This is a genomic window from Dactylosporangium vinaceum, from assembly GCF_019904175.1.
GTDB classification, from domain to species: domain Bacteria; phylum Actinomycetota; class Actinomycetes; order Mycobacteriales; family Micromonosporaceae; genus Dactylosporangium; species Dactylosporangium vinaceum.
On the sequence record NZ_CP061913.1, the window covers coordinates 9645647 to 9702048 of the forward strand.

Sequence of the window (56402 nt, forward strand, 5' to 3'; positions counted from 1 at the left end):
CGGGACGAAGTCGGCCCGCATCCGCTCCATGAGCCGCTCACCGGCCGCCGCGAACAGCCCTTCCATGTCCTTGAAGTTGGTCCAGAGGGCACGCAGCGACACCCCGGCCCGCTCGGCGATCCGCTCCGCCGTCGGCCGCAGCTCGCCCTCCTCCAGGAGCGCGAAGTGCGCATCGGTGATCGCCCGGCGGGTCCGCTCGGCCCGTAAGGTGCGCCCGTCCACCCGTGCCCGAACTCCCGCATCGTTCATGACCTGACAGCCTACGTGCCATGCGCTCGGGTCACCCTTTACGGTGAGGGGCGTGGCAGCGCGCAGCGTGCACGACATCGAGATCGAGCTACCCGTCTTCGACCCCGGCGAGCTCGAGCCGGTCAGTGCGCCCTGGGGTGGCAACCTCAACGAGGCCCACGTCCAGACCGGCCGCGCGATCCGCAGCAGCCTCATCGACGCCCGGCTGCGCCGCTCTCTCCTGGAGAACCTCGACCTCAACGGGGCGATCTGGGAGGACGTGACGATCAGCGGCTGCCGGTTCGAGAAGGTCGACTTCACCGCGGCCCGCCTCACCGGGCTGACCCTCGACCGGGTGCACTTCGTCAACTGCAAGCTGACGTGGGCCAATCTGGCCGAGTCCCGCCTGTCGGACGTGCTGTTCGAGGGCTGCCGGCTCGACGGGGCCTCGCTCGACGAGGTCAACACCACCGGCCCGACCGGGTTCGTCGGCTGCGTGCTCGTCAACACCAACCTGCGCGACTGCGTCCTGCCCTACGCGGCGATGCAGGGCTGCCGGCTGCGCCAGATGTCGTTCGAGAGCTGCGACCTGCGCGGGGCCGACCTGCGCGGCAACCAGCTCTCGGAGGTCAGCGGGATGACGAGCCTGCGCGGGGTCACCATCGAGCCCGCGCAGCTGCCCGGGCTCACCGACGCGGTGATGCGGGACCTCGGCGTGATCGTGCGCGGCCCGAAGGGTTGACGGTCTTCGGGTTGACCCGCCAGCGCGGGCGCTTCTGCGGGAACGTCCGGTGGCCGTCGCCCTCCAGCGGGAGCGGCGGCGCGTCGACGCAGACGGCCGGGGGCAGCAGCCCCGGGCCGACCAGGTCGCGGGGGTCCGCGTCCAGGGCGCCCTCGACGGTCGCGAACGCGGCGATGTCACTCATGCCGGCCGCGACGCTGAGCCAGGACCGGATCGCCGGCGAGGGCGCGGCCAGGCGCAGCTCCCCACCCCGCGACCGGGCCATGTCGGCCACGTCCACCAGCAGCTGCGCGCCTGTCGTGTCGCACACCGTCACCTGGGACACGTCCAGCACCAGCCGGGGCTCGTCGGCGACCAGCAGGCCGGCGAGCACCGGCTCGATGCTCGCCACGGTCCCTTCAATCAGCAGCCCGTGCAGGGCCAGCACGACCGCACTCATCGCAGTGACGGTACCGACCCCGCTCCCCCGGTGTCAGGGGCCGGGTGGATGACCCCTCGTGGGGCCGTTCAGCCCGCCGGGGGTCGACGGACGCCGATAATTACCCCCGTACCGTGGGCCAGTTCCACCGCCACCAGGCCGGGGTCGGCGAGCAGCGCCCGGCGCACGCCGTCCTGCTTCACCCGGAAATCCTCCGGCCATCCCTCGACCGGGGTCATATCGTCGACGATGAGGGTCCCCCGGGGGTTGAGATTCGCGAGGGTACGGTCGAGCCCCTCGGTCTTCCCCCCGGACGCATCGGCGAAGATCAGGTCGAAGCCCTCGCCCGGCGTCTCCAGATAGTCGAGCGCATCGTTGACCTTGAACTCCACGAACGCCGGCCACTGCCCGCTCCTGGCGATGGCCGCGGTGGCCTCGTCCGACTCGATCGAGGTGACGCTGACATCGGTGCGGGGCAGCAGGCCGCTGACGATCCAGGCGGTGCCGACCCCGACGCCGGTACCGATCTCGAGCACTCGGGCCCGGCTGGGCAGCCCGGCCGCCAGCGTGGCGAGCAGCCGCCCGACCGCAGGGTCGCAGGACCGCCCGAAATTGTTGGCGGTTGCCCGGGCATAGGCGGAATCGACGATGTTCACGGCGGCGACCCTATCGTCCCGGCGGCTTCCCGGGCGGCGCCCCTGTCGAAGATCGTCGCGCTTCGCGTGCAAAGCTGTGCCCCGTGAAGTCACTGCCCATTCGCGTCCTCACGCCCGCCACCGCCGCGCTCCTGCTGGCCCTCGGTGCCTGCGGCTCACCGTCCGCCGCGCCCGACAAGCCCGCCAAGGACGGGCCGGGGCAGACGGCCACGAACTCGTTCGAGGTGAAGGACGACGTGAGCGTCGTCGAGGTCGACAGCGAGGGCGGCACGATCACGGTCAAGGCCGGCGCCGGGGCCACCATCAAGGTGACGGAGACGGCGGCCTTCAAGAGCGACAAGCCGGGCCGCAAGCAGAAGCTCGAGGGCGGCGAGCTCATCCTCGGGTCGGGCGGCTGCCCGAAGAACGACTGCTCGATCTCGTACGTGGTCGAGATGCCCTCCACGCTCACCGCCCGCCTGGACAGCTCCGGCGGCCGCATCGAGCTCACGGGGCTGACCGGGCTTATCGACGTACAGTCCGACGGCGGCGCGGTGACGGGCGACGCCCTGGCCCCGCCGGAGTTCCAGGCCCGCACGGGCGGCGGCCCGGTCGACGTCAAGGTCACCCAGGCTCCCGACCGCATCGACATCGACAGCGGCGGCGGCAACGTCAACCTGCGCCTGACCAAGGACGGCTACGCGCTGACGGCCGACCTGGACGGCGGCAACCAGTCCGGCACCATCAAGCAGGACGCCGGCTCCAGCCACAAGGTCAAGATCGCCACCGGCGGCGGCAGCCTGGCTTTCGTCTAGCTTCCATCGGCGGTTCAGTCGGTGAGGGCGCTGTAGACGAGTTGGCGCAGCTGGGGGCGCAGCGGGTAGGTGCTGGACGGGATCAGCTGGGTGTAGAACGCGACGGTCAGGCGCTCCACCGGGTCGATCCAGAAGGCGGTGCTCGCGGCGCCGCCCCAGTAGTACGTGCCCGGGGTGCTGTAGACGCGGGACGGGGCCGGGTCGCGCACCACGGCGAAGCCCAGGCCGAAGCCGATGCCCTCGAATGAGGTCTCGGCGAAGCCGCCGGTCTGCAGCCGGTCCAGGTCGACGCCGCCCGGCAGGTGGTTGCGGGTCATGAAGGCGACCGTCCGCGGGGCCAGGAGGCCGTCGCCGCGGCGCAGGAGCATGGTCATGAACTTCTGGTAGTCGGCGGCGGTCGAGATCAGGCCGCCGCCGCCCGCCGGGGCCGCCGGCTCCGCGAACGCGGCCTTGCCCAGGGCGTCGAAGCGGACCCGGCCGCCGGTCGGGGTGGGGGCGTACAGCGCGGCCAGCCGTTGCTCGTCCGGCGCCACCGACCAGGTCGTGTCGGTCATCCCCAGGGGCTCCAGGATGCGGGTGCGCACGAACTCCGGGAACGCGACGCCGGCCACCACCTCGATCAGGCGGCCCAGCACGTCGGTGCTGACGCCGTAGCCCCAGCCCCGGCCCGGCTGGAAGAGCAGGGGCAGGGCGGCGAAGTCGCGGCAGACCTCGGCCAGGTCGGCGCCCGGCTTGACGCCCAGGTCGTAGCCGGCCTTGCGGTAGAGGGCGTCGACGACCGACGTGTGCAGGAAGCCGTAGGTGAGGCCCGAGGTGTGGGTGAGCAGGTGCCAGACCCGGATCGGCTCGATCGCCGGCACGGTGAATGGCGCGTTCGCCGAGCCCTTCTCGAACACCTGCATGTCACGGAACTCGGGCAGCCAGGTGCTTATCGGGTCGGTGAGCTCGAAGCGGCCCTCCTCCCACAGGATCATCGCGGCGACCGAGGTGATCGGCTTGGTCATCGAGTACAGGCGCCAGAGGGTGTCCGGCTCCACCGGCAGATCGGCCTCGGCGTCGCGCTTGCCGTAGACGCTGTGGTGCACCACGCGGCCGTCGCGCGCGATCGCCAGCTGCCAGCCGGCCAGGCGCCCGTCGTCGACGTATCGCGCGAAGTGGGCGTCCAGGCGGGCCAGCCGTCCGGCGTCGAAACCGGCCTGCTCGGGCGCCACTTCACGATCAATGCTCATCAACGCACAGTAGATCTTCCGCAAACCGGCCGACAATAGTCGGCGCCGCCATGCCCCGGCCGGTCCTGGCTCAGGAAAGGGCCAGCTGCTCGGCGCCCTCCACGACCCGGTCGACGAAGCCGTATTCGCGTGCCTCGGGCGCGGTGAACCACCTGTCGCGGTCGGAGTCGATCCCGATCTGCTCGCTCGTCTGGCCCGTGTGCTCGGCGATCAGCCGCTGGATGGTCTGCTTGGTGAAGATCATCTGCTCGGCCTGGATGGCGATGTCGGCCGCGGTGCCGCCGATGCCGCCCGACGGCTGGTGCATCATCACGCGGGAGTGCGGCAGGGCGTAGCGCTTGCCCGGGGTGCCGGCGCTGAGCAGGAACTGGCCCATGGAGGCGGCCATGCCCATGACCACGGTGGAGACGTCGTTCTTGATGAACCGCATGGTGTCGTAGATCGCCAGGCCGGCGTGCACGGCCCCGCCCGGCGAGTTGATCCAGAGGCTGATGTCCTTCTCGGAGTCCTCGGCGGCGAGCAGGATCAACTGCCCGCAGATGCGGTTGGCGCTCTCGTCGTTCACCTCGGTCCCGAGCACGATGATGCGCTTGCTGAGCAGTCGGTCGAAGACGGCGCTGTCGAACGGGATCTCGTTGTCGGCCATGCCCCTGACGGTATGGCCTCGACCGCCCGGGCCGACCCCCTGTTCGCCGTGAGCGTGTTCGCTCAGAGCTCATCCCCCGGACGAGCGCAGCACCGGCCGCAGCGCGTCGAGCACGGCCGGGTCCTCGATCGTCGAGGGAACCGGCTCCTCGCGCCCGTCGGCGATGCCCCGCATGGTCCGCCGCAGGATCTTCCCCGAGCGCGTCTTCGGCAACGCCGCCACCACCTGCACGCTGCGCAGCGACGCCACCGCCCCGATCCGGTCCCGCACGAGCTGCACCAGCTCCGCCGCGACAGTCGCCGGCGGGGTCGGGACCCCGGCCTTCAGCACCACGAAACCGCGCGGCACCTGCCCCTTGAGCTCGTCGCCGACCCCGATCACGGCGCACTCCGCGACCGCCGGGTGCGCGGCCAGCACCTCCTCCATGGCCCCCGTCGACAGGCGGTGCCCGGCGACGTTGATGACGTCGTCGGTGCGGCCCATCACGTAGAGGTAGCCGTCGTCGTCGAACCGGCCCCCGTCGCCGCTCAGGTAGTAGCCGGGGAACGCGGACAGGTACGACCTGACGAACCGCTCGTCGTCGCCCCACAGCGTGGGCAGGCAGCCGGGCGGCAGCGGCAGCTTGATGACGATCGCGCCGTCCGTCCCGGCCGCGGCGGGGCGACCGTCACCGGCGAGCACGCGGACGTCGAAGCCGGGGACGGGTACCGACGGGGATCCCGCTTTTGTGGGCAGCTGCTCCAGGCCCCGCGGGCTTGCGGCGATCGGCCAGCCCGTCTCGGTCTGCCACCAGTTGTCCACGACGGGCACCCCGAGCCGCTCCCCCGCCCACTCGTAGGTCTGCGGGTCGAGGCGCTCCCCCGCCAGGAACAGTGTCCGCAGCGACTTGAGCCGTTCGCGGTCGATGTGCGCCCCCTGCGGGTCCTCCTTGCGGATCGCCCGGATCGCGGTCGGCGCCGTGAACATGACGTTGACGCCGTGCTCGGCCACCACCCGCCAGAACGCGCCGGCGTCCGGGGTGCCGACGGGCTTGCCCTCGTAGAGCACCGTCGTCGCGCCGGCCAGCAGCGGGGCGTAGACGATGTAGGAGTGCCCGACGACCCACCCGACGTCGGAGGCGGCCCAGAAGACATCGCCGGGGCCGCAGTCGAAGATGTTCGCCATCGACCAGGTGAGCGCGACCGCGTGGCCGCCGTTGTCGCGCACGATGCCCTTGGGGCGCCCGGTGGTGCCGGAGGTGTAGAGGATGTACAGCGGGTCGGTCGCCGCCACCGGGACGCACGCCGTCCGCGGGGCCGCGGCCACGGCGTCGGCCCACGTGATGTCGCCGTCGCGCAGCTCGCCGGGGGCCTGCGGGCGCTGGAGGATCACGCAGCGCGAGGGCTTGTGGGCGGCCTCGTCGATCGCGGCGTCCAGCAGCGGCTTGTACGGCACCACCCGCGCCGCCTCGATCCCGCACGACGTCGCCACCACCACCTTGGGCTTGGCGTCGTCGATGCGGGCCGCGAGCTCCCGGGGCCCGAACCCGCCGAACACGACCGAGTGGACCGCACCGAGCCGGGCGCAGGCCAGCATGGCGACGACGGCCTCGGGCACCATCGCCATGTAGATGACGACCCGGTCCCCCTGCTGCACGCCGAGCGCCCGCAGTGCTCCGGCGAAGGTCGAGACCTCGTCGAGCAGTTCGCCGAAGGTGTACCGCTTCAGCGCGCCCGTCACCGCCGAGTCGTAGACGAGCGCGATGTCGTCGCCGCGGCCCCGGTCGACGTGCCGATCGAGCGCGTTGTGACAGGTGTTGAGCTGCGCGTCAGGAAACCAGCGATAGAAGGGCGGGTTGTCGCGGTCCAGCACCCGGATGGGCATGCGCTCCCACTCGACACCGCCGGCCGCGTCCCGCCAGAACCACTCGGGGTCGTCGAGGCTCAGCTGGTACGTGTCTCGGTAGGCGCCCATGCCTCCGATCCTGCTCTTTTTTCACAGAATTGCTACACCGGCGTATTTGCGCTGGCCAGCCCGGCCGGCGCGGCGGCGATCGCCTGCTGGATGGCGGCCACCAGCGCCAGGGCGGCCTCCTCGGTGAGCTCGACCGCGACCCGCGCCGAGGGCCCCTGGCCGGGGTTGGCGAAGTCGATGTTCACCGTGTGCCCGAACGGCGCCCGGTGCGGGTGGTCGACGTAGACCGACGCCTGCGTGAGGTCGAACCACCCCGCCGCGCCCTTGCCGGCCCCTTCGATGTCGACGGTCTGGGTCTCATAGGTGCACATACCGGTCAGCTCCCCAGGTGCTCGGCGAAGAAGGCGAAGATCCGCTGCCACCCGTCGACGGCGGCCTGCGGCCGGTACGAGGGCCGGTCCACGGCGAAGAAGCCGTGCCCGGCACCCTCGTAGCTCTGGTACTCGAAGTGCTTGCCGTGCTCGGCCATGAGCTCGGCCAGCCGGGCCACCTCGGCCGGTGCCGGGTACTTGTCGTCGTCGCCGAACAGCCCCAGCACCGGGCACCGCACGTCGGCCAGCCGGTCCTTGATCGAGGTCACCCGCAGCGGGAACCCGGTCGGCGGCGGCTCGAGCGCGAACGCTCCGTAGCAGTCCACGGCCGCGTCCAGCTCGACGGCGGTGGCGACGAGCAGCGCCTGCCGGCCGCCGGAGCAGTGCCCGATCACGCCGACCTTGCCCGCGGCGTTGTCCAGCCCGCGCAGTGCCGCCGCCGCGGTGGCCACGTCCCTGATGATCTGCTCGTCGGCGATCCCGCCCTGCCCGCGCACGAAGGCGGACGCGTCGTCGGGCGAGGCGCCGGGCGCCTCCCGCCAGAACAGGTTGGGGCAGATCGCGGCGTACCCGTTGGCGGCGAACTTGCGCACCATCTCCTTGGTCGCCTCGTCGTACCCGGGCAGATGGTGGATGACCACCACCCCGGGCACCGGCCCGCCGTCGACCGGGCGCGCCTGATACGCCTGGATCTGCTCGTCGCCGATGAACACTGTCTCGGCCCGGATCGCGTCTGACATGCGAAATCTCCGTTCGGTTTCCTTAGCCCGGCAAACAATATCCCCACGCCCGGCGCATCGGCCGCGGCGGCGGGGGCGCCGCCGCGACGCGTTCGTGGCGGCGGAGGGGTTCGCCGGGCAGCCACCGGCCGGACCGGGCGTGGAGCAGGCCCGGCCCGGCGGGTGGGGCGTCCGGACTACTGGCGGCCGGGCTCCGAGCGGCGCAGGGCCAGGCGGGCCAGGGCGACCAGGACGACGATCTGCAGGACCAGGATCAGCACCGAGCGCCACCAGGCGCCGGTCGTGTGCTGCCACAGGTCGTCCTTGAACGGGATCATCCTCGTCAGGTCGACGCTCGAGCCGCCGGCCGCCATGCCCCAGCGGGTCGGGAAGAACCAGGAGATCGTGCTCAGGACCTTCTCGCCGCCCAGCTCGAACAGTCCGCCGGACAGCACCAGCTGGGCCATCACGGCGACGACCAGGACCGGCGTGGTCTGCTCGGTGGTCTTGACCAGGGCGCTGACCATCAGGCCGAACGCCATCGAGGCCAGGGCGACGAGCGCGACCGGGATGGTGATCTCGACGAGCCAGTGCTCCTTGAAGATCAGCGGGTCCTTCGGCGGGTTCTTGCCGAGCAGGGCCAGCCAGGAGAACAGGGACGTCTGCACGATGATGATCAGGGAGAAGACGACGACCTTCGACGCCAGGTAGGCCCCCGCGGACAGGCCGACCGCCCGCTCGCGCTTGTAGATGGTCGACTCGTTGACCAGCTCGCGGATGGCGGCCGCGGTGCCCAGGAACGCGGCGCCCACCGCCAGCACGACGAGCAGGCGCTGGGCCTCCAGGCTGTAGCGGGTCAGACCCGGGGCCAGGCCGTTTTCCCCGGGGACGGTCCGGGTCAGCAGGGCCAGCGCGAGGGGCAGGCCGACCATGAAGATGCTGAGGCCGCGGTCGGCGCCGATCACCCACAGCATCCGGGCGCAGAGCGTCAGGAACTGCCGGACCGGGGCGGCCGGGTGCACGACCCGGCTGCGCAGGGACGCCCCGCCCAGCGTGACCCGGGCCCGGCCGACCACCTTGGCCGATCCCGCCGGCGCCCCGCCCGGCCGGCCGGCGGCCGGTGACGGAGCCGACGAGGTGGCCGGCGAGGTGGCCGATGGCGTGTCGGGTGACGCGGCCGGGCCGGGGCGCGCGGGCATCGGCTGCTCGGCCGTCGCCTCGCCGGGCCCGGCCGGGACCGCGGCGGTGGTCGGGACGGCCTGGGTCGGCACGGCCCGGGCCGGGACCGTGACGCTCTCGACCACCTCGGGCTTCGGCGGGGGCGCCTCGGCGATCTGGTCGGTGACGTAGCGGGTGTACTCGGGCGATGAGCGGTATCGGCGGACCCAGTGCGCGGCGTTGTTCGTGACCTCGCGGAACACCTCGGCGTAGTCCTCGGCTCCGAAGAACTGCAGGAGCTCACCCGGCGGCCCGAAGTAGCCCATCCGGCCACCGACGGTGAGCACGAGCACCCGGTCGGCCAGGTCGAGGTGCATGACGTTGTGCGTGACCACGGCGACCGTGCGGCCCTTGTCGGCCAGCTCCCGCAGCTCCTCCATGACCTCCTTGTCCAGGGCCGGGTCGAGGCCGGACGTGGGCTCGTCGAGGAACAGCAGGCTGGGCTCGGTGAGCAGCTCCAGGGCGACCGAGACGCGCTTGCGCTGGCCGCCGGAGAGGCTGTCGATGCGCTGCTTGGCGCGCTCGGTGAGGTTGAGGGTCTCGAGGACCTCGGCCACGCGGGCGCTGCGCTCCTTGCGGGGCACGTCGTCGGCGAAGCGCAGCGCGGCCGCGAAGCGCAGGGCCCGGCGGACCGTGAGCTGGCGGTGCAGGACGTCGTCCTGCGGGACCATGCCGATGCGGTAGCGCAGCTCGGCGTAGTCGGCGTAGAGGTCGCGGCCGTCGTAGCGGACCTGGCCCTGGGTCGCGGGGCGCAGCCCGGCCACGGCCTTGACGAGCGTGGACTTGCCGCAGCCGGAGGGGCCGATGATGGCCAGCACACTGCCCTCGGCCAGCGCGAAGCTGACGTCGTCGAGCAGGACCGCGTCCTTGATCCGGACGGTGAGGTCGTCGGCGATCAGCGAGGACGGGCCGGCGTCCTCGAACTCGTGGAGCCGGGCCCCGTCGAAGATGAACTCGTGCCGGCCGATGGAGATCATGTCGCCGGGGTTCATGTCCTGGCGCGGGGTGATCTGCTTGCCGTTGTGGAACGTGCCGTTGCGGCTGCCCAGGTCGACGACCTCGAAGCCGCCGGTCGCGGTGTGGCGCAGCTCGGCGTGGTTGCGTGACGCGCGCAGGTCGGTCAGGACGATGTCGTTGTCGGCGCCGCGGCCCAGGCGGATGCGGCCGGCGCCGAACTCGTGCTGCGTGGCCTCGCGCTGCTGCGGCGGGGCGGCCTGGACGGGGAGCTGCTCGGTGATCGTCACCACCTTGAACGAGACCGCCGGGCCGTCGGCCGAGCCGAGGTGGACCTCTCCTCCGTCGGTCGCGGCGACGAAGGCCGCCTTCTCGCCGCCGGAGTAGACGCCGTTGCGGCTGCCGAGGTCGCGCAGGAACCAGCCGTCGTCGTTCCAGATGACCTCGGCGTGCCGCCGGGAGATCAGGGTGCCCTCGACCACCAGGTCGTTGGCGGCGTCGCGGCCGATGGTCACGGTGTCGTCGGGACGCACCGTCGCCTTCTTGTCGCCGCTGGTGACCTCCAGGACCTGGAGCTCCCGGGTCACCGTCTGCTGATCGATGCTCGCCACGGCCACATCATGCCGTGGGAGGACGGCAGAAAACATCCGGGGCCATGTATCAGGAGGCCGACCGGCGCCCTCATGTTCGGCGAGACCGGAGATGGAGGACCGATGGCCCAGGACGAGTGGCGCACACGGCGCGCCCGGCGACTCGCCGGCCTGCCGTGGGTCCGCCGCGAGGACCGGGCCGACGGCACACCCGTGCGGTTCGTCGCCGACGAGCTGGTGGTGCTCGACGAGCACTTCGCCACCGCCCGCCAGGCGTTCGCCGAGCAGGGGTTGGCCGCTCGGGACATCGTCGAGGAGGGGGATGTCCCGGCCGGCTTCCGGCGGGTCCGGGTCGAGGGTCTCGATGTCGCGCGGGCCGCGCGGCGGGTGCGGGTGCAGGCGGAGGCGGCCGGAGACACCCGTGTCGCCGCGGCGCCGAACCACGTGTTCGTCTCGACGCCGCTCGCGCACGCCGGGGCTTACGGACGGCCGCGGCCGGCGGCGCCCGGACGGCTGCCGGCGCCGGACGGGGACGGCGGGGTGGCGGTGCTGGTGCTCGACACGGGGGTCTGGGCCGACAGTCCGCTGCCGAAGGAAAGGTACATCACCGCGGACTACGAGCCCGGCGGTGCGGACGACGACGGGGACGGCGCGGGTCACGCCAACTTCGTCGCGGGGGTGATGCTGGGCCGGTCCCGGCGGGTGCAGCCGAGAGTGGTGCGAATCGTCGACACGTTCGGGGTGTGCCGGGAGAGCGACCTGGTCGCGGCGCTCCGGCAGGCGGGCGACGACCCGATCATCAACCTCTCGCTGGGGGGATACTCGCTTGACGACCGGCCTCCGGTCCTGCTCACGGCGGCGCTGGGGGGCCTGCTGACGAGTGGTGACCGGGTGGTCGTGGCGGCGGCCGGGAACGACGGCCAGCACGACCGGCCCTTCTGGCCGGCCGCGTACGCCGGGACGAGCGCGCCGTGGCGGCGGCGCGTCGTCGCGGTCGCCGCCCACGACGGCCGGCGCATATGCAACTGGAGCAACACCGGGCCGTGGATCACGCTGGCCGCCCCGGGTGCGGACGTGCTGAGCACGTACGTGCACCACGAGGGCTTCCCGGACGGCTGGGCCCGATGGAGCGGCACCTCGTTCGCGGCGCCCTTCGTGGCCGCGGCGATCGCCGACGCGCTGCCCGCGGCGGGCTCCGCCGCGCTGGCGGCCCAGACGGTGGTGGCCGGGGCGCAGCGCCGCTACGGCCGCTACGCCGGGGTGGCGTGACCTCATGCATCACACCAGGGGGAGGGGGGTGACGGGGTGCGGCTCGCTGGTCGCCGCACCCCGTCGTCCGGTGGCCGCGATGCTACCCTTCGGAGCCATGGCCGACCCCGAAAGCCCCGGTGAGCACGAGAATGCCGCACTTCTGCGGGCGGCCGCGGCCGGTGACCAGCAGGCGTGGGAGTCCATTGTGGACCGCTACGCCAACCTCGTGTGGTCGGTGGCCCGCAGCTTCCAGCTCGGCCAGTCCGACGCCGCCGATGTGAGCCAGGCCACGTGGCTGCGCCTGGTGGAGCACGTCGATGCGGTGCGCGACGCCGACAAGCTCGGCTCCTGGCTGGCCACGACGGCCCGCCGGGAGGCGATAGCGCTGCTGCGCAAGAGCGGCCGGGACGTGCCGGCCGGCTCGGCCGGCGACTTCGTGGAGACCCTCGGCGGGGCCCCGGCCGGGGTCGAGCCGACCACCGACGAGCTGGACGCCGGCGTCCTGCGCGACGAGCGCGACGCACTGCTGTGGCACGAGTTCCGCACGCTGTCCAGCCAGTGCCAGCAGCTGCTGCGCGTGCTCATCGCCGATCCCCCGCCGAGCTACGCCGAGGTCTCGGCCGCGCTCGACGTGCCGATCGGCAGTATCGGTCCGACCCGCAAGCGCTGCCTGGGCACGCTGCGCCGACGATTGGCGACTTCGATATGACCCACCGCGGCTGGGCAGGGCCGACCCGATGATCGGGGAGGAAGAGGTGCTGAGCTCTTTGCGTGACATCGCCGGCCGGCGGGACCCGGTGCCACCGAACGTCCTGGCGGCCGCGCGGGCGAGCCTCGCGTGGCGCGACCCGGACGCGGCGCTGGCCGAGCTGACCCGCGACTCGCTCGACCGGCTCATCGCCGTGCGGGGCGGCATCCGCGGCGGCACTCCCCGAGTGCTGACGTTCTTCAGCGGTGCGCTCACGATCGACGTCCAGGTCACGGCCCACTCCGGCGCCGTCGACGTGGTCGGCGAGCTGGCGCCGGTGATCCCGGCCAAGGTCGTCGTGGAGTCGCCGGCCGGGTCGCACGAGACCACCGCCGACGCCGAGGGCCGGTTTCGCTTCGACGGGGTCGCGGCCGGGCCGGTGCGGCTGCGCTGCGAACCCGAGGTCGAGGGGGCATTCGTGCCGGTCCGCACAGAATGGGTGCAATTGTAGAAAGTCTCGCAAAAGCCCGGCATTTCGGGGGTACCGTCGCGACAAAGCCGCCGCGACGTTGCGAGGAGCCGGACGATGCCCATCGACCACGTGCAGATCGTTTCCATCCCCGTGACCGACCAGGACCGGGCCCGCGACTTCTACATCAACGCGCTCGGCTGGGAGCTGATCAGCGACAACGACGAGGGCGACCGCCGCTGGGTCGAGGTCGCACCGAAGCACGGCCAGACGTCGTTCACGCTCGTCACCTGGTTCGACTCGATGCCCGCCGGCTCGCTCGAGGGCATCGTGATGGACACCGACGACATCGAGAAGACCTACGAGGAGCTTTCCGAGCGCGGGATCGTGTTCGAGACGCCGATCGAGGAGGGCCCGTTCTCCCGGGTCACCAGCTTCCGCGACCCCGACGGCAACTGCTTCGTGCTGCACCAGCTCTACCAGCCGCGGACCCGGCCGGTACACTTCGCCCCGGCGAGGTCGTAGCGCAGAGGTCGTCGCGCCGGCGCAGCGGGCTGGAGGACGCCGGTTCGATTCCGGCCGGCCTTGCCACGCGTGGGCCGTAGCGCAGAGGTCGTCGCGCGCCGACTCATAATCGGTGAGGACGCCGGTTCGATTCCGGCCGGCCCACCCGCCCCACGGCGCGGCGGTCGCGGCTCGCGGCGCGGTTACCATACTGCCGTGCCGCCGGACCCCAACGACGTCGAGGCCTGCCTACGCGTGCTGGCCGCGATCGACGACGCCGACGAGCGGGTCGTGGCCGCGGTCGACCGGGCGTACAAGGCCCGGAAGAAGGTGCGCAAGGCCGAGCGGCGGGCGGCGGCGAGCGAGCACGACCGGCGGGTGCTCGACGGTCCCGGCGACACACCGCTGATCCGCGCCCGGCGCTGCTACGTGTGCAAGTCGCCCTATCGCGAGGTACCGGCCGGCTATCCCCGGATGTGCGCCGCCTGCGCCGGCGACAACACCGTCAGGCGGCATGCGCGCTGTGACCTGACCGGGCGGCGGGCGCTCGTCACCGGCGGGCGGATCAAGATCGGGTTCGAGACGGCGCTCAAGCTCCTGCGCGACGGCGCCGACGTCGTCGTCAGCACCCGGTTTCCCGGTGACGCCGCCCGGCGCTACGACGCGCTCCCCGATGCCGGCCAGTGGCGCCACCGCCTGCGCATCCACGGTGTCGACTTCCTCGACCCGGCCGGGGCCGTCGGGCTGGCCGACGCCGTCGCGGCCGGCGGGCACCTCGACATCCTGGTCAACAACGCGGCCCAGACCATCCAGCGGCCCGCCTCCTACTACCGGGAGCTGGCCGCCGCCGAAGGGCGCCCCGAGCTGCCCGCCTCCCCCGCCGACCTGTTCTTCCCGCCCGGCGCCCTCGACGAGACAGGCGAGCCCCTCGACCTGCGCCCGGTCAACAGCTGGACGCTGAAGGTGCACCAGGTCACGCCGCGGGAGTGGCTGGAGGTGCAGGTCATCAACGCGTTCGTACCGTTCCTGCTGACCGCGCGGCTGCGCGAGGCACTCCGGGCGTCGCCGTTCCCGGACCGGTACATCGTGAACGTCTCGGCCATGGAAGGCAGCTTCAGCCGGGCCAACAAGACAGCCGACCACCCCCACACCAACATGGCCAAGGCCGGCCTGAACATGCTGACCCGCACGATCGCCGGCGACTACGCGGCCGACGGCATCCACGTCACGAGCGTCGACACCGGCTGGGTCACCGACGAGCGGCCGCACGCGACCCGGGAGGCGCTGCACGGCAAGGGCTTCCGGGTGCCGCTGGACGTGGTCGACGGGGCCGCGCGCGTCTACGACCCGATCGTGCGGGGCGTGCACGGGGATCGGGTGCACGGCGTCTTCCTCAAGGACTATCGGGTGGTGCAGTGGTAGAGCTCGAGATCTCCTGTCCCGTGCTGGCGGCTCCCGCGGTACCGCCGGCGGACCCTGCGCTCCTGCAGCCGCTCCTCGATCGGCTCGCCGATCCCGTCGCAGTGGCCGCCACCGAGCGCTTCCCGCTCGGCACCCTGCAGCCCGACGGGCGGCTCGACCTGTGCAAACAGGGCCTCGGGGCGGACGGGGTGCGCCGGGTGCTGGACCGGGTCGCGGGCACCGGGCACGCCACCCACCTGCTGCTGGGCACCAACGGTCTCGGGGCGCCCGGCACCGCCGCCCTGGCCGCGTCGCTGGCGCCCGGGCACGGCGTCGAGACGCTGTACCTGGGCTGCAACGCGATCGACGCGGACGGCGCGGCGCCCCTGTTCGAGCGGCTCGCGGCCGACGACACCGTGACCGCGCTGTGGCTCAAACGCAACCCGCTCGGCGACGCCGGGGCGGCGCGGCTGGCCGCGATGCTGCGCACCAACACCGCCATCACCACCCTCGACCTGGTCAACACCGGCCTCACGGAGACCGGGCTGGCGCTGCTCGTCGATGCGCTGTGCGCGCGGGAGCGGCCCGTCGCCCGGGTCTTCCTCGGCGGCAACGGCCTCGGCCCGTCCGCGGCCCCGCTGCTCGCCCGGCTCCTGGCCGAGGGCGGCCCGAGCGGCCTGTTCCTGGCGGCCAACCGGCTCGGCGACGACGGTGCGCGGGAGGTGCTCGGCGCGGTCTCCCGCGGCGGCACCACCCTGGGCCTGGGCGGCAACGGCCTGACCGACGTCGCCCCGGTCGCCGCGCAACTGTCCAAGCTGGACAGTCTGGACCTGAGCCGGCCGCAGTCGCTGCGGGTCCTGGGGGCCGTCGACAACGCGGTCGGCGACGCCGGTGCCGGGCTGCTCGCCGACGCCCTGCCGGACAGCCCCCTGCGCCGCCTCGACCTGCGCCACACCGGTGTGCGCGGCCGCGGGGCCAAGCGCCTGCTCGCCGCCGTCGAGACCGGCCGCACCGCGCTGCGCCGGCTCACGCTGGGGCCGGACGTGCCGCGGCGGATCAAGCGGGCGCTGGCCGAGCGGTTACCCGGTGGCGAGCCGCCCCTGGCCGGTGAGATCGTGAGCGTATATCGATGAGCGGCTTCATGACGCGCAACGAGCTGGCGGTGTGGCGGCGGGTCCGGCAGTACGCCGTGCCGCCGGCCATGATCGAGGAGGCCACCGCGGCCCGGCTCGCCGGTGACTGGCGGGCCGCGTGCGCCGCCGCCGGGATCGTGCCCGACGACGACGCGGACTTCGGCCCGTTCCGCGACGAGCTGCCGTTTCTGGTACCCGACCTGGTCCGCTGGCACCTCCCGCGCACGCCGTCGCGCGGCGAGACCACCGTCGACCCGCGCCTCCTGATCATCCTGGCCCGGGACGGCAACCGGCTGCTCGGCGTGGCCACACCGCGGGTCGGCAACTCCACGCAGCGCCTGCGGCTGGTGGTCACGCACCCGAAGAACGACCGCTACCACGGCGAACGCGACTGGAGCGAGGCCCGCCACCTGTGGGACGCCCGCGAGACCGACCGGCTCGTGGAGCGCACCTGCACCCCGCGCACCCTGGAGTTCCTGGCTCTGCAGGAGGCCGGCCGGGACTTCGAGGCGTGGGCGCTGGCCGGGGTGCAGGTGCCGGAGATCGTGTTCGACCCGCAGCACGGGTGGCAGGAGCGCTTCGTGCGCCGGGCCTTCGTCGGGCTCGACATCGACCCGGCGGCGGTCGTCGCGGCCGCCCGGGCGAGCGGCAGGGCTGTCTCGTCCATCTCGGCCACGTTCCGCGACCTGCTCCTGCACACGGTCAACGGCGGTCCGCCCCGGGCCGAGTGGGTGCCGGCCGAGCGCAACGACGGTGCCCGGATGTCGCTGGAGCCGTTCCGCCGCCCGGTCGACCTGCACCTGGTCCGCCGCGGCCTGCTCGCCCCCACCGCGCTCCACCCGTTGATCGGCCCGCTCCTACGGCCGTTCGCCGCACCGGCGGTCGACCAACCCGCGGTGCACCGGGCCGTGCGGGTGCGGTGCGGCGGCGACTGGCACCGCCTCGACTGGGACGGCGGCCGGATGCGCATGCCGCACGGCGACGAGGAGCGCCGGCGCGAGCACGCCCTGCGGGCCCTCGGCGGCGAGCTGCACGGGTGCTTCGCGGCCGAGGTCGCCTGGTCCTCCCGGTCCGGGCGCCTGCCCCGGCGGCTCGAGGAGCAGCGGCGGGACCTGCTGCTGCGCCTGCTCCACGGCGACCTCGCAGCCGTCGTGGCGCGGCTTGACGCCGGCGTCGACCCGCACGTGCGGGACCGCCACGGCCGCTCTCTGCTGCACCTGCTCCCGTGCGTCGACTGGCGCCCCGGGTGGCCCGCGCTCCTGGCGCGGCTGCTGGATTCGGGGCTGGACCTGGAGGACCGGGACGCGACGGGCCGCACGCCCTTGCACTCGGCCGTGCACGACGACGGGTCCGCCGCGCTGATCCAGGCGCTGCTCGCCGCGGGCGCGAACCCGCACTCTCGCGACCACTTCGGGCAGTCCATTCAGGAGGATCACGAGCGGCTGCGGGACGAGCCGTTTTTTGTCGTACCCCCGAAGTAGTCTCGCGGGCATGACGGAGGCCTTGAACCAGCTCGCCGCGGCGGACGAGCTGCTCGCCGCGACCCGCGCCACCCGGGTCGAGCGGCGCGACAACGTTCAGCTCGAGGCGCTCGCGCTGGCCGTGTCGGCGAACCTGCCGGTGCTGCTGTGGGGCGAGCCGGGCATCGGGAAGTCCTCCGCGCTGCAGCAGCTGGCCGACCGGCTCGCGGTGCCGATGGAGACGGTCATCGCCAGCATCCACGAGCCCTCCGACTTCGCCGGGCTGCCCGTCGTCGGCGACGACCCCGCCACCCAGGGCGTGCCGATGGCGCCGCCGGACTGGGCGGTCCGCCTCACCCGCAGCGGCATCGGGCTCGTGTTCTTCGACGAGCTGTCCTCGGCGCCACCTGCCGTCCAGGCCGCGCTGCTGCGGGTCGTCCTGGAGCGGCGCGTCGGCAGCCTCGAGCTCCCGCCCGGCGTCCGGGTCGTCGCCGCGGCCAACCCGCCGGCCAGCGCGGCCGACGGCTGGCACCTCAGCCCGCCGCTGGCCAACCGGTTCGTCCACCTGCACTGGACCCACGACCCCGAGGTCGTCGCCCGCGGCCTGGCCGGCACCTGGCCCACCGCCGACATCCCGCGCATCGACCCGCGCCGGGCCGCGTCGGCCCTGGCCCGCGCCCGCGGCACCCTGTCCGGCTTCCTGACCGCCCGGCCCGGCCTGAGCCACCACATGCCCTCCGACGCCGAGGCCCGCGGCGGCGCCTGGCCCTCGCCGCGCACCTGGGAGATGGCGCTGCGGCTCCTCACGTTCGCCCTGGCCAGCGACGCCACCCGGGAGGCACTGGCGACGGCCCTGGTGGGCGCGATCGGCGACGGGGCCGGCCTGGAGTTCATCACCTACCTGGAGGAGCTCGACCTCCCCGACCCCAACCGCGTCCTGGCCGACCCCGGCGCCTTCGCACTGCCGGAGCGCGGCGACCGTCAACTCGCCTTCCTCACCGCCGTCGTCTCGGCCGTCCAGTCGAACCCGAGCCGCCCGCGCTGGGAGGCCGCGTGGACCGTCCTGGCCAAGGCCGTCGACGCCGGCGTGCCGGACGTCGCCGCCCGCGCCGCGACGGACCTGGCCGCGATGCGCGACAAGTCCTGGCCCGTCCCGCCCACGATCGACGCCTTCGTGGACATCCTGCGCCTCTCCGGCGCCATGGGCCGCTGAGATGACAGCTCCCCCACCACCTCCCCCGGACGACGACCCGGCTCCCACGCCCGCCACGCCCGCGCCCGCTTCCGCACCCGCCGGCCGCGCCGCCGACGATCGGGGGCGGGAGGCGGCCGGGAAGGTGCTGGACCGCACGAAGCTGCTCGCGGCGCGTTACCGGGCGGCGAAGCTGCGGCCGTACCTGGCCTCCGCCCTCTATGCGCTGTCGGTCGTGCCGTCCTGGCACCTGTCGACGATGGGCGTCGACCGGCACTGGCGGCTCTACGTCTGTCCGGACTTCGTGCGCGAGCACCCGGTCGAGGAGCTGGCGGCGGTGTGGGTGCACGAGGTGGCCCACCTGCTGCGGGACCATCGCGGGCGGGCGGAGCGGCTGCGGGAAGCCGACCGCGACGACCATCTGCGGCTCAACCTCGCCCAGGACTGCGAGATCAACGACGACCTGATCGAGGACGGGCTGCCGCTGCCGTCGGGCCGGGTCGAGCCGAAGATGTTCGGGTTGCCGCAGGGGCGGCTGTTCGAGGAGTACCTGGCGGGGATTCCGCACTCGCGGACCATCCACGTCGAGTGCGGGTCGGGTGCGCACGGCTCGGCGGTGCCGGGTGAGCTCGGCGCAGGCGGCGCTGCGGAGGTCGGCGAGATCGAGGCGGGGGCGATCCGGCGGCAGACGGCCGATGCGATCCGGGCCCACGCGCGCGGGCTCGGGACGGTGCCGGGCGGGTGGCGGCGGTGGGCCGACTCGGTCGCCGAGCCGGTGGTCGACTGGCGGCGGCGGCTGACCGGGGCGCTGCGGCAGGCGGTCGTATGGGCCAGCGGGGCGATGGACTACACCTATGCGCGGCCGGGGCGGCGCAGCGCGGCCCTGCGCGGGGTCGTCCTGCCGAGCCTGCGCCAGCCGCTGCCGCGGGTGGCGATCGTCGTGGACACGTCGGGCTCGATGGGCGACGAGCAGCTTGCCGCGTGCCTGGCCGAGGTGACGGGCGTCCTGCGGGCGGTGGGCATCCGCGGCAACCGGGTGACGGTCCTCGCCTGCGACGCCGACGTGCAGGCCGTGACCAGGGTGACCCGGGCCGACCAGGTCCAGCTGAGCGGCGGCGGCGGGACCGACATGCGGGTCGGCATCGAGCGGGCCCGCGGCGGCCCCCACCCGCCGAACATCATCGTCGTGCTGACCGACGGCATCACCCCGTGGCCGGACGAGCCCACCGGCTGCCGCATCATCGCCGGCCTCATCGGCGCCGACCCGCCCGCCACACCGTCCTGGATCGAGGCCGTCCACATCACGCCCGCCTGACGACTTCTCGGCGGCAGTCCCGGATCGGGACGGTCCGCGTCATATCGGCCGGCGGCGTGCGGCGCCCGTCCCGGATCGAAGCGGTCCACGCCGCGGCCGCCTGACGACTTTCGGCGACTGTCCCGGCCGGGCCGGGGTGCCTAGCGTGGAGGCATGGGTGAGCGCACGCTTGGGCTGTCCCGCGGTGACCGGGTGCTGCTGCTGGCCGGGTTTCCGCTTGTCGGCGGCCTGGTCGGGTGGGGGCTGCCGTTCGCGGCCCGGTGGCTGCTGGAGCTGCCGTGGGTGCCGTTCGGCGGGCCGCTGCGGCTGGTGCGCCACCTGGGCAGCGGGTGGGGGCTGGCCGGGATCATCGCGGCCGGGGTGCTGCTCGCCGCGGCCGCCGGGGTCGTCGCGGTGCACGAGGCGCTGCGGGTCACCGTGCGCGCCGACGGGCTGCTGGTGGTGCGGGGCGACCGGCGGGTCGAGATCGCGCGGCGGGACGTCGACGCCGTGTTCGTCGACGGGAAGCTGCTGGTGGTGCTCGACCGGGAGTCGCGCCAGGTGGTCCGCGACCGGCTGGAGAACGCCGGCCGCGGCGGGGTGCGGCGGGCCTTCCTGGAGCTGGGGTATCCGTGGGTGCCGCGCGACCCGTACGCGGAGCTGTTCCGGCGGTGGGTGCCCGACCTCCCGGACCTGCCGGGGGCGGTCAACGCGGTGCTCGCGGCCCGGGCCAAGGCGCTCGAGGCCAAGAGCGGCAGTGACGCCGAGGAGCTGCGCGACGAGGTGCAGAAGCTCGGGTACACGGTCAAGGACGCCGGGAAGGCCCAGCACTGGCGGCCGCTGGTGAAGTCGTGAGCGCGCGCAACGCGGCCGTCGACGTCGTCTCCACCGTCATCGCCGTGTCGCTGGCGCTGATGGTGGTCGCGGCGGGGCTGGAGGCGGGGACGCTCGGCGACGGGCGGCTGCTGTTCTCGCTCGCCGTGACGGTGCCGGCGATCGTGCTGATGTGGTGGCGGCGGCGGTACCCGGTCGGGGTGGCGGTGGCCATGCTCGTGCCGGCGGCGCTCACCGACATGGTCGGCGGTGTGGTGCTCATCGTGCTGTTCGGGCTGGCGATCCGGCGGCCGCTGCGGACCGTGCTCTGGCTCGCGGCGGCGCACGTGGTCGTGGTGATGCCGTTCACGATCCTGTACCCGGACCCGGACCTGCAGGTCGTCGGGTCGGCCACGGTCGGGCTGGCGCTGTTCGCCGTCGTCATCGCCTGGGGGACGGCGATCCGGGCCCGGCGCGAGCTCATCGCCACGCTGCGGGAGCGGGCGGTGCGGGCCGAGTCGGAGGCGCGGCAGCGGGCCGAGCTGCTGCGGGGGCTGGAGCGGGAGCGCATCGCGCGGGAGATGCACGACGTGCTCGCCCACCGGATCTCGCTCATCAGCCTGCACGCGGGGGCGCTGGAGATCCGCCGGGACCTGTCCCGCGAGCAGGTGGCCGACGCCGGGAAGACGATCCGGGCCAGCGCGCACCAGGCGATGGAGGAGCTGCGGGAGATCCTGGGTGTCCTGCGGGCCAGCGACCGGGAGGACCTGCGGCCGCGGCAGGGGCTGGTGGACCTGGCGGAGCTCGTGGAGGAGGCCCGCAACGCCGGCGCGACGGTACACCTGCAGAATTTTGTGGACGATCCGTCGACGCTGCCGGCGGCGGCCGACCGCACCGCGTTCCGGCTCGTGCAGGAGGGGCTGACGAACGCCCGCAAACACGCCCCCGGTACCGCGGTGTCGGTGCTGCTGGAGCACAAGGAGGAGCTGCACGTCCGGATCAGCAACCCGCTCCCCGCGCGGCCCGTCGCGCCGAGCCTGCCCGGGACCCGGTCCGGGCTGGAGGGGCTCGCCGAGCGGGTGGCGCTGGCCGGTGGGCGGTTCGAGCACGGGGTCCGGCGCGACGACGGCAACCGGCCGTGCTTCACCCTGGAGGCGTGGCTGCCGTGACCGACGACGCCGTGCCCGATCGCGGGATGCCCGGCACCGGGGTGATCCGGGTCGTCGTGGCCGACGATGACGCACTGGTGCGGGCGGGGCTGGGGATGGTGCTCGGCGGGGACACCGGCGTCGCGGTCGTCGGGGAGGCCGGGGACGGGGCGCAGGCCGTGCGCGTCGTGCGCAGCGTGCGCCCGGACGTGGTGCTCATGGACATCCGGATGCCGCGGATGGACGGGCTGGCCGCGCTGGAGGCGCTGGCGCCGGACGACGTGCGGGTCATCGTGCTCACGACGTTCGACACCGACGAGCACGTGCTCAAGGCGCTCCGGCTGGGCGCGCACGGGTTCCTGCTCAAGGACACGCCGCCGCTGGCCATCCTCGACGCGGTCCGGAAGGTGGCCGCCGGTGAGCAGACGCTGTCGCCGTCGGTCGTGCGGCAGCTCATCGCCCACGTCGCCGCGGATGATCGGGGCGAGGCGGCGCGGCGTACCCTCGCGGCCCTGACACCGCGGGAACGGGATGTCGCCGACGCCGTCGCGGAGGGCCGCTCGAACGCGGAGATCAGCTCCGCGGTGCACATGAGCGTGGCGACCGTGAAGACGTACGTGTCCCGGATCCTGGCCAAGCTCAGCTGCTCGAACCGGGTGCAGGTGGCGATCCTCGTCCACGAGTCGCGCCTCGATTGATGCCGCCGGCTGATCGCGCCGGCCGATGGCGCTGATCCATCAGGCCTCGACGAGCCGGGCCACGCCGTCCAGGACCGCCTGCAGGCCGCGCTCGAACTGGGCCGTCACCGCGTCCGCCGTGCTCGGCAGCTGCACGGCCTCGGCCGAGCCGGGCGCGCCGCCGTTGAGCAGCGCCGCCGTGTGCGGGAAGCGGCCGGTGGCCAGCTGCTCCATCCCGTATTCGACGACGGCCTTGACCTGCTCCGGGTCGGCCTCGGCCCGCATCTCCCCGGCCTTGAGCGCGCTGCCGAAGACGTACGCGTCCACGATCGTCAGCACGTCGATCTTCCCGGCGTGGTCGAGCCCGGTGCCGGCCAGCGCGGCCAGGGTCTGCTCGAAGTGCAGCATGCCGTTGGGGCCGATCGCCGGGCCCTGCCGCAGCGTGACCGCCCACGGGTGGCGGGCCAAGACCACCCAGGTGCGGCGGGCGATGGCCGCGGTCGCCTCGCGCCAGCCGGCCGGCAGCTCACCGTCGGCGAACACCGACTCGGCCATGAGGGCGTCGTCCATCAGGGCGAACAGCTCGTCCTTGGTCTCGACATAGTTGTACAGCGTCATCGTGCCGGCGCCCAGGCGCGCGGCCACGTTGCGCATCGAGACCGCGTCGATGCCCTCGGCGTCGGCGATCTCCAGGGCCGCGGCGGCGATACGCTCGCGGCTGAAGCGGGGCGCGCGGGCGCTGGGCTCCGGGCGCGCCCAGATCGGCGGTCGCGGCATGCCCACGATTATCGGTGATAGCGATCGGCGATGAAGCCGGGCTCCGGCCTGTCCTTCCGCCGGGGCGCCGGCGGCTCGGCGGTGCTGGCCCCGAACCCCCGCCCGAGCGCGCGGACCTGCTCCTCCATCAGCGGCACACTCCGCCTGGCCTGCGACTCCAGGAACTTCTCGGTGAGCCGGCTGTTCAAGAACGTCCGCATCCAGTACATCAACGCGACGCTACGGGGCACGAAGACCTTCCGGCGGCGGCGCTCCAGCGCATCCACGAACGCGGCCGCACAGCGCTGCACCGACGTGGTCGAGCCCATCGGCGGCGGCAGGCGGCGCAGCGTCTCCCGGAACGACGGCAGGTCGTCCTGGGCGTCGCGGACCAGGTCGGTGTCGATCCAGCTCGGGTGGGCGGTGCCGACGGCGACGCCGTGGTGCGCGACCTCCAGCCGGACCGCATTGCCGAAATGCTCGACGCCGGCCTTCGAGGCGCAGTACGGGGCCATGCCGGGCAGCGCGGCGTACGCGGCGGCGGAGGCGACGATGAGCAGGTACCCCCGAGTCTCGATCAGGTGCGGCAGGCAGGCGGCGGCGGTGCGCATCACCCCGACCAGGTTGACCTCGACCGTGCGGACCAGGGCCTCGACGTCGCCGGTGGCGATCGTGCCGCGGCTGGCCACACCGGCGTTGGCGACGACGGCGTCGATGCGGCCGTAGGCCTCCTTCACCTGGTCGACAGCGGCCGTCAGGCCGGCCTGGTCGGTGACGTCGGCCGGGAACCAGACAGCGCCGAGCTCACCGGCGACCGCGCTGAGCCGCTCCGGCTCCAGCCCCACCAGGGCGAGCCGAGCACCGCGCGCCGCCGCCTCCCGGGCGGTATGTTCGCCGATGCCGCGGGCGGCGCCGGTGACGAGGACCACCTGGCCCGACAATGAGCGCTTCACCGCCGCGCCTCCGTTTCGACGGTACCGTCCAGTACCAGGCAAACTAACACCCGAGGACAGTGTCGCGGAAGGTGAAGGCAACCGCATGACGAGCACCAGGACCCCGGAGGAACTCCGGCAGGACCTCACGGGCGGGCTGGCGCAGGCGATCGCCGCGAAGGGCTACGCGGCCACGACGATCGCCGACATCGTCACGCACGCCCGCGTGTCGAAGCGCACGTTCTACGAGCACTTCGCCGACAAAGAGGCGTGCCTCATGGCCCTCTACGAGCAGGGGTGTCTGCACCTGCTGGAGGTCGTGCGCACCGCCGCCGGCCCCGGCGGGCGCCCCTGGAAAGAAATGATCAACAGCGGAGTCTCGGCGTACCTCACCGCGCTGGAAAGCATGCCGGCCGTCTCCCGCACCCTGCTCGTGGAGATCCAGGCCGCGGGCCCGAAGGCGTTCCGGCTGCGCCAGCAGATGCAGCGGCGCTTCGCCGACACACTCGTCGACGTGATCGAGCGGGCCCGCGCCACCGACCCGGCCATCCCGGCCCTCTCACCGCTGCTGGCGATCGCGCTCGTCGGCGGCGTCCACGAGATGATGCTGCAGGTCTGCGACCCGTACACCGGCGCCGGCCCGTCCTTCACCGAGCTGGCGCCGGCCGTGGACGAGCTCGCGTACGCGATCCTCACCAATCCCTGGATGACGGCGGATGGAATGATCGGACGCAAAGCCGGGTTGCACGACTAAAAACGTAGGAAGGACCCGTTGCGGTGCTGAACCCCAGCGAACTTTACGAGCTCACCGACGCTGAGCAGGCGCCCTTGGGCCAGGCCGGCGAGCGGCCGGTGCTCGTGCACGCGCTGACGGGCTTCGTCGACGCCGGCAACGCCGCCCGCCTGGCCCGCGAGCACCTGCTCAGCGTCGGCTCGCCGCGCACGGTCGCCTCGTTCGACCTGGACCAGCTCTACGACTACCGCGGCCGCCGCCCCGCCATGCTCTTCGTCGAGGACCACTGGGAGCACTACGAGCAGCCCACGCTGCTGCTGCGGGCCCTGCGCGACGCCAGCGGCACCGAATTCCTGCTCCTCGACGGCCCTGAACCAGACCTGCAGTGGGAACGCTTCACGGCGGCCGTGCTCGAGCTCATCGAGCGCTTCGACGTGCGCGCCACCGTCGGCCTGACCGCGATCCCGATGGCCGTGCCGCACACCCGCCCGACAGGCGTCACCGCCCACGGCACCAACCGGGACCTGATCGCCGGGTTCGAGCCGTGGCTGCAGCGGGTGCAGGTGCCGGGCAGTGTCGGGAACCTGCTGGAGTACCGCATCGGCCAGCAGCAACGCGACGCCTTCGGATTCGCCGTGCACGTCCCCCACTACGTGGCCCAGGCCGAGTTCCCGGCAGCCGCGGAGAAGCTCCTGGCCTGCCTGGCCGACGCCACCGGCCTGCGGGTGCCGATGGACGAACTGCACGCCTCGGCCGACTCGGTCCGCGCGGAGATCGACGTCCAGATCGCCCAGGCCGACGAGGCGGCCTCGCTGGTGCGGGCGCTGGAGGAGCAGTACGACGCGTTCACCCGCGGCCGCACGGCCAACAACAACCTGCTGGCCGACTCCCCCGCCCCCCTCCCGACGGCCGACGAGATCGGCGCCGAACTGGAGCGCTTCCTGGCCGAACACACCAAGGGCGACGAACCTCCACTGGGCTGATCGCTCGCCCCTTCTCTTTTGTCGTCTTCGTTCGCCCACGCCGCTCTACCGAGTGTCACATCTACGCTACGCTTCGCCATTTTGACAAGGTCGATTAGAACAGATGTGCTAGCATTGGGTTTGGAATGAGCGCGCGGAACCTGATCGGTATGCGAATCGGCTCGTGGACTCGGACGGGAGACGAACTCGGGCCGGTACGTTGAGCAGGGGCTCAGATGGACGTTGTGAAGGGGCTCTCCGGAGGCACCTGGCCACGCCGCCGGCCGCGCACCTTCTCGCACTCGCCCGTCTACGCCACACCTTCGGCATCGCCGGCCGCGCGGCGCCCCCTGACGTCGCCGCCCTCTTACGGCCCCCTCCCTCTGGCGCCGCCGCCCTCTGGGACCGCGGCCGCAGTGGTTCACGGGGTGCTCCGCCCGGGCTGTGTACGGGCGTCGCGAGCCATTGGCGCCTGCGTGCGTCCGGGCGGAGTTGACGGCGTCGCCTTCGGTTCGTTCGGCCGATCAACGCGCCGATGGCCTGCCGTGGGCGCGAATCGCCTTGCGCGGGTGCCTGCTATGGCGGGCGAGGCTCGGCGGCTTTGGGCACGCCGCACGCCGAGCGCGTTTTCGACTGCGCCGCGCGCCGAGCGCGTTTTTTGGGTTACGCCGCTCGTTTTGGGTTACGCCGCTCGCTGATCCTGCGTCGGCGGGGTGCGCCGGTGGCTTTGTGCGGTCCTTGCAGGGCTTGTTCGGGTCGCGCCAGGTCCTTGCGCGACCCTGTGTGCGTCTGGCAATACCTGCTTAGGGCCCACCGCTCGACGTTAGCCCAGCGCCCACGGCTCACCGCTGATCCACGCTCGCCGCCAGTCCAGCGCGCGCACGGCCCACCGCCTGCGCACGCTCGACGCTCGCCGGCCGCCGCCGCCAACGCTCGCCGTTAGTCCAGCGCACTCACGGCTGACCGCTTGCCCGCGCTCGACGCTTGCCGACCGTCCGCCGCTGACCCCCACGCTCGACGCTAGCCCACCGGCCGCCGCCCATCGCTTGCCCGCGCTCGACGCTTGCCGACCGTCCGCCGCTGACCCCGTGCTCGGCGCTGGCTCGCCGGCCGGCGCCCATCGCTTGGGCGCGCCTCAGCGCTTGCCGACCGGCCCTGGGTCTGCGCGCTGCGCCGGAGCGACGGAAGTGGCGTGGTGCGGTGGCTGATGGGCGGGCGGGGAGTGGGTGGGGGCGGTGGGGTTGTGCGGTTACCAGGTTGTGCCGGTCAGGCGTTCGTAGACTTCGATGTAGCGGGCTCGGGTTCGGGCTATCACTGGTTCGGGGATCTCGGGGCCGGGGGCGGTTTTGTTCCAGCCGTGCTCCAGGGACCAGTCTCGGACGCTCTGCTTGTCGAAGGAGAACTGGGGGCGGCCCGGTTCCCAGTCGGCGGCCGGCCAGAAGCGGGAGGAGTCGGGGGTCAGGACCTCGTCGGCCAGGAAGAGGGTGCCGTCGGCGGTTCGGCCGAACTCCAGCTTCGTGTCGGCCACGATGATGCCGCGCTCGGCGGCTATGGCGGCGCCCTGGGAGTACACCCGGAGCGTCAGGTCCTGGAGCTCTTCGGCCAGGTCCTTGCCCAGCTCGGCGCGGACGTCGTCAAGGGTGATGAACTCGTCGTGCTCGCCGACCGGGGCCTTCGTCGTGGGCGTGAAGATGGGGGCCGGGAGGCGGGAGCCCTCCACCAGGCCCGGTGGGAGCGGGACGCCGGCTACCTGGGCGCTGCTGCGGTACTCCGAGAGGCCGTGGCCCACCAGGTAGCCGCGCGCGATGCACTCGACGGGGAGCATGTTCAGGCGGCGGCAGCGGATGGCTCGGCCGGCGAACTCGGCCGGGACGTCCGTTGCGGAGATGACGTGGTTGGGGACGATGCCGGACAGCTGGTCGAACCACCACAGGGAGAGGCGGGTGAGGACCGCGCCCTTGTCGGGGATCGGGGTCGGCAGGACCACGTCGTAGACGGAGATGCGGTCGGTGGCGACGAGGATCAGATCGTCGCCGTCGGCGTAGACGTCACGAACCTTGCCCGAGTGCAGGAGTTCCACAAGCTGGAGCCTATCGGAGCACGGTAGCGTGAGCTGCGTCACGACGTCGTGAGTGGAGGTCCCCATGCCCATCGATCCGACCAAGACCGCCATCGTCCTCATCGAGTACCAGAACGATTTCGTCTCCGAAGGTGGGGCGTTCCACGGCGCCGTGCAGGGCGTCATGGAGAAGACCGACATGATGGCGAACACCCGCAAGGCGGTGGCCGCCGCGCGGGCGGCCGGGGTGACGATCATCCACGTGCCTATCACGTTCGCGGCCGGGTACAACGAGATCACGGCGCACCCGTACGGGATTCTGAAGGGTGTCGTGGACGGCAACGCGTTCGTGAAGGGCGAGTGGGGCGCGCAGATCGTCGACGAGCTGGCGCCCCAGGCGGGGGACATCGTGGTCGAGGGCAAGCGGGGGCTCGACACGTTCGCCAGCACCAATCTCGACTTCATCCTGCGCAGCAAGGGCATCACGACGATCGCGATCGGCGGGTTCCTGACCAACTGCTGCGTCGAGTCGACCATGCGGACCGGTTACGAGCACGGGTATCAGGTCATCACCCTCCAGGACTGTGTCGCGGCGACGTCACAGGAGGAGCACGACAACGCGCTCAAGTACGACTTCCCGATGTTCTCGACGCCCATGTCCGCCGCCGATTTCGCCGGACAGCTCTGAGCGAACCGGCTGGCGCAGAACAAACCGGCCGGCGCAAAGCAATCCGGCCGGCGTAGGGCCATCCGGCCAGCGCAAAGCAAACCGGCCGGCGCTGAGCGCGCTGGCCGGCGCTACGACACGCGGTAGAAGCGGATCGCCAGGCCGCCGGCGAGCAGGAAGCCGGCGGCCAGCACCGCCAGGTGCTGCGGGTGCGGGAAGTCGCCCGCCCATGCGGCCTGGATCGCCTGGCGGAACGCGCCGAGCGGGGTGAAGTCGCCGATGCGGCGCAGGGTGGCGGGCATCCACTCGACCGGGACGTACAGGCCGGCGAAGAAGGCCGACGGGAACCACAGGGCCAGGGCGTAGCCGGTGGCCGCCTTCGCGCTGCCCGCGACGGCCGACACCAGCAGGCCGATCGGGAAGAGCCCGAGGACGCCGAGCACGAACGTCGGGATCACCAGGGCCAGGTTCGGCAGGTGCATGTCCAGCGCGGCCACGCCGATGACGAGCGTCAGGACGATCGAGAGCAGTACCACCCCGACGTTGAGGACGAGCTGGGCGCCGAGCATGACGGCCGGCCGCACCGGGGTCGTGGCGAAGCGGCGCAGGATGCCCTTCTCGCGGTACGTGGCCAGGACGACCGGCAGCATGAAGAACGCCACCATCGCCATCGACACCATGATGGACATCGACGGGATGACGGTGTCGATGCCGCGGTGGCCGCCGAGGGCCGGGTCGGCCTCGTGGGCGCTGCCGGGCAGGCCGAAGATGACGAGCAGGGCGGCCGGTAGCAGGATGGTGAACGCCGGGCCGGCGATCTCCCGGAGCATGAGCTTCGCCTCGATCACGGTGAGGCGGGTCAGGGCGCGCATGTCAGCTCCACGAACGCCGATTCGAGGTCGGCCTGGACGATGTTCAGGGCCAGGGGTACGACGTGCAGCGCGGCGAGGGCCGTGGACACCTCGTGGGCCAGGTTGCCGCGGCCCTGCACGGTCCACATGCCGTCCTCGACGCTTGTCGCGGTGACTCCCGGTACACCCGCCAAGGCTTGTGCATCCAATGGCCCGGACGGCCGGAACGTGACGGTGACGCCGCCGGGGACTCGACGGATCAGCCCTTGCGGGGTGTCGACGGCGACGGTGCGGCCCCTGTCGATGACGGCGATGCGGTCGCACAGCCGCTCGGCCTCGTCCATGAAGTGGGTGACGAGCAGCACCGTCACGCCGCTGTCGCGCACGTCGGCGATCAGCCGCCAGGTGTCGTGCCGGGCCTGCGGGTCGAGCCCGGTGGTGAGCTCGTCGAGCACCGCGACCTCGGGTGAGCCGACGAGCGACAGCGCGATCGACAGCCGTTGTTTCTGACCCCCCGAGAGTTTCTTGTACGTCCGGCCGCCGTGCCCGGCCAGCCCGAGGCGCTCGAGCAGCGGGCCCGGAGCGGCCGGGCGCTCGTAGAAGGAGGCGAACAGGCCCATCGCCTCGTCGACCCGGATCCGGTCCGGCAGCTGCGACTCCTGCAGCTGCACGCCGAGCCGCTGGCGTACGTCCGGGTCGCGGGGGTCGCGGCCGAGGACGGTGACCGATCCGGCGTCGGGCCGGCGCAGTCCCTCGATGCACTCGACTGTCGTCGTCTTGCCGGCGCCGTTGCGCCCGATGATGCCGAAGATCTCGCCGCGCTCGACGGTGAAGGACACGTCGCGGACGGCCTCGTGGTCGCCGTAGCGCTTCTGGAGTTGCCGTACTTCGATGACCGCTGTCATGCGCTTATCCTGGGCCGGCACCGGACCGGGCAGAATGACGCTGGATGCCGGGGCCGGGGTGCAGTTATCTGCACCCCGTCGGGCAGCCAGGTCCGATGTGCCGCGGCGACGGGGAGGCGAGGCTCGTGGGTATGTCGTACCCGAGGGCGCTCGCCCGTAGCCTGCTCCTGCTCGCGCTGGTCCCGGTGGTGCTCGTCCAGCTGGTGGCCACCGTGGTGCCGGCGGTGGTGGTCCTGGTCCACCCGGGCATCGCGGTTCGCCGGCTGACCGGCCGGTGGCGGGCGATGTTCGGCCGGTGGCTGGGCCGGGAGATCCCGGTGCCGTATGCGCCGGAGCCGGGGCCGCCGCAGCCGGACGAGGAGGGGCTGTACCGCCACGACTCGCAGCTGTACCGCTCGCCGCGCCTGCCCGCCTACCTGGCCAAGGTGGACTGGTTCGCCAAGGACCCGGCGCTCGCCCGCGATGTGCAGTGGATGGCGCTGTTCCCCTTCGTCGTGCTGCTGATCGTGCCCCTCGGGCTGCCGGTCGCGCCGTGGGCGGTGCGCGCGGTCGCGGCGTGGAGCGCGTGCCTGCTGAAGCCCGGGGCGGCGCGGAAGGCCGGCGGCCGGCGGACCGACCGGGTGCTGCTGGCGTGGGCCCGCCTCGGTCTCCTGGTCGTGTGCGCCGCCGTGCAGCTGGTGCTGTTCGGGATCACCCTCGTCCTGTTCACGTTCGGCTTCGGGCTCGGCCTGATCTTCCTGATCCCGCTCGGGCTGACGCACATGCGCTGGCTGCTCAACCTGCGCCGGTCCTACGCGTCCTGGGGCGGGGTCACCATCGAGCGGCCGTACGCCCCGCCGCGCGAGCCCGAGCTGCGCCCGGACGGGCTGTTCCGGGTGAACAACACGTTGTACAAGACCGAGAACATGGCGAAGTTCAACGCGCACTGGCAGTGGGTCTGGCACGACCCGGCCTCGTGGCGCGACCTGTCGTTCCTGGTCGTCGACGCGAGCGTCACCGGCGTCATCGCGGGCCTGCCGGTGGTCGCCGGGATCTACGGCGCCTGGGGCCTGGCCCTGCCGTGGGTGTGGACGCAGGCCTTCGGGGCCGAGTGGAGCCGGTGGTACGGCGCGTTCTTCGGCGACCGCACCCTCGGGCTCCTCGTCGGGGTCGGCCTCGTCGCCGCCGCCCTGGCCGCGGCCCAGCCGGCGCTGCGGATGGTGTCCGGCTGGACGCAGGGGCTGCTGAAGCCCACGGCGAAGGAGGAGCTGCGGCGGCGGGTCGAGCGGCTCACGCAGACCCGGGCCGACGCCGTCGACGCCCAGGCGGCCGAGGTCCGGCGGATCGAGCGCGACCTGCACGACGGGGCGCAGGCCCGGCTCATCTCGGTCGGGCTCACGCTCGGCGCGATCGAGCGGCTCATGGACACCGACCCGGCCAAGGCCCGCCAGCTCGTCGCCCAGGCCCGGGAGACGTCGCAGACGGCCCTGACCGAGCTGCGCGACCTGGTCCGCGGCATCCACCCGCCGGTGCTGTCCGAGCGTGGGCTGCCCGACGCCGTCCGCGCTCTCGCCCTGGACACCGCGGCGGACGTCACCGTCACCGGCCGGCTCGAGGGGCGCCTGGCCGCGCCTGTCGAGTCGGCGGCGTACTTCGCGGTCAGCGAGCTGCTGGCCAACGCCGTCCGGCACGGCCGGGCGGCGGCGGTGGCCGTGGACATCCGCCACGTCGGCGGCGTGCTGCGCATCCGGGTCACCGACGACGGCGGCGGCGGTGCTGACCCGTCCCGCGGGACGGGGCTGCGCGGGATCGAGCGGCGGTTGGGTACCTTCGACGGAACGCTCGCCATGGACTCCCCCGCCGGCGGGCCGACCGTCGCCTCGCTGGAGCTGCCGTGCGCGTTGTTCTCGCCGAAGACCTCTACCTCCTGAGGGACGGCATGGTCCTGCTGCTGCAGAGCCACGGGTTCGAGATCGTGGCGGCGGTGGACACGGGCCCGGCGCTGCTGGAGGCCCTGCTGTCGCACCGGCCGGACGTCGCCGTCGTGGATGTGCGGCTCCCGCCGTCGTTCACCGACGAGGGTCTGCAGGCGGCTCTCGCCGCGCGGCGGGAGGTACCCGGGCTGCCGGTGCTCGTCCTGTCGCAGCACGTGGAGCAGTTGTACGCGCGGGAGCTGCTGGCGGACGGGACGGGGGCGGTGGGGTACCTGCTGAAGGACCGGGTCTTCAACGCGGACCAGTTCATCGATGCGGTACGGCGGGTGGCCGCGGGCGGCACCGTGATGGACCCCTCGGTGATCGCGAAGCTCGTGGCCCGGCCCCCGCAGCAGACGGGGTCGCTCACCCCGCGGGAGCGCGAGGTCCTGACCCTGATGGCCGAGGGCCGGTCGAACGCGGCGATCGCGAAGCAGCTGTTCCTGTCGGAGAGCGCGGTGAACAAGCACATCGCGAGCATCTTCGGGAAGCTCAACCTGCCGGTCTCGGACGACGACAACCGCCGGGTGTTGGCGGTTCTGGCGTATTTGCAGGGTTCCTGACGGTACGTTGGTGTTTGTGGGGCTTCTCGTCGCCGCGATCCTCGCCGTGCTGGTCGCCGGGGGCGCCGTCTACCTCGGCTGGGCCGCGCTGCAGGCCGCCCACCGGGCCATGGGCGCGGTCGGGGAGCTGATCGCGCAGTACCGCCTGGCCGACGACCGCCGCGACGCCGAGCGGGTGTGCGCGTGGGCGGTAAGCGAACGCGAGACCTTCGAGAAGATCATCACGCGGGGCGTCGTCGGCGCGGCCGTGCGCAACGCCGGCCAGAGCCCGGTCTACGACGTCGAGATCGTCTTCACCGACCCGCCGGCCGCCTGGACCGCGATCCGCCGGGTGCGCATCGTGCCGCCTTCGGAGCAGCCCGAGGTGTACGCCGGCTTCGATCAGGAGTCCACCGACGGTCCGGTGGAGCGGGACCGGATCAACGATGACGGGACCATCCGGCTGGCGCCCTCGGCGGACATGCATGTCGAGCTGCGGTTCACCGACGCCCGGGGGCGGCGGTGGCAGCGCGACGACCAGGGGCGCCTCAACGTCCTGGCCGAGAACGTGGCGCGGGCGGCCGCCCCGGTCTCGGAGTCCTCGGCGGCCTGAGCGGGTCAGGCCACGACGGTGCCGGCGGCGGCGATCGCGGCGCCGCGGGCGCCGGCCATGTCGCGCTCGGGGACCAGCGCGAACTCCGCGACCTTCACCTGCTCCTCGCGCAGCAGCGTGTGCTCGCGGATGCGGGCCAGGAACCAGTCGCGGAAGTGGGGGGCGGCCTCCACGACGCCGCCGCCGACGAAGTAGCAGTCGGGGTCGGTGAAGTTGGCGGCGATGGTGAAGAGGCGGCCCAGGCCCATCGCCTGCTGCTCGAAGATCTTCAGCGCCAGGCCGTCGCCCTGCTCGGCGTAGGAGCGGACCTGCTTCGCGGCGGACTTCAGGGAGTCGGCGCCGTGCAGGGGGTGGTCGGGGAAGCGGGTCAGCCAGTAGGGCAGGAGGTTGCGCACGATGCCGGTCAGGGAGGCGACGCTCTCCACGTCGCCCAGGAAGCCGCAGCCGCAGGACGGGAGGGGCTGGCCCTCTTCGAGCAGGCCGTGCATGGGGATGTGGACGTGGCCGAGCTCGCCGGCCATCCCGGCGGCGCCCTTGATGACGCGGCCCTGCTCGATGACGCCGCCGCCCAGGCCGGTGCCGACGATTGCGGAGATCGACGACTTGGCGTCGGCGGCCGGGCCGAAGTGCACGTGGTGGGCGTAGAGGGCGGCCGCGTTGCCGTCGTTGTTGTAGACGACGGGCAGGCCCAGGCGGGCCTCCAGGGCGCCGCGGAAGTCGTAGCCCCACCAGGCCGGCTGGGAGAAGTTCGTCGCGCCCTTGGAGGAGATGACGCCGTCGGCGCTGGCCGGGCCGGGGGTGTCGAGGCCGACGGCGACGACGCGGGAGCGCTCGACCTTCGTCACGGCGAGGATGTTGTCGAACGCACCGGCCAGCGACTCGATCGCCGCCTCCGGGCCCTCGAGCACCCGGCTCGGCACCTCGACGAGTCCGTCCACGAGGAACGAGCCCGCGTGGTCGAGTACCGTCGCGTTGTTCGCGGTGCCGCCGTTGTCCAGTCCGACGACGACCCAGTCCTTCGCGTTCACCATGGTCCGACTCCCTGTAGTGCCTCCGGCGCGGTTGCACCCTAACGCATTGACCTGAAGTGCGCTTGAGGTCGCAGAGTGCTTGACCATGAGAGCAGCAGCGTTCGCAGAGCCGGGCCCGCCGGACGTCCTTCGCCTTCTCGACCGGCCCGAACCGCAGGCCGGCCCCGGCGAGGTGCGGGTCCGGGTGAAGGCCGCGGGGGTCCAGCCGTTCGACGCGGCCCTGCGGCGGGGCTGGGTGCCGCCCTACGCCGCGGTCACCCTCCCCCAGATCCCCGGCAACGAGTTCGCCGGTGTGATCGACCAGGGCGACGGCCAGGGCACCGAGGTGCTCGGGTTCAGCGTGTTCAACAGCTACGCCGAGTACGTCGTCGTGCCCGCCGACCACGTCACCCCGAAGCCGGCCGGCGTCCCGTGGGAGGTGGCGGGCGGCTTCACGGCGGGCTGGCAGACGGCCCGGCTGGCGCTGTCGGCACTGCGGGTCCAGGCGGGCGACACCGTCCTGATCAACGCGGCGGCCGGGTCGACGGGCACCGCCGGCGTGCAGCTGGCCCGGCTGCTGGGTGCGACGGTCATCGGCACGGCGAGCGCCGCCAACCAGGACTATGTCCGCTCCTTGGGAGCCATCCCTGTGGTGTACGGCCACGGCCTGGCCGAACGCGTCCGCGCCCTGGCACCGCAGGGTGTGACGGCCGCGATCGACGGCGCCGGCGGGGACGCGCTCACGACCTCCCTCGAGCTGGTCGAGGACCCGAAGCGGATCATCACCCTGGTCGAGCACGGCCGGGCCGAGGAGCTGGGGCTGGCCACCATCCAGGGCCGGCGCAGCGCCGACGCCCTGGCCGAGCTGGTCGCGCTCTACGCCGAGGGCCGCACCCGGTGGACCGTGCGCCGGGTGTACCCCCTGGCCGAGGCGGCCGCCGCGCACCGGGAGATCGAGACCGGCCACGGGCGGGGCAAGATCGTGCTCGCGGTGGACAATTGACCGCGTGAGTCTGCTGGAAGAGGGGCGGGACGTCCCGCTCGGGCGCTACACGGTCGTGCGCCGCACCCTGCCCAACAAGGCGCGGCGCACGGTCGGGGCGTGGTGCTTCCTCGACCATTACGGTCCCGAGGACGTCACCGGGAAGCCGGGCATGCGCATCCCGCCGCACCCGCACATCGGCCTGCAGACGGTGAGCTGGCTGCTGTCCGGCGAGGTGCGCCACCGCGACAGCCTCGGCTCCGACCAGGTGATCGTCCCCGGGCAGCTGAACATCATGACGTCGGGCCGGGGCATCGCGCACTCGGAGAACTCGCCGACGGACAAGCCGCCGCTGCTGCACGGGCTGCAGCTGTGGGTCGCGCTCCCGGAGGCGGCGCGGCACATGCCGCCGGCGTTCCAGCACATCGCCGACCTGCCGACGCTGTCCGATTCGGGGGTGAAAGTTACGGTCGCCGTCGGGGCGCTGGAAGGGCTGAGCTCCCCCGCGGACGTCCACACGGAGCTGCTCGGGGCGGACGTCGAGCTTGCGGGGGCGACCCGGATCCGGGTGCGCCCCGACTTCGAGCATGCGGCAGTGGTCACCGAGGGCGTGGCGACGATCAACGGGGTCGACCTGGCGCCCGGCTCCCTGCTCTACCTGGGTGACGGCCTGGAGCAGCTGGCCTTGGCCGGCAACGCCCGCCTGTTCCTGCTCGGCGGGGTGCCGTTCGAGGAGGAGCTCGTCATGTGGTGGAACTTCGTCGGGCGCACCCACGAGGAGATCGTCGAGGCCCGGGACGACTGGATGGCCGCCGCCGACCGGTTCGGTGTGGTGCCCGGGGGCGAGCAGCCGCTGCCCGCCCCCGGGATGCCGTCGACGCGACTGAAGCCGCGCCCGCGGTACCGTCAGGGCCCGGTTTAAAGCAGTTTCCACAGGTGGTCGGCGGTCCCGCTGTCGGCGAACTGCACCACCTGGGCGCTGTTCGCCGTTGACATGCCGGCCACGCCGAGCACCTTCAGGCTGTGCTGGACCTGGATGCGGACCCAGCCGTCGCCGTTGTCGACGAGGCGCCAGAGGTGGTCGGCGCTGCCGTTGTCGTCGTACTGCTGCACGAGGGCCCCGTCGGCCGTCGACATGTTCTGCACGGCGAGGAGCTTGCCGCTGTTCTGGTTCACGATCTTGAACCAGCCGCCGCCCGCGTCGATCAGGCGCCAGTTGTGGTCGGCCGTGCCGTTGTCGTCGTACTGCACGACGTTGGCGCTGTTGGCCGTGGACATGCCGGCCACGCCGAGGACCTTGAGACTGTTCTTGTTCTGGACCCGCTTCCAGGAGATGGGTGCGGTGGTGCCCTCGACCCGCATCTCCAGGATGCCGCCGGAGACGCCGGCCTTGAGCTGGACGGCGACCCGCAGCGCGGAGGTGGTGACGGCGTTGAAGGTGACCCGGTTGAAGGTGTTCAGCGCGGTGCCGTAGGCGGAGGCGCCGCTGACCGCTGTCCACTGGCCGCTCGCGTTCAGGTACTGCACCTGCCACGACTGCGGGGCGCGGCACTGCCCGGTGCCGGTGTCGTCGAACCAGTACACCGAGACCGCGCCCGTGTTGACGGGGGTCGCGTAGGTCAGCTGGGCCCATTCGCTCGTGCCCAGGTGGTCCCAGAACGTGAGCCGCGGGATGCTCGTGTCGGCCGAGCTCGACGGGGCCTTGCCGTCGTTGATCGCCCCGACGCTGTCGCCGCCCCAGCACCAGGACGCCGAGGCGGTCGCCGGGATCGACCAGTCGATCGCGTCGGCGCCGTCGCCGATCCGCGGGAACGTGGTGATCCTGACCCGCTGGGCGCCCATCGGCAGCAGCTGGACCGTCTCGTTGGGCTGGGTGGAGCGGGCCGGGCTCGGCTGGAGGGTGCGGACGATCCCCTCGGCGTCGGCCTGCCAGTTCACGATCCTGCGGCCGGTGACGCTGAGCGCGATCGGGGCACCGTCGCGGGTGAACGGGTTCGCCGCCAGGGGCCCGGCCTTGCGGGTGACGGTGACGGCCGGGTTGGCCGGGTCGAGCAGGAGTCCGTAGTTCCAGGCCGAGTCCGCGTAGACCTCGTTCGTGGGCCAGGCGTCGGTGCCGCCGGTGCGCGACCAGCGCTCGGCGATCGACAGCGAGAACGTGAGCGGGCCGTTGTCGACACTTATCGCGTTGCCGTTCTTCGCCCACGTGCGCACGGTGGTCCGCATCGGCAGGGTGACGGTGACCCGGTCGCCGTTGTTGAACGTCTGGTCGACGATGACGAACGAGCCGGACTGCAGCGTGCCGGTGACGAGGGTGCCGTTGACCCGGACCTGGGCGCCGGCGGACCAGCCGGGGATGCGCAGGTAGAGCGGGAAGCCGACAGGTCCGGGCGTCGTCAGGGTCAGGGTGATCGTGTCGCTGAACGGGTAGTCGGTGTCCTCGGTGATCGTGACCGATGTGCCGTTCGCGCCGACCTTGGCGGTCACCTGCGAGGCGCCGTACATCGCGGCGCACAGGCCGTTGTCCCAGGTCGCGAACCAGAGCTCCTGCGCGTAGTACGGCCAGCCCATGCCGTAGTTGTGCGGACAGCAGCGATAGTTGTGGATGCCGAGCATGAAGGCCAGCATCGGGAAGCCGTTCTGGAACTGCCCCTGGGTGAGGGTACGGTCGGTCAGCGCGATGCTGTTCGCCGACGAAACGTAGTGGATGCCCTTCTGCGCCGGGTCGAGCGCGGCCGGCAGGGAGTTGAACGCGAGGTCCTCGCAGCGGTCCAGCCACACCGGGTCGCCGGTCATCCGGGCCAGCAGCTGGTGGCTGTGCATGAACTCGACGATGCCGCAGGTCTCGAAGCCCTGGCGGGGGTCGGTGTATCCGGTCCGGCAGTTCTCGTCGCCGGCGAACCCGCCGCCCGGGAAGTTGCCGTAGAGCCCCATCACGGTGGCGTAGTCGTTGTACGTGGCCTGCGGATACTTCGGGTCGGGGTCGAGCAGCCCGAACTGCGCCGGCTCCCGGAACCCCTGCGCGAGGTTCACGTTGTGCCAGTTCGGGATGCCGTTGGTGTAGTCGGCCGAGCCCGCGTGGATCTTCCGCACCAGGTCGAGCAGCCAGCTCTCCGGGCTGCGGTTGTAGAGCCAGTAGATGCTGTCGATGTTGTCGCCCCAGCGCAGCGCCGCCCAGCTGCGGTTGAACACGGCGGCCGGCTGGGCGTTCTGGAACTGGAAGTACTTGCGCATGAAGGTCACGACCCGGGCGTCGCCGCTGTACTCCGCCCACGACCGCAGCGCGTCGAGCAGCGGCATGTGCGGCCAGAAGTCCGGCCCGTTCTCGAGGCTCGTGCGCAGGCTGTCGGGCCCGAAGAACCCGTCGGCGGCCTGGTTGGCGATGATGCCGTCGATCCACTGCTTGGCCAGGCCGAGGATGCGGGTGTTGCCGGTGACGTATCCGAGGTCGCCGAAGCCGCGCAGCCAGTACGGCAGCTCCTCCCAGGCGCCCTTGGTCCGGTCGACCCAGCCGCAGTTGGCGTACACGAGGTAGTCCGACACTTCGGTCATCCGCCCGCAGAGCCCGTCGGCCTCGATGTTGAGCTGATTGCGGATCCACCCGCGCGGCTGCACGGCCCCGGGCGGCAGCTTCAGGAACGGCGTCGACTGCAAAGGCGCCACATTCTGGGTGTACCGCCCTGTGCGCGCGCCCGCCGCGACGGTCTTGGCGGTCCTGACCGCGGCCGCGGCTTCTGCGGCGAACGCAGTGGTGAGCGCGACCGCGCCGCCGGTGATGACAGCCCCTCGCGCGACGAACGTCCTACGGTCCACGACCGGACTCCTTTGCTCCTGGCGGGGAACATCGAAGCCCGATTATGCGCAGGTCCGGTTGAGTTGTGAAAGAACTCGTTGATTTTTGTTCAAATGGCCGTGTCGGTTTGTGCGCTCTGGGGCGTCGGTTCAACGCTCCGGTACCACCGGACCCCGCCTGCCACCGCCAGCCCCACGCCTACCGCAAACGCCAGCGCCACAGCCCACCGCCCCCACTGCGGCCCGGCGAGGCTCCCGTAGCGCAGCACCGCCGAGTCCCCGACCCCGACCATCACGGCGAGGCAGGCCCCGGCGATCCCGAGCACAATGTCCACACGTTTGAACAGCTCCAGTCCGCCCACCACGAGGACCGCGACCGCGGTCAGCAACGGCCACAACCGCGCCAGCACCTGCACACCGACCCCATCGGCCGGCGAGGCCGCGAGCACAGCCGCCTCGACGATCCAGACCGTGGTGACCGCTCCCCCGCCCAGAGCCGCCAGCGCCAGCACGACCTTCTGCCGCCACAGCAGCCCCAGGGCCACGGCCCCGACCACCGCCCCGGCCCACCACCACCCGGTCGCCGGCGCCGGCGCGGCAGCGATCGACCCGCGGATGATCCCGGGCTCGCGCGAGTCGACGAGCAGCGGCACACTCCAGCTCCGCGCCGGCAGCTCCCGAGCCCGCTCGTCATGCCACCGGACCCGGGGCTCGGCACTGACCGCCCGCCAATCGGGCGCCGCCCCCGCATCCCCACCGGCGGCCACTCCGCTGACGGACCGGCTGGCGACCCAGGTGGGGGAAGCCCGGTTCTCCTCGACCCCCCGGCGGCCGATCCTGAGGAACTCCTCCCCTTGCAGCCCGAGCACCACGACTTCCCGCCCGGACCGATTCACGAGCTCGAGCCGGGCCCCACCTTCAACCGCCCGGACCGTGACTCCCGGCACCGACACCGACTCCACCCGGACCACGTAGTTCACGGCAACGGGCGCGTCGGCCCCGTGAGCCGAAGCCGGCCCCGAATACAGCACAACAGCGACCAGCCCGACCACTCCCGCGAGGGCCACCTTCACCACCCACCCGAAGCCACCCGACCGCACCGGACTCGCCCGCCGCGCAGCACAGCCACCAACCGCCACGCAGCCGAACCGCCGCCCGCCTGGCATCCGACCGAGACCGCTGCGCTGAGCGGCACCGAACGTCAGCCCGACCCGCCAGGCGACCACGAGCGCCGAAGCGCGACAGCCCACCCGAGTAGCGGCGATCTCACCCAGCACGAGCAGCGGCAATTGCAGCAACGAGATCGGCCCGGGCCCGAGCCACCCGAGAGCGGATCGTGCCGACCGGCACCTCCTCGATCTCGGCCGCCTCAGCGTAGGAAACCCCGAGCACCTGGGTCAGGACGAACGCCACTCGCCGCTCGGCCGGAAGCGCCGCCACCAGCGCGTTCGTGGCATGCAGCCCAGCGTGGTCCCCCTCGGCCAACGGCGCCGGCTCCGCCATGACCCGACTCTCCAGCCGCCGGGCCCGAACAGCCGACCGCACCTGATCAGCACAGGCCCGCCGAGCGATGGCCAGCACCCACGTGCGCGCCGAGGACCGACCGGCAAACTCCGGCAGCGCCCGGAACGCCCGCAGGTAGGTGTCCTGCGTCACGTCATCGGCCTGAGCAACCCCGACAAGCGCCGCCACGAACCGCCAGACCTCGGTCTGCGTGGCCCGCACGAACACCGCCGCGGCCCGCTCATCCCCCGACCGCGCGGCCAGCAGCGCCTCGGTCGCCGCATCCACGTCGCCGTTGGCCTCACCAGTCACGCAGCGAGCGTAGCGCCCCGACCTGCGCTGCCTACATCCACCTCACCGCCCCGTACGAGCCCCCTCCACGCCGCCAGGACATCAGCAGACGACGGCTTCCCGCAGCGCCCCGAATGCGCCGTGCCCCGCTCTCCGTCGTCGACAGCGCGCACCTCTGCAACCGGCAACCCCCGAGACAGCAGCATCCACGAGACACGCCCTCACAGGGCCCCGTGGACAGCGCGCCGAAGCACGCACTCGACCGGCTGAAGCGCTTGCACGGCGACGCAAGGGCACAGTGGCGGTGAATGAGGACGGGCAGAGGCGCGGCGATCCTGCCGGCGGGCAACACCTGACGCTCGGCCACCGGGGCGCGCGGCGGGGCTGGCACGCGGGCACCGAGACGCGCGGCGGGGCTGGCACGCGGCCACCGGGGCACGCGGCGGGGCTGGCACACGGGCGCATGGACGGCGTGACGCGCGGCCCACGAGCGGGATGCGCACAGGCACGGTGCGGTGTGGCGGTGGATATCGGCGGCCCAAATCAGGCGCGCAGGCGCAACGGCGCACGAACACCGGGACGCACAGCCACGCCACGCAGCGACCCACCAGCACGAGCACGAGCACCGCGACGCAAAGCCACGCCACGCAGTGACCCACGAGCACGAGCACGAGTGCCGGGACGCACAGCCAACGCCACGCGGTGACACACGAGCACGAGTGCCGGGACGCACGGGCACATCGCGCCGCGCGGTGACACACGAGCACGAGTGCCGGGACGCACGGGCACATCGCTCCGCGCGGTGGCGCGCGGGTGCGGTGGCCGGGGTGGCTGGCGTGTGCGGCTTTCATCGGTGGTCCGTCCGGCGCCTGCCGGCCCTCGCCCGCTCCTCGGCCCAGCGGGCGGTGATCTCGGCGCACTCGGCATCGCGGTCGAGGCGGGCCAGGCGTTCGGCGTGGCGGACCTCCAGGCCGCGCCGTCTCGCCTCGGTGAAGGTGGCCTGGACGGCGGCGCGGTCGGCCTTGCGGCGGCGGTGGGCGGCCACCATCGCATCGAGTCGGTTATGCCACTCGGCCGGGTCGTCGACCCAGATAACTGCGCTGGTCATAGGCGAATTTTAGAACAGGGGTACGACAAAAATCCGAGTCCGCGGAGGCACCTACCCGGCCGGCGTCTCGCCTCGAGGACGGCGGCGGAAGCGGTAGGTCGCGACGGCGGCGCCGGCTACGGCCAGGGCGGCCAAGGTGATCCACAGCGGGGTCAGGCTGCCGGCCGCACCGTCGGTCGCGGCGGCGGACTGGGCGGTGGCGGGGATCAGGCAGGCGACCTCGGTCGGCTGGGCGGTGGCCGACGAGGGGGCCACCGGGATCAGGGCCTGGCAGTGGCCGTTCACGGGGGCGCCCAGGTCGATGGAGATCCGCCACGCGCCCGGGTCGAGCGTGCCCGTGTACGTCTGAGTGCCCCGCTCGTCGCCGGTCTGGTGCAGCGTCGCCGGGGGTACTGCGGCGCCGGCGTCGGTGCGGGCGGCCATGGTGACCTGGGTCGGCTCGTTGATCGGGTGGCCGTCCTGCCAATGGGCCGTGATCCATACCGAGCCGCGGCCGTCCGAGTTGATGGTCACCGCCGCGCCGCCGTGGGCCTGGGCCGGGGTTGCCAGGAGCAGTACCGCGACGATGACCAGGAAGAATGTCCCCATACGCGCCGCCACCCGCCGAACCCTACGCCATCGCCCGGCCGGGCCCGCGCGGCTGCGGGCCGGCTTGACGTGGCGCACAGCCGGCGCTGCCGCACCGATCGGCCGGAACGCGCCGACTCCCGCCGGGCCGCGCCAAACGCTCGGCGGCGGGGGCCAGGTCAGGGCATGGCGGGAATGGACTCGGGCCGGTCGTCGCGCACATAGACGATCATGTCGCCGGTCTGGATGGCGGTGCCCTCCGGGTCGGCCAGGGACAGGACCTTGCCCCGGCGGAACAGGGCGATGACCAGCTCCTGCAGCTGGCGCGGCGAGGAGCCGACCTCGTCGCGGCGGGCCGAGCGCATCGCCAGGGCCATGCCCTGGCCGGGAGTGAGGAGGTCCTCGACGACCTCGATCAGCGGCGGGGCCGTCGTGGACAGGCCCAGCAGGCGGCCGGCCGTCGCCGACGAGACGATGACGTGGTGGGCGCCCGACTGGCGCAGCAGCGGGGCGTTCTCGGCCTCGCGGACGGCGGCGATGATGGAGACCTTGCCCGCCGTCAGCTGGCGGACGGTGAGCGTGACCAGGACCGACGCGTCGTCGCTGTCGGTGGCGATGATGACGGCCTTGGCCTCCTGGACGCGGGCCTCGACCAGGACCGACGAGCGGGTCGCGGAGCCCTCGACGGCGACGAGGCCGTCGGAGGTGGCCTGGCGCAGGGCAGTGCGGTCGCTCTCCACGACGATGACGTTCGTCTTGTCGAAGCCGTTCTCGAGCAGGGTGCTCACGGCGGCCCGGCCCTTGGTGCCGTAGCCGCACACGATGACGTGGTTCTTCACGCGCTTCCTCCACCGCTGCAACCTGAGGTTCGTGCGGTACTGCTCGGTCAGGACTTCGAGTGTGGTGCCGACCAGGATGATCAGGAACAGCACGCGGGCCGGGGTGATGATGATGATGTTGACGAACCGGGCGCCCTCGGAGACCGGCGTGATGTCGCCGTATCCGGTGGTCGAGAGGGTCACGACCGCGTAGTAGAAGCAGTCCAGCACGGACAGGCCGTCGTTGTTGACGTCCCGATACCCCTGGCGATCGGCGAAGATGACGCACACGATCGCGACGACCAGGCCTACGGCGAGGCCGAGACGGGCACTGATTGCTCGTAGCGGGCCGCGCCGTACCGCTGGAAGGTGGATCACGAAATCTACCATAAGGGTCGAGCGCCCGGTCGGCCCAAACGGTGGGCCGCCCGTGCCCCTTTCGCGAATCATGGCTGTGTCCAGGGCCACAATGCGCCAGGATCGATGAATGGTCACCTCAGTTGTCGAACGGCCCGCCCTGCACCGGCCGGTCTCCAGCGAGCGGCGGGACCTGCTCGTGGCGCTGGCCGCGGTCTGGCTGACCGCCGGGTTGTTCATGGACGGCTGGGCGCACTCGCACGTGCCCGACCTGGAGACGTTCTTCACGCCCTGGCACGCCATCCTGTACAGCGGGTACGCCGCACTGGCGGTAAGCCTCACCCGGCCCGAGTGTGGCGTGGCCGCCCCCAGGGAGCCATGGCGACGTGGGTTCCGGCCGGCTACGGGCTGGGGCTGCTCGGCGCGGTCATGTTCGCGGTCGCCGGCGCCTGCGACATGATGTGGCACCTCGCGTTCGGGGTCGAGAGGGACCTCGAGGCGCTGCTCAGCCCGCCGCATCTGCTGCTGCTCACCGCCGGCTCCCTCATGATCGCGACGCCCATCCGCGCGGCCGCGGCCAGGGGTGACCGGCGCCCCGTCCAGCCGGCGGTGCTCATCAGCGCGGCCTGCGGTACCGGAGTCGCCGCATTTTTCTTGAACTATCTGTCGCCGTTCACCGACGCGCCCGCCGCCAACAGCGGATACGGCAACGGGCAGCCGTTCGGACTGGCCGAATGCCTGGTGTACTCCACGCTCCTCACCACCACCGCCCTGTTCGTCTGGAGCCGGCTGGGCCACCTGCCGTTCGGGCTCATCACGCTCGTCGTGGCCGCGGCGTCGGTGCCCAACGGGGTGTTCGACGACTTCGAGAACCTGGCCGCGCAGCTGTGGCCGCTGCTCGGGGCCGTCGCCGCCGACTTCGCCGTGCAGGGGGTGGCCGCGCGCCGGCCGCGGTTCGTGCCGCTCACCGTCGGCGTGGCCCTGCCGCTCGCCGTCTGGCCGGCGCACCTGGTCGGCGTGCAGATGTCCCTCGGTGTGGCCTGGTCGCTGGAGCTGTGGAGCGGCGTCGTCGCGCTGACCACCCTCGCCGGAGCGGCACTCGGCGCTCTGGTCACGCCGGGCCCGGCGCCCCGGGGTCAGGCCGTCCCGGGCCGGTCGGTGCAGAGCCTGTCGGTCCAAAGCCTGCCGGTCCAGACCTTGGCTGTCCCTGAAGGGGGGTCGGCAATCGACGGCGGTGACGATTAAAGTCGCTCGGGTGCGGGATCTGTTGCCGGAGTGGGTGGCCGTCGAGGTCGCCGGCGAGGCGGACTACACGGCCGAGCTGCTGCCCGACGAGGCGGCCGCGCTGAGTGCGCGGGCCGTCTCCAACCGGCGGCGGGAGTTCACCGCTGGCCGCAGCTGTGCCCGGCGGGCGCTGGCCCGGCTCGGCGTGCACGGGAAGCCGCTGGTGCCCTCCGAGCACCGGGCGCCGATCTGGCCGCAGGGTACGACCGGCAGCATCACCCACACCGCCGGCTACTGCGCGGCCGCGGTGGCCCTCAGCACCGATGTGCGGGCCGTCGGCATCGACGCGGAGCGGCGCACGATCCTGCCGCAGAACGTCCGCCCGGCGATCTGCCTGCCGGAGGAGCTGGCCTGGTGCGCGCAGCGGCCGGACGAGGACTGGTGGCCGGCGGTGCACTTCTCGGCCAAGGAGGTCGTCTACAAGCTCTGGTCGCCGATCATGGGGACCTGGCTCGACTTCATGGACGCGCGGCTGACGATCGACGTGGATCGCCAGGAGTTCGAGGCCGAGATCCTGCCCGAGAAGCTGGCGAAGGAGCCGGGCGCCCCCAAGCTGTTCCGGGGCCGTTTCCACGCCGCCCCCGACCTGGTCCGCAGCGCCGGGGTCGTCATCGCGTAACCACCACCTACGGCAAGGTCCCCATCCGCGGCCCGTGCACGATGTCCCCGTAGAGCTCGTCGACCGGGTCGGGCCCGAGCTCGACGTGCCCGCCCACGACATCGGGAAGGTCCGCGGCGAGCTCCTCCGGCCCCGCGCACAGCACGAGCCGCCGCGGCAGCCCGGATTCCCCGTCGGCCAAGAACCCATGATCTAGAACATCCGTTCTAACCATGGCGCCACCATACCGCCCGGGTACGACAAAGAACCGCTCAGACGCGCGGCATGTACCGAACAATCGGCTGCGTGGTCCGCACCAGCTCCCGCATGTCGGACAAGTCCGAATCGACAGCACCGAGCGCCCGCGCCTGCACCAGGATGTTTCCGAGTGCCCCCGCCTCGACCGGCCCGGCCAGCACCGGCAGCCCGCAGGCGTCGGCCGTCAACTGGCACAGCAGCGTGTTGAGCGCCCCGCCCCCGACCATGTGCACGACGTCCACCGTCACGCCCGCCAGCCGCCGCGCGTCGTCGATCGCCCGCCGGTAGGCCAGGGCCAGCGAGTCGAGGATGCAGCGCGTCATCTCCACCGGCGTCGCCGGCACCGGCTGGTCCGCGGCCCGGCACGCGGCCGCGATGCGCGCCGGCATGTCCCCGGGGGCCAGGAAGGCGGGATCGGTGGCGTCGACGACGCTGCGCCCGGCCGGTGCCTGCGCCGCCCCGGCCAGCAGCGCGGCCAGCGGAGTGTCCCACTCCCGCATGCACTCCTGCAGCAGCCAGAGCCCCATGACGTTGCGGAGGTACCGCACCGTGCCGTCGACGCCGATCTCGTTGGTGAACCCGGCCGCGTAGGACTCACGGGAGACCACCGGGGCCGGCAGCTCGACCCCGACAAGCGACCAGGTGCCGCACGAGATGTACGCGAAGTTGCCGGCGCCGGGCACCCCGGCCACCGCCGACGCCGTGTCGTGCGACGCGACGACGGTGACCGCGGTATCCGGCGACACCCCGAGTGCGGCTTTGATCGTGCCCGCCGGCGTGCCGGGCATACGCAGGGGCGGCAGCAGCGACGCGTCCACCCCGGCGAGCTCGAGCATGGCCGGCGACCAGCCCTTGCCGCCCGCCGCGAGCAGCCCGGTGGTCGACGCGTTCGTCAGCTCCGTGCCCGCGACGCCGGTGAGCCAGTACGAGAGCAGATCCGGGATCAGCAGCAGCGTCCGGGCCGCCGCGAACGCGGCACTCGACCGGGCCGCGACCAGCTGGAACACGGTGTTGAACGGCATTGTCGCGATGCCCGTGGCCGCGTACAGCTCGTAGCCGTCGAACCGCTCGGCCACCCCGTCCGTCCGCGCGTCGCGGTAGTGGACGGGGTTGCCGAGCAGCGCGCCGTCGGCGTCGAGCAGGCCGTAGTCGACGGCCCACGAGTCGATGCCCACCGAGTCGAGCGGGCCCGCGGCCCGCAGGCCCTCCAGCACGCCGCGGTAGAGCGACAGGACGTCCCAGTGCAGCGTGGCGCCGACCTGGACCGGCTCGTTCGGAAACCGGGCCACCTCGCGGAAGGTGAGCGCGCCGGGCGAGACGTCGGCCACGATCACCCGGCCGTTCGAGGCCCCCAGATCGACCGCCGCGATCCTCATCGCAGGAACGCCGCCGCGACGCCGGCGTCGACCGGGATGTGCAGGCCGGTGGTGTGCGACAGCTCTCCGGCGGTCAGCACGAAGACGGCGTTGGCCACGTGCTCCGGCAGCACCTCGCGCTTGAGGATGGTCCGCTTGGCGTAGAACGCGCCGAGCTCCTCCTCGGGCACGCCGTAGACCGCGGCCCGCTGCGCGCCCCAGCCCGAGGCGAAGATCCCGGAGCCGCGGACCACGCCGTCCGGGTTGATCCCGTTGACCCGGATCCCGTACTCCCCCAGCTCCGCCGCCAGCAGCCGCACCTGATGGGCCTGGTCGGCCTTCGTCGCCCCGTACGCGACATTGTTGGGGCCGGCGAACACCGAGTTCTTCGACGAGATGTAGACGATGTCGCCGCCCAGCCCCTGGGCGACCATCACCCGCGCGGCCTCACGGGCCACGAGGAACGAGCCCTTCGCCATCACGTCGTGCTGGAGGTCCCAGTCGGCCTCAGTCGTCTCCAGCAGCGGCTTCGAGATCGACAGCCCGGCGTTGTTGACGACGAGGTCCACGCCGCCGAACGCCAGCACCGCCTCGCGCAGCGCCGCCGCGACCGCCGCCGCGTCGGTGACGTCGACGGTCACCGGGACGGCCACGTCCGCCCCGCCGATCTCGGCCGCCACCGTGGCCGCCGCCGTCGCGTCCCGGTCGGCGACCACGACGCACGCGCCCTCGGCCGCCAGCCGCAGGGCTATCGCCCGCCCGATGCCCGAGCCGCCGCCGGTGACGAGCGCGATCCGGGTGGCCAGGGGCTTGGGCTTCGGCATCCGCTGGAGCTTCGCCTCCTCGAGCGCCCAGTATTCGATCCGGAACTTCTCGGCCTCGTCGATCGGCGCGTATACGGACACCGACTCGGCGCCGCGCATCACGTTTATGGCGTTGACGTAGAACTCGCCGGCGACCCGGGCCGTCTGCTTGTCGGCCCCGAACGAGAACATCCCGACGCCGGGCACGAGCACGATCGCCGGGTCGGCGCCCCGCATCGGCGGCGAGTCCGCGACCGCGTGGCGCTGGTAGTACGCCGCATACTCGGCGCGATACGCCGCGTGGATCTCGCGGATCGACTCCTCCGTCCCGCCGCCGGGCTGGAGCACCATGGGGCGGACCTTCGTGCGCAGGAAGTGGTCCGGGCACGAGGTCCCGAGCCCGGCCAGCCGGAGCAGCTCGGCCGACCCCACGAAGTCCAGCACCACGTCGTCGTCGACGAAGTGCCCGACCTGCGCCCGGTCGGTGGACGCGAGACCCCGCAGCAGCGGCATGAGCTCGGCCGCTCGCTCCCGGCGATTCTCGAGTGCGGGGTGAAGCCGCGATCCGAACGGCTCCGGGTGCCCCTTGGCGGCGAGAAACGCAGCCGCGGTACTGATGATCGTGAGCGAGTTGGCCTCGCACTCCTCGGACGTGGCGCCCCACGCGGTGATGCCGTGACCGCCCAGGATGACGCCTATCGCCTGCGGGTTGGCCCTGTGCACAGCGGCGATGTCGAGCCCGAGCTGGAAGCCGGGCCGGCGCCACGGCACCCACAGCACGCGATCGCCGAAGCACTCCTTGGTGAGCTCCGGGCCGTCGGCCGCGGTGGCCAGGGCGATCCCGGCGTCGGGGTGCAGGTGGTCGACGTGCGGTGCGGCAACGAGACCGTGCATCGCCGTGTCGATGGACGGGGCGGCACCACCGCGGCCGTGCAGGCAGTAGTCGAACGCGGCGACCATCTCGTCTTCGCGGTCGACACCCGGGTAGACGTCGACGAGCGAGCGGAGCCGGTCGAGGCGCAGGACGGCCAGGCCAGAAGGCTTCAACGTGCCCAGATCGCCGCCGGAGCCCTTCACCCAGAGCAGTTCGACGTCGGCGCCCGTCACCGGGTCTGTGGCAGTACCCTTTGCGGAAGTATTGCCACCGGCATAGTTCGTGTTGCGCGGGTCGGCGCCCAGGCGGTTCGACCGGGCGATCAACTCGGAAGACGTGCTCATGCTCCCCATCCAGCCTGCGAGCCGCCGACGCGCTCGGCGACGATCTTCTCCAGGTAGCCCGAGCGCTTGTACGCCCGGATCGGGTCCGGGTCCAGGCCCATGTCCTCGCGCACCGAGCGCAGGAGCGGGCGGACATCGCAGTTGTACGCGTCCATGAGGACCTCATTGGCCTCGAGGACGTCACCGGCGTCCTGCGCCGCCTTCAGTGCCGCATGGTCGACGAGCAGCGCCTTCGCCGTCGCCTCCTGCACGTTGAGGACCGAGCGGATCACGGCCTGGATCTTCGGCTCGATGTTGTGGCACTGGTCGAGCATGAACGCGATGCCCTTGTAGGCGCCCTCGTCGCTCAGCGCGTCCGCGAGCACGATCTCGTGCATGATGCGGAACAGCTGGAACGGGTCGGCCGCACCCACCATCAGGTCGTCGTCGGCGTAGAAGCGGGAGTTGAAGTCGAAGCCCCCGAGCTTCCCGGCCCGCAGCAGCTGCGCGACGATGAACTCGATGTTCGTGCCCGGCGCGTGGTGGCCGGTGTCGATGACGACCTGGGCCCGGTCGCCGAGGGCCATGCAGTGCATGTAGGCGGTACCCCAGTCGGGCACGTCGGTCATGTAGAAGGCCGGCTCGAAGAGCTTGTACTCCAGCAGCATCCGCTGGTGCTCGCCCAGGCGCGCATAGGTCTCGGCCAGGGCCGTGGCGAGCCGGTCCTGGCGGGTGCGCACGTCGTCCTGGCCCGGGTAGTTGGTGCCGTCGGAGAACCACAGCTTCAGGTCCCGCGACCCGGTGCGGTCCATGATGTCGACGCACTCGAGCATGTGCCCGATCGCCTTGCGCCGGATGGCGGCGTCGGGGTTGGTGACGCTGCCGAGCTTGTAGTCGTTGTCCTGGAACACGTTGGTGTTGATGGTGCCGACCCTGACCCCCAGCTCGGTCGCGTGCCGGGCCAGGTCGGCGTAGTCGTCGACGAGGTCCCACGGGATGTGCAGCGCGACGCTCGGCGCGACGCCGGTGTAGCGCTGGACCTGGGCGGCGTCGGCGAGCTTCTCGTACGGGTCCCGGGGCACGCCCTCCTGCGGGAACACCTTGAAGCGCGTGCCCGAGTTGCCGTACGCCCAGGACGCCGTCTCGATCCGCTGGTCGCGCAGCCGCGCCGCGACACGCGCCCGCGTCTCCGGGGCGAGCTCAGTCATTGCAATGCTCCAAGCTGGTGCTCCAGGTTGAACACCTCGTCGAGGACGACAAGCTGCCGCCCGTGGATGAAGAACTCCGCCATCTGCGCCTCCCAGCGCGCGGACACCTCCGTGGCGTCCATGGCGGCCTGCGCCCGTGCGAGGTCGTCGGTGAGCAGGGTCCCGACAAGCAGCCCGTCGTCGCGCAGGAAGAGCTGGTAGTCGTGCCAGCCGGCGTCGCGCAGGGCGACGAGCATGTCCGGCCAGACCTGGGCATGGCGGCGCCGGTACTCCTCCAGGCGCTCCGGTTTGACCTGCAGCGTGAAGCAGACTCGACGCACGCCATACCCTTTCCTTGGCCGAAATCGTGATATGTCCGATAGGTCGCGGCGCGGAGCGCCCGACTTATCGTGCTGCCGCGCGCGAAGAGCCGGCTGGAGCCGTCGCCGCCGCGCGCGGCGCCGCCACTAGAAGTTGAACTGGTCGATGTTGTCGGCCTTGAAGGTGTACGGGTCGCCCAGCAGGACGGTGCCGTCCTTGCCGACGGTGAACTCGCCCAGCTTGCCCGCGGTGAACTTGTCACCCTCCTTGCCCTTGATGACGCCGGAGGCGAGGGCGGCACCCGCGTACGCGGCCAGGTAGCCCAGGTCGGCCGGGTTCCACAGGGCGAACGCCTTGACGGTGCCGTCCTTGACGTACGCCTTCATCTGGTTCGGGGTGCCCAGGCCGGTCAGCTGGACCTTGCCCTTGTACGTCGAGCCGCTCAGGTAGCGCCCGGCCGCCGCGATGCCCACGGTGGTCGGCGAGATGATGCCCTTGAGGTTGGGGTGCTTGGCCATCAGGCCCTGCGCCTCCTGGAACGACTTCTGGTCCTCGTCGTCGCCGTAGACCGTGTCGACGAGCTTGAGCTTGCTGTACTCCGGCTTGCCCAGCTCGGTCTTCATCTGCTCGATCCAGGCGTTCTGGTTCGTCGCGTTCGCCGTGGCCGAGAGGATCGCGATCTCGCCGCCGTCCGGGCCGATCGCGTCGGAGATGAGCTTGACCTGGATCTTCGCGATGCCCTCGCTGGTGGCCTGGTTGATGAACAGGTCGCGGCACTCGGGCTTGGTGTCGGAGTCGTAGGTGACGACCTTCGCGCCGTTCGTCCGGGCCTCCTTCAGGGCGCCGCAGATGGCGTCCTTGTCGTTGGCCGAGACGGCGATGACGTTCGCGCCCTGCTGCGAGAGCGTGTTGATGTAGCTGACCTGTGCCGAGGGGCTGGCCTCGGAGGGGCCGGTCTCGCTGTAGGTGCCCTTGAACTCCTCGACCGCGACCTTGCCGCCCTTGTTGTCGGACGTGTCGAAGTAGGGGTTGTTGACCTGCTTCGGCAGGAAGGCGACCTTCAGGCCGGACTTGATGGTCGTGGAGCCGCCGGCTCCGGCGCTGCTGTCGCTCGACGTACCGGAGCCGGAGTCCTCGGCGCAGGCCGACATGCTGAACGCGAGCGCGGTGGCGACCACGGCCGCGATGAGCTTGCCTCTCATGTGAATCCTTTCAAGTGGGGTGCCGCGAGTGGGGGTTGCGGGTGGTGCGGCTTGCAGGCGGGTGCTGCGATTTCAGGCGGGGTGCTGCGGTTCAGGCGGGCTGGTGCGACTTTCGGGCGGGTCGCCGCCGCCGGAGGCGCTCGCGCGCCATGGCGGCGACATTCGGTCCGACGACCGAGGCGATGAGCAGAGATCCGGTGACGATGGTGAGCGTGTTCTGCGGCACCGAGGCCAGCTGCAGCGCGTTGCGCAGGGTGCTGAGCAGCACGACCGCGCCGACCACGCCGAGCAGGCCGCCGCGGCCGCCGAAGATGGAGACCCCGCCGAGCAGGACGGCCGCGACGACCGCGAGCTCGAGGCCGTTGGCGTTGTCGGCCCGGGCGCTGGCGTAACGGAACGTCCAGAACACGCCGGCCAGCGCCGACATCGTGCCGGTGGTGACGAAGAGCCAGAACTTGGTCCGGTTGACGGCGACGCCGGCGAAGCGCGCCGCCTCCGCGTTGTTGCCCATCGCGTACAGCCCGCGGCCGATCGGGGTCGCGTGGAGTACCACAGCGAAGATGACGGCGAGCACGGCGACGACGATGACGAACCACGGGATCGTGAGGCCGGAGATGGGGCTTATCGCGCCGCTGGTCCAGGAGTCCGGGTAGTCGGCCACGGCCTTGTCGCCGAGGACGACGTAGGCGAGCCCGCGATACAGCGCCAGGGTGCCGATCGTGACCGCCAGCGACGGCAGCCCGAACACGGTGATGAACAGGCCGTTGACCGCGCCCAGGACGGCCCCGAGGACCAGGCACAGCGCGATCAGCAGCGGCAGCGACCGGACCCCGTGCATCCACAGGTCACCCATCACGGCACAGGTCAGGCCCATGGTGCTGGCGACCGACAGGTCGATCTCGCCGGTGATGATGACGAGCGTGAGCGGCAGGGCCACGATGGCGATCGGGATGACCTCAAGCGACACGAAGCGCCAGAAGCGGGGGCTGGCGACGCCCTCGATCGTGGCCGCGCCGACGGCGACGACCAGGACGAGTGCGAGCAGGACGATGAGGTCCCAGGAGCCGAGGCGGCGGATGACGTTCACTGGTTGACCCCTCGCTGCAGGCTCTTCGTGACACGCACCGACAGCGCCCGGTCGAGGCCGATCGCCGCCAGGATCAGCGCGCCGACCGCGGCCCGCTGCCAGAACGGGGTGACGCCGAGCACCGGCAGTGCGGCGCCGATGGTGCTCAGCAGCATCGCGCCGAGGGCGGCGCCGTAGACGCTGCCGCTGCCGCCGAAGATGGCCACACCGCCGACGACCACCGCGGCCACGACGTTGAGCTCCTGGCCGAGGCCGGCGTTGGCGTCGAGCGTGCCGAACCGGGCCACGTAGAGCACTCCGGCCAGCCCCGCGAGCATGCCGCAGACCACGAACGCGAAGAACACCCGGCGGCCGACGGCGATGCCGGACAGGCGGGCCGCGGCGGGGTCGGAGCCGATCGCGTACAGCTCGCGCCCGCTGCGGTAGGACCGCAGATAGAACCCGGCGGCAAGAACGACGGCAAGGGCGAAAAGCGTCAGCAGTGGTACCCCGAGCAGCGTCGACGTCCCCATGTGCAGGAACGGGACCGGGATGTCGGCCGCGTTGATCTGCTTGCCGGTGGCCCACTGGTAGTCGATGCCGCGGAACACGTACAGCGTGCCGAGGGTGACCACCAGCGCCGGCACCCGGGCGGCGGCGATGAGGGCACCGTTGACCGCGCCGCACACCGCCCCGAGTGCCGCGCCCGCCACCAGCACCACCGGGATCGGGATGCCGGGGTGGTTCAGGAACAGCGTGCCGGTGAGGAACGCCGACAGGCCGAGGACGGAGCCGACCGACAGGTCGACGTTGCGGGTGATGACGACGATCGCCTGCCCGGTGGCCAGGATCGCCAGGATCGTGGCGCCGAGCAGCAGGTCCTTGACGCTCTGCTGGGACAGGAAGCGCGAGTTGGTGACGGCGGTGATGCCGATCAGCAGCCCGAGCGCGACGACGATGCCCAGCTCCCGGACCAGGAACACGCGATGCGTCAGCCGGGTGGCCCGCGCCGTGCGCGGTGGAGCCTCGCTCTCGACGACGGTCATCGGGAGTCCCCCTGCCCGGTGGCGGCCAGCATCACGGACTCCTCGTCGGCTCGGGTGCGGGGGATGTCGGCGGCGAGCCGCCCTTCGTGCATGACGAGCACCCGGTCGGCCATGCCGAGCACCTCGGGCAGCTCGCTGGAGACCATGAGGACGGCGACGCCCTCGCCGGCCAGGCGGCTCAGCAGCCGGTGCACCTCGGCCTTGGTGCCGACGTCGATGCCCCGGGTCGGCTCGTCGACGATGAGCACCCGCGGGGCGGTGGCCAGCCACTTGGCCAGCACGACCTTCTGCTGGTTGCCGCCGGAGAGCGTGCCGACCGCGTTGTTCAGCCGGCCGGCCTTGACCTGCAGGCGCTGCGACCAGTCCTGGGCCGCCCGGCGCTCGGAGCCGCCGAAGAGCAGCCCGAGCGTGGACAGGGCCCAGCGGCGCGGCAGCGTCGCGTTGCGCTCGACCGACAACTCCATCACCAGGCCCTGCTGGCGGCGGTCCTCCGGGACGAGGGCCAGCCCGGCCCCGATCGCCGCGCCGGCACTGCCCCGGCGCAGCGGCCGGCCGTCGACGAGGACCTCGCCGCTGTCGTACCGGTCCACCCCGAACACCGCCCGGATGACCTCGGAGCGACCGGCGCCCACCAGTCCGGCCAGGGCCACAATCTCTCCACTGTGGACGGTGAAGCTCACGTCGTGGAACGCGCCCTGGCGGCTGAGGCCGCGGACCTCCAGCCGGGCCTCGCCGACGGTCGCGGGCACTTTGGGGAACAACTCCCCGACCTCGCGCCCGACCATGCGCCGCACGACGTCGGCGACCGTCAGGTCGGCCGCCGGGTCGGTGGAGACCCACTGCCCGTCGCGCATGACGGTGATCCGCTCGCACAGCGCGAAGACCTCGTCGAAGCGGTGCGAGATGAACAGGACGGCGGCGCCGGCGTCGCGCAGCGAGCGGGCCACGGAGAACAGCCGCTCGACCTCGACCCCCGACAGCGCGGCGGTCGGCTCGTCCATGATGAGGACCCGGGCGTCGAACGAGATCGCCTTCGCGATCTCGACGAGCTGCTGATCGGCGATCGACAGGCCGCGGGCCGGCCGGTCCGGGTCGAGCTGCACGCCGAGCCGGGTGAACAGCTCGGCGGCGAGCCGGCGCATCTCGGCGGCGTCGATGCGGCGGCCGGACTTGAGCGGCTGGCGGCCCATGAAGATGTTCTCGGCGACGGAGAGGTCGGGGAAGAGCGTCGGCTCCTGGTAGATGACGGCGATCCCGGCCGCGCGGGCGTCGGCGGGGTTGTTCAGGACCAGCGGCCGGCCGTCGATGCTCAGCGTGCCGGCGTCCGGCGCGTGCGCCCCGGCCAGGACCTTGACGAGCGTCGACTTGCCGGCGCCGTTCTCGCCGACGAGCGCGTGGGCCTCGCCGGCGCGCAGCTCCAGGCGCACGTCGCGCAGGGCCGCGACGGCGCCGAAGGACTTGCTGACGCCCTCGAGAACGAGCACCGAGCCTCCTTGTGCGGGGGGTGTGAGGGGTGCGCTTGTGAAACGTTTCATGGCGCGGTTAGAGTGACGTTAGAAGCACAGCCTTTCCCGCGTCAAGGGTTTCGATCGCGTTACCGATTTGATACACCGAACGGCGACGCTAGGACGGGGCCACGGCTTAAGACGTTTCAGGAGATCGATGACCACCACATCGGGCATCAAAGAGGTCGCACGGCGGGCCGGCGTCTCCATCGGCACCGTCAGCAACGTCCTCAACCGCCCCGAGCTCGTCGCCACCACCACCCGGCAGCGCGTCCTCGACGCGATCGCCGAGCTCGGATACGTGCGCAACGACTCGGCGCGGCAGCTGCGAGCCGGACAATCCCGGCAGATCGCGCTGGTGGTGCTGGACGTCGCGAACCCGTTCTTCACCGACGTCGTGCGGGGCGCGGAGGCCGCCGCCGAGGACCACGGCGTCATGGTCGTGGTCTGCAACAGCGGCGAGGACGCCAACCGCGAGCACCGCCACCTCGAGCTCCTCGAGGAGCAGCGGGTCCGCGGGGTGCTCATCACCCCCGTCGACGAGGGCCCCAGCTCCCGCCTGGAGCAGCTCATCCAGCGCGGCACCCCGGTGGTGCTCGTCGACCGCGGCTCGGGCCGGCACAGCCGCTGCTCGGTCGCCGTCGACGACCTCCTCGGCGGCCGGCTGGCCGGGGAGCACCTCGTCGAGCAGGGCC

General features: G+C 72.3%; 55 protein-coding genes and 2 tRNA genes (2 of these 57 running past the window's edge). 27 read left to right on the forward strand and 30 right to left on the reverse strand.

All coding sequences use genetic code 11. From position 1 onward, the window contains the following. Positions 1–249, reverse strand: partial view of a TetR/AcrR family transcriptional regulator gene (locus Dvina_RS43125; protein WP_223096482.1) — the 5' end (the start) only. Its footprint begins 363 nt before the window's first position; 249 of the gene's 612 nt are visible here — the first part of the coding sequence; it begins with the start codon at positions 247–249; its stop codon lies off the left edge, out of view. A gap of 52 nt (positions 250–301) precedes the next feature. On the opposite strand from Dvina_RS43125, the gene Dvina_RS43130 reads away from it, so the two are divergent. Further along, positions 302–970 (forward strand): pentapeptide repeat-containing protein, encoded by a 669-nt coding sequence (locus Dvina_RS43130; protein WP_223096484.1) that lies wholly within the window; start codon positions 302–304, stop codon positions 968–970. On the opposite strand, the gene Dvina_RS43135 is transcribed toward Dvina_RS43130, so the two are convergent. Together Dvina_RS43135 and Dvina_RS43140 are read right to left on the reverse strand one after the other, a co-directional pair. Beyond that, complete coding sequence (locus Dvina_RS43135) at positions 915–1409, reverse strand: STAS domain-containing protein (RefSeq protein WP_223096486.1); 495 nt, start codon at positions 1407–1409, stop codon at positions 915–917. The genes Dvina_RS43130 and Dvina_RS43135 overlap by 56 nt on opposite strands. Before the next feature lie 68 nt (positions 1410–1477). Further along, positions 1478–2044, reverse strand: a complete 567-nt coding sequence (locus Dvina_RS43140; RefSeq protein ID WP_223096488.1) for an O-methyltransferase — start codon at positions 2042–2044, stop codon at positions 1478–1480. Between the two features lie 83 nt (positions 2045–2127). Here Dvina_RS43140 and Dvina_RS43145 point away from each other — a divergent pair, with 83 nt between their 5' ends. Then, positions 2128–2838: a DUF4097 family beta strand repeat-containing protein gene (locus tag Dvina_RS43145; RefSeq protein ID WP_223096490.1), complete on the forward strand. Its 711-nt coding sequence runs from the start codon at positions 2128–2130 to the stop codon at positions 2836–2838. Between the two features lie 14 nt (positions 2839–2852). On the opposite strand, the gene Dvina_RS43150 is transcribed toward Dvina_RS43145, so the two are convergent. The 6 genes from Dvina_RS43150 to Dvina_RS43175 form a co-directional block, all read right to left on the reverse strand. Next, positions 2853–4067, reverse strand: coding sequence for a serine hydrolase domain-containing protein (locus Dvina_RS43150; RefSeq protein WP_223096492.1), 1215 nt, complete (start codon positions 4065–4067; stop codon positions 2853–2855). A gap of 70 nt (positions 4068–4137) precedes the next feature. Next, positions 4138–4713 (reverse strand): ATP-dependent Clp protease proteolytic subunit, encoded by a 576-nt coding sequence (locus tag Dvina_RS43155; protein WP_223096494.1) that lies wholly within the window; start codon positions 4711–4713, stop codon positions 4138–4140. Positions 4714–4782: 69 nt separating this feature from the next. Next, the gene (locus Dvina_RS43160; protein WP_223096496.1) at positions 4783–6666 is read right to left on the reverse strand and encodes a propionyl-CoA synthetase; all 1884 of its coding nucleotides are present in this window, start codon (positions 6664–6666) and stop codon (positions 4783–4785) included. 32 nt (positions 6667–6698) lie between these two features. Continuing rightward, the gene (locus Dvina_RS43165; protein ID WP_223096498.1) at positions 6699–6977 is read right to left on the reverse strand and encodes a DUF6295 family protein; all 279 of its coding nucleotides are present in this window, start codon (positions 6975–6977) and stop codon (positions 6699–6701) included. 5 nt (positions 6978–6982) lie between these two features. After that, complete coding sequence (locus Dvina_RS43170) at positions 6983–7717, reverse strand: dienelactone hydrolase family protein (protein ID WP_223096500.1); 735 nt, start codon at positions 7715–7717, stop codon at positions 6983–6985. 176 nt (positions 7718–7893) lie between these two features. Continuing rightward, positions 7894–10479, reverse strand: a complete 2586-nt coding sequence (locus Dvina_RS43175) for an ATP-binding cassette domain-containing protein (RefSeq protein ID WP_223096502.1) — start codon at positions 10477–10479, stop codon at positions 7894–7896. 102 nt (positions 10480–10581) lie between these two features. Between Dvina_RS43175 and Dvina_RS43180 the strand changes: the two genes are divergently transcribed. From Dvina_RS43180 to Dvina_RS43245, 14 genes are all read left to right on the forward strand, one after another. After that, positions 10582–11727, forward strand: a complete 1146-nt coding sequence (locus Dvina_RS43180; RefSeq protein ID WP_223096504.1) for a S8 family peptidase — start codon at positions 10582–10584, stop codon at positions 11725–11727. Positions 11728–11824: 97 nt separating this feature from the next. After that, positions 11825–12418, forward strand: a complete 594-nt coding sequence (locus Dvina_RS43185; RefSeq protein ID WP_223096506.1) for an RNA polymerase sigma factor — start codon at positions 11825–11827, stop codon at positions 12416–12418. Positions 12419–12446: 28 nt separating this feature from the next. Further along, complete coding sequence (locus Dvina_RS43190) at positions 12447–12908, forward strand: carboxypeptidase-like regulatory domain-containing protein (RefSeq protein WP_223096508.1); 462 nt, start codon at positions 12447–12449, stop codon at positions 12906–12908. 75 nt (positions 12909–12983) lie between these two features. Next, positions 12984–13391: a VOC family protein gene (locus Dvina_RS43195; protein ID WP_223096510.1), complete on the forward strand. Its 408-nt coding sequence runs from the start codon at positions 12984–12986 to the stop codon at positions 13389–13391. Next, a tRNA-Ala gene (locus Dvina_RS43200) sits at positions 13382–13457 on the forward strand. The genes Dvina_RS43195 and Dvina_RS43200 overlap by 10 nt, the downstream gene beginning before the upstream one ends. 4 nt (positions 13458–13461) lie before the next feature. Further along, positions 13462–13536 (forward strand) — tRNA-Met (locus Dvina_RS43205). A 50-nt stretch (positions 13537–13586) separates the two neighbouring features. After that, complete coding sequence (locus Dvina_RS43210) at positions 13587–14792, forward strand: SDR family NAD(P)-dependent oxidoreductase (RefSeq protein ID WP_223096512.1); 1206 nt, start codon at positions 13587–13589, stop codon at positions 14790–14792. After that, entirely contained in the window at positions 14786–15904 is a 1119-nt protein-coding gene (locus Dvina_RS43215) for a leucine-rich repeat domain-containing protein (protein ID WP_223096514.1), read from the forward strand. The genes Dvina_RS43210 and Dvina_RS43215 overlap by 7 nt, the downstream gene beginning before the upstream one ends. After that, positions 15901–17385 carry an ankyrin repeat domain-containing protein gene (locus Dvina_RS43220; protein ID WP_223096516.1) on the forward strand — a complete coding sequence of 495 codons (1485 nt, stop codon included), beginning with the start codon at positions 15901–15903 and terminating at the stop codon, positions 17383–17385. The genes Dvina_RS43215 and Dvina_RS43220 overlap by 4 nt, the downstream gene beginning before the upstream one ends. Positions 17386–17395: 10 nt before the next feature. Further along, positions 17396–18577: an AAA family ATPase gene (locus tag Dvina_RS43225; protein ID WP_223096518.1), complete on the forward strand. Its 1182-nt coding sequence runs from the start codon at positions 17396–17398 to the stop codon at positions 18575–18577. A gap of 1 nt (position 18578) precedes the next feature. Then, positions 18579–19871, forward strand: coding sequence for a vWA domain-containing protein (locus tag Dvina_RS43230; protein ID WP_223096520.1), 1293 nt, complete (start codon positions 18579–18581; stop codon positions 19869–19871). Between the two features lie 153 nt (positions 19872–20024). Next, the gene (locus tag Dvina_RS43235; protein ID WP_223096522.1) at positions 20025–20705 is read left to right on the forward strand and encodes a YqeB family protein; all 681 of its coding nucleotides are present in this window, start codon (positions 20025–20027) and stop codon (positions 20703–20705) included. Then, positions 20702–21832, forward strand: coding sequence for a sensor histidine kinase (locus Dvina_RS43240; protein WP_246655696.1), 1131 nt, complete (start codon positions 20702–20704; stop codon positions 21830–21832). Before Dvina_RS43235 ends, Dvina_RS43240 begins: the two co-directional genes overlap by 4 nt. A gap of 26 nt (positions 21833–21858) precedes the next feature. Further along, the gene (locus tag Dvina_RS43245; protein ID WP_223106033.1) at positions 21859–22509 is read left to right on the forward strand and encodes a response regulator; all 651 of its coding nucleotides are present in this window, start codon (positions 21859–21861) and stop codon (positions 22507–22509) included. Positions 22510–22548: 39 nt separating this feature from the next. Here the strand turns inward: Dvina_RS43245 and Dvina_RS43250 are convergent, their stop codons facing one another. Together Dvina_RS43250 and Dvina_RS43255 are read right to left on the reverse strand one after the other, a co-directional pair. Beyond that, entirely contained in the window at positions 22549–23265 is a 717-nt protein-coding gene (locus Dvina_RS43250) for a TetR/AcrR family transcriptional regulator (protein WP_223096524.1), read from the reverse strand. A gap of 8 nt (positions 23266–23273) precedes the next feature. Further along, positions 23274–24197, reverse strand: a complete 924-nt coding sequence (locus tag Dvina_RS43255; protein WP_246655697.1) for an SDR family oxidoreductase — start codon at positions 24195–24197, stop codon at positions 23274–23276. 85 nt (positions 24198–24282) lie between these two features. Here Dvina_RS43255 and Dvina_RS43260 point away from each other — a divergent pair, with 85 nt between their 5' ends. Then, on the forward strand, positions 24283–24930 hold the full coding sequence (locus Dvina_RS43260) for a TetR/AcrR family transcriptional regulator (protein ID WP_223096527.1): 648 nt from the start codon (positions 24283–24285) through the stop codon (positions 24928–24930). Between the two features lie 23 nt (positions 24931–24953). After that, positions 24954–25892 carry a proteasome assembly chaperone family protein gene (locus Dvina_RS43265; RefSeq protein ID WP_223096529.1) on the forward strand — a complete coding sequence of 313 codons (939 nt, stop codon included), beginning with the start codon at positions 24954–24956 and terminating at the stop codon, positions 25890–25892. 1228 nt (positions 25893–27120) lie between these two features. Here Dvina_RS43265 and Dvina_RS43270 read toward each other — a convergent pair. Continuing rightward, complete coding sequence (locus Dvina_RS43270; RefSeq protein WP_223096531.1) at positions 27121–27951, reverse strand: phosphoribosylaminoimidazolesuccinocarboxamide synthase; 831 nt, start codon at positions 27949–27951, stop codon at positions 27121–27123. A gap of 64 nt (positions 27952–28015) precedes the next feature. Here Dvina_RS43270 and Dvina_RS43275 point away from each other — a divergent pair, with 64 nt between their 5' ends. Further along, positions 28016–28618 carry a cysteine hydrolase family protein gene (locus Dvina_RS43275; RefSeq protein ID WP_246655698.1) on the forward strand — a complete coding sequence of 201 codons (603 nt, stop codon included), beginning with the start codon at positions 28016–28018 and terminating at the stop codon, positions 28616–28618. Positions 28619–28728: 110 nt separating this feature from the next. Here Dvina_RS43275 and Dvina_RS43280 read toward each other — a convergent pair whose 3' ends face one another. After that, entirely contained in the window at positions 28729–29469 is a 741-nt protein-coding gene (locus tag Dvina_RS43280; RefSeq protein WP_223096535.1) for an ABC transporter permease, read from the reverse strand. Then, positions 29457–30353: an ABC transporter ATP-binding protein gene (locus tag Dvina_RS43285; protein WP_223096537.1), complete on the reverse strand. Its 897-nt coding sequence runs from the start codon at positions 30351–30353 to the stop codon at positions 29457–29459. The genes Dvina_RS43280 and Dvina_RS43285 overlap by 13 nt, the downstream gene beginning before the upstream one ends. 131 nt (positions 30354–30484) lie before the next feature. On the opposite strand from Dvina_RS43285, the gene Dvina_RS43290 reads away from it, so the two are divergent. Genes Dvina_RS43290 through Dvina_RS43300 form a run of 3 tightly spaced genes read left to right on the forward strand, consistent with a single transcriptional unit; the run spans position 30485 to position 33460 of the window. Next, entirely contained in the window at positions 30485–32263 is a 1779-nt protein-coding gene (locus Dvina_RS43290; protein ID WP_246655699.1) for a histidine kinase, read from the forward strand. Continuing rightward, positions 32227–32868 carry a response regulator transcription factor gene (locus Dvina_RS43295; protein WP_223096549.1) on the forward strand — a complete coding sequence of 214 codons (642 nt, stop codon included), beginning with the start codon at positions 32227–32229 and terminating at the stop codon, positions 32866–32868. Before Dvina_RS43290 ends, Dvina_RS43295 begins: the two co-directional genes overlap by 37 nt. A gap of 16 nt (positions 32869–32884) precedes the next feature. Then, positions 32885–33460: a hypothetical protein gene (locus tag Dvina_RS43300; protein ID WP_223096561.1), complete on the forward strand. Its 576-nt coding sequence runs from the start codon at positions 32885–32887 to the stop codon at positions 33458–33460. Positions 33461–33465: 5 nt separating this feature from the next. Here the strand turns inward: Dvina_RS43300 and Dvina_RS43305 are convergent, their stop codons facing one another. Then, positions 33466–34491, reverse strand: coding sequence for an ROK family protein (locus Dvina_RS43305; RefSeq protein WP_223096563.1), 1026 nt, complete (start codon positions 34489–34491; stop codon positions 33466–33468). Positions 34492–34576: 85 nt separating this feature from the next. Between Dvina_RS43305 and Dvina_RS43310 the strand changes: the two genes are divergently transcribed. Both Dvina_RS43310 and Dvina_RS43315 read left to right on the forward strand, forming a co-directional pair. Further along, positions 34577–35473: an NADP-dependent oxidoreductase gene (locus Dvina_RS43310; protein WP_223096565.1), complete on the forward strand. Its 897-nt coding sequence runs from the start codon at positions 34577–34579 to the stop codon at positions 35471–35473. 4 nt (positions 35474–35477) lie between these two features. Continuing rightward, a complete protein-coding gene (locus Dvina_RS43315; RefSeq protein ID WP_246655700.1) occupies positions 35478–36374 on the forward strand; it encodes a pirin family protein in 897 nt (298 codons plus the stop codon). Here Dvina_RS43315 and Dvina_RS43320 read toward each other — a convergent pair. The 6 genes from Dvina_RS43320 to Dvina_RS43345 all read right to left on the reverse strand — a co-directional run bounded on the left by Dvina_RS43320 (position 36371) and on the right by Dvina_RS43345 (position 43906). Next, positions 36371–39262, reverse strand: a complete 2892-nt coding sequence (locus Dvina_RS43320; RefSeq protein ID WP_223096568.1) for an RICIN domain-containing protein — start codon at positions 39260–39262, stop codon at positions 36371–36373. The genes Dvina_RS43315 and Dvina_RS43320 overlap by 4 nt on opposite strands. 89 nt (positions 39263–39351) lie before the next feature. Next, entirely contained in the window at positions 39352–40530 is a 1179-nt protein-coding gene (locus tag Dvina_RS43325) for a hypothetical protein (RefSeq protein WP_223096570.1), read from the reverse strand. Next, the gene (locus Dvina_RS43330; RefSeq protein ID WP_246655701.1) at positions 40508–41056 is read right to left on the reverse strand and encodes a sigma-70 family RNA polymerase sigma factor; all 549 of its coding nucleotides are present in this window, start codon (positions 41054–41056) and stop codon (positions 40508–40510) included. The genes Dvina_RS43325 and Dvina_RS43330 overlap by 23 nt, the downstream gene beginning before the upstream one ends. A gap of 826 nt (positions 41057–41882) precedes the next feature. Next, a complete protein-coding gene (locus tag Dvina_RS43335; RefSeq protein WP_223096572.1) occupies positions 41883–42143 on the reverse strand; it encodes a hypothetical protein in 261 nt (86 codons plus the stop codon). A gap of 51 nt (positions 42144–42194) precedes the next feature. Next, the gene (locus tag Dvina_RS43340) at positions 42195–42743 is read right to left on the reverse strand and encodes a hypothetical protein (RefSeq protein WP_223096574.1); all 549 of its coding nucleotides are present in this window, start codon (positions 42741–42743) and stop codon (positions 42195–42197) included. A gap of 146 nt (positions 42744–42889) precedes the next feature. Then, positions 42890–43906, reverse strand: coding sequence for a potassium channel family protein (locus Dvina_RS43345; protein ID WP_223096576.1), 1017 nt, complete (start codon positions 43904–43906; stop codon positions 42890–42892). A gap of 357 nt (positions 43907–44263) precedes the next feature. Here Dvina_RS43345 and Dvina_RS43350 point away from each other — a divergent pair, with 357 nt between their 5' ends. After that, positions 44264–45130, forward strand: a complete 867-nt coding sequence (locus tag Dvina_RS43350; RefSeq protein ID WP_223096578.1) for a hypothetical protein — start codon at positions 44264–44266, stop codon at positions 45128–45130. Positions 45131–45140: 10 nt separating this feature from the next. Further along, entirely contained in the window at positions 45141–45788 is a 648-nt protein-coding gene (locus Dvina_RS43355) for a 4'-phosphopantetheinyl transferase family protein (RefSeq protein ID WP_223096580.1), read from the forward strand. Positions 45789–45795: 7 nt separating this feature from the next. Here Dvina_RS43355 and Dvina_RS43360 read toward each other — a convergent pair whose 3' ends face one another. The 9 genes from Dvina_RS43360 to Dvina_RS43400 form a co-directional block, all read right to left on the reverse strand. After that, positions 45796–45969, reverse strand: a complete 174-nt coding sequence (locus tag Dvina_RS43360) for a hypothetical protein (RefSeq protein ID WP_223096582.1) — start codon at positions 45967–45969, stop codon at positions 45796–45798. A 70-nt stretch (positions 45970–46039) separates the two neighbouring features. Further along, on the reverse strand, positions 46040–47401 hold the full coding sequence (locus Dvina_RS43365) for a rhamnulokinase (RefSeq protein ID WP_223096584.1): 1362 nt from the start codon (positions 47399–47401) through the stop codon (positions 46040–46042). Beyond that, positions 47398–49401, reverse strand: a complete 2004-nt coding sequence (locus Dvina_RS43370; protein ID WP_246655702.1) for a bifunctional aldolase/short-chain dehydrogenase — start codon at positions 49399–49401, stop codon at positions 47398–47400. The genes Dvina_RS43365 and Dvina_RS43370 overlap by 4 nt, the downstream gene beginning before the upstream one ends. Further along, the gene (gene rhaI / locus Dvina_RS43375) at positions 49398–50588 is read right to left on the reverse strand and encodes an L-rhamnose isomerase (protein WP_223096588.1); all 1191 of its coding nucleotides are present in this window, start codon (positions 50586–50588) and stop codon (positions 49398–49400) included. Before rhaI ends, Dvina_RS43370 begins: the two co-directional genes overlap by 4 nt. After that, positions 50585–50908 carry an L-rhamnose mutarotase gene (locus tag Dvina_RS43380; protein WP_223096590.1) on the reverse strand — a complete coding sequence of 108 codons (324 nt, stop codon included), beginning with the start codon at positions 50906–50908 and terminating at the stop codon, positions 50585–50587. The genes rhaI and Dvina_RS43380 overlap by 4 nt, the downstream gene beginning before the upstream one ends. A 126-nt stretch (positions 50909–51034) precedes the next feature. Further along, complete coding sequence (gene rhaS / locus Dvina_RS43385) at positions 51035–52090, reverse strand: rhamnose ABC transporter substrate-binding protein (protein ID WP_223096592.1); 1056 nt, start codon at positions 52088–52090, stop codon at positions 51035–51037. A gap of 91 nt (positions 52091–52181) precedes the next feature. Beyond that, the gene (locus Dvina_RS43390; RefSeq protein WP_246655703.1) at positions 52182–53177 is read right to left on the reverse strand and encodes an ABC transporter permease; all 996 of its coding nucleotides are present in this window, start codon (positions 53175–53177) and stop codon (positions 52182–52184) included. Beyond that, on the reverse strand, positions 53174–54202 hold the full coding sequence (locus Dvina_RS43395) for an ABC transporter permease (protein ID WP_223096594.1): 1029 nt from the start codon (positions 54200–54202) through the stop codon (positions 53174–53176). The genes Dvina_RS43390 and Dvina_RS43395 overlap by 4 nt, the downstream gene beginning before the upstream one ends. After that, positions 54199–55686, reverse strand: a complete 1488-nt coding sequence (locus Dvina_RS43400; protein ID WP_246655704.1) for a sugar ABC transporter ATP-binding protein — start codon at positions 55684–55686, stop codon at positions 54199–54201. The genes Dvina_RS43395 and Dvina_RS43400 overlap by 4 nt, the downstream gene beginning before the upstream one ends. Positions 55687–55864: 178 nt before the next feature. Between Dvina_RS43400 and Dvina_RS43405 the strand changes: the two genes are divergently transcribed. Then, on the forward strand, positions 55865–56402 hold the 5' portion of the coding sequence (locus Dvina_RS43405; RefSeq protein WP_223096598.1) for a LacI family DNA-binding transcriptional regulator. The gene runs 509 nt beyond the window's last position; the window shows 538 of its 1047 coding nt (coding positions 1–538); it begins with the start codon at positions 55865–55867; the stop codon falls past the right edge of the window.

Coding starts and splice junctions, on each gene's coding strand:
- Dvina_RS43135 (WP_223096486.1), bottom strand. CDS start 1,409: ATGAGTGCGGTCGTGCTGGCCCTGCACGGGCTGCTGATTGAAGGGACC.
- Dvina_RS43150 (WP_223096492.1), bottom strand. CDS start 4,067: ATGAGCATTGATCGTGAAGTGGCGCCCGAGCAGGCCGGTTTCGACGCC.
- Dvina_RS43155 (WP_223096494.1), bottom strand. CDS start 4,713: ATGGCCGACAACGAGATCCCGTTCGACAGCGCCGTCTTCGACCGACTG.
- Dvina_RS43160 (WP_223096496.1), bottom strand. CDS start 6,666: ATGGGCGCCTACCGAGACACGTACCAGCTGAGCCTCGACGACCCCGAG.
- Dvina_RS43165 (WP_223096498.1), bottom strand. CDS start 6,977: ATGTGCACCTATGAGACCCAGACCGTCGACATCGAAGGGGCCGGCAAG.
- Dvina_RS43170 (WP_223096500.1), bottom strand. CDS start 7,717: ATGTCAGACGCGATCCGGGCCGAGACAGTGTTCATCGGCGACGAGCAG.
- Dvina_RS43180 (WP_223096504.1), top strand. CDS start 10,582: ATGGCCCAGGACGAGTGGCGCACACGGCGCGCCCGGCGACTCGCCGGC.
- Dvina_RS43185 (WP_223096506.1), top strand. CDS start 11,825: ATGGCCGACCCCGAAAGCCCCGGTGAGCACGAGAATGCCGCACTTCTG.
- Dvina_RS43190 (WP_223096508.1), top strand. CDS start 12,447: ATGATCGGGGAGGAAGAGGTGCTGAGCTCTTTGCGTGACATCGCCGGC.
- Dvina_RS43195 (WP_223096510.1), top strand. CDS start 12,984: ATGCCCATCGACCACGTGCAGATCGTTTCCATCCCCGTGACCGACCAG.
- Dvina_RS43220 (WP_223096516.1), top strand. CDS start 15,901: ATGAGCGGCTTCATGACGCGCAACGAGCTGGCGGTGTGGCGGCGGGTC.
- Dvina_RS43225 (WP_223096518.1), top strand. CDS start 17,396: ATGACGGAGGCCTTGAACCAGCTCGCCGCGGCGGACGAGCTGCTCGCC.
- Dvina_RS43230 (WP_223096520.1), top strand. CDS start 18,579: ATGACAGCTCCCCCACCACCTCCCCCGGACGACGACCCGGCTCCCACG.
- Dvina_RS43235 (WP_223096522.1), top strand. CDS start 20,025: ATGGGTGAGCGCACGCTTGGGCTGTCCCGCGGTGACCGGGTGCTGCTG.
- Dvina_RS43245 (WP_223106033.1), top strand. CDS start 21,859: ATGCCCGGCACCGGGGTGATCCGGGTCGTCGTGGCCGACGATGACGCA.
- Dvina_RS43250 (WP_223096524.1), bottom strand. CDS start 23,265: ATGCCGCGACCGCCGATCTGGGCGCGCCCGGAGCCCAGCGCCCGCGCG.
- Dvina_RS43260 (WP_223096527.1), top strand. CDS start 24,283: ATGACGAGCACCAGGACCCCGGAGGAACTCCGGCAGGACCTCACGGGC.
- Dvina_RS43275 (WP_246655698.1), top strand. CDS start 28,016: ATGCCCATCGATCCGACCAAGACCGCCATCGTCCTCATCGAGTACCAG.
- Dvina_RS43280 (WP_223096535.1), bottom strand. CDS start 29,469: ATGCGCGCCCTGACCCGCCTCACCGTGATCGAGGCGAAGCTCATGCTC.
- Dvina_RS43285 (WP_223096537.1), bottom strand. CDS start 30,353: ATGACAGCGGTCATCGAAGTACGGCAACTCCAGAAGCGCTACGGCGAC.
- Dvina_RS43290 (WP_246655699.1), top strand. CDS start 30,485: ATGTCGTACCCGAGGGCGCTCGCCCGTAGCCTGCTCCTGCTCGCGCTG.
- Dvina_RS43305 (WP_223096563.1), bottom strand. CDS start 34,491: ATGGTGAACGCGAAGGACTGGGTCGTCGTCGGACTGGACAACGGCGGC.
- Dvina_RS43310 (WP_223096565.1), top strand. CDS start 34,577: ATGAGAGCAGCAGCGTTCGCAGAGCCGGGCCCGCCGGACGTCCTTCGC.
- Dvina_RS43335 (WP_223096572.1), bottom strand. CDS start 42,143: ATGACCAGCGCAGTTATCTGGGTCGACGACCCGGCCGAGTGGCATAAC.
- Dvina_RS43350 (WP_223096578.1), top strand. CDS start 44,264: ATGGCGACGTGGGTTCCGGCCGGCTACGGGCTGGGGCTGCTCGGCGCG.
- Dvina_RS43365 (WP_223096584.1), bottom strand. CDS start 47,401: ATGAGGATCGCGGCGGTCGATCTGGGGGCCTCGAACGGCCGGGTGATC.
- Dvina_RS43370 (WP_246655702.1), bottom strand. CDS start 49,401: ATGAGCACGTCTTCCGAGTTGATCGCCCGGTCGAACCGCCTGGGCGCC.
- rhaI (WP_223096588.1), bottom strand. CDS start 50,588: ATGACTGAGCTCGCCCCGGAGACGCGGGCGCGTGTCGCGGCGCGGCTG.
- rhaS (WP_223096592.1), bottom strand. CDS start 52,090: ATGAGAGGCAAGCTCATCGCGGCCGTGGTCGCCACCGCGCTCGCGTTC.
- Dvina_RS43395 (WP_223096594.1), bottom strand. CDS start 54,202: ATGACCGTCGTCGAGAGCGAGGCTCCACCGCGCACGGCGCGGGCCACC.